This window comes from Actinomadura terrae (genome assembly GCF_022751215.1).
In the GTDB taxonomy this organism is placed as follows: domain Bacteria; phylum Actinomycetota; class Actinomycetes; order Streptosporangiales; family Streptosporangiaceae; genus Spirillospora; species Spirillospora terrae.
In genome coordinates this window covers 1,023,328-1,080,155 of the sequence record NZ_JAICDG010000003.1, presented here as the reverse complement: position 1 = coordinate 1,080,155, position 56,828 = coordinate 1,023,328, and the positions used below count along the sequence as shown (strand labels likewise).

Genomic DNA, 56,828 nt, shown 5'->3' with positions numbered 1-56,828 from the left:
CGCATCTTGTTCGTCGCGTCCAGGGCCGCCACCTTGTAGGACTCGGCCAGGGTCGGGTAGTTGAACACCGCGTTGACCAGGTAGTCGACGGTGCCGCCGCAGCCCATCACGGTCTGCCCGATATGGACGAGTTCGGTGGCGCCCGTCCCGAAGACGTGGACGCCGAGGAGCGTGCGGTCCTCGGGTGAGACCAGGAGCTTGAGCATCCCGTAGGAGTCGCCGATGATCTGGCCGCGGGCCAGCTCGCGGTAGCGGGACACGCCGACCTCGAAGGGGATCTTCGCCTCGGTGAGCGCGTCCTCGGTGCGTCCGACGAAGCTGATCTCGGGGATCGTGTAGATGCCGATCGGCTGGAGGTCGAGGATCTCCTCGACGGGCTCGCCGCAGGCGTGGTGGGCGGCGAGGCGGCCCTGCTCCATCGACGTGGCGGCCAGGGACGGGAAGCCGATCACGTCGCCGACCGCGTAGATGTGCGGGACCTCGGTGCGGTAGTTCTCGTCGACCTTGATCCGGCCGCGCCGGTCGGCGGTGAGCCCGGCGGCCTCCAGCCCCAGCTCGCCGGTCATGCCCTGGCGTCCGGCGGAGTACATGACGGTGTCGGCGGGGATGCGCTTGCCGCTCTCCAGGACGGTGATCGCGCCGCCCTGCATCCGCTCGACGGACGCGACGCTCTCGCCGAACCGGAAGGTGACCGCGAGGTCGCGCAGGTGGTACTTGAGGGCCTCGACGATCTCCAGGTCGCAGAACTCCAGCATGCGCTCGCGCCGCTCGACGACGGTGACCTTGGTGCCGAGCGCGGCGAACATCGAGGCGTACTCGATGCCGATCACCCCGGCGCCGACGACGACCATGGTCTCGGGCACGCGGTCGAGGTGCAGGATGCCGTCGGAGTCGATCACGGTGCGCTCGTCGAACTCGACGGTGCCGGGGCGGGCGGGGGTCGTCCCGGTCGCGATCACGATGCGGTCGGCGGTGACCTTGGTCTCGCGCTCCTGGCCGTTGGTGACGCCGACGGCGTTCGGCTCCAGGAAGCGGCCCGTGCCCTGGAGGAGCGTGACGTGGTTGCGGGCGAGCTGGCTGCGGATGACGTCGATCTCGCGTCCGATGACGTGCTGGGTGCGCATGCCGAGGTCGGCGACGGTGATCTCGTCCTTGACCCGGTAGCTCTGCCCGTACAGCTCGCGCTGGTTGAGGCCGGTCAGGTAGAGGACGGCCTCGCGGAGCGTCTTGGACGGGATCGTCCCGGTGTTGATGCAGACGCCGCCGATCATGTCGCGGCGGTCGACGATGGCGACGCGGCGGCCGAGCTTGGCGGCGGCGATGGCCGCGCGCTGCCCGCCGGGACCGGACCCGAGCACGAGGAGATCGAAATCGTTCACGCCCCCCAGTCTGGCGGGATCGCACGGCCCGGTTGAAGGTCTTACAGGGATTTATCAGCGTTTCCGGCGACGCCGAGGCCCGCGAGGAGGTCGTCCAGGCCCGCCTTGATCCGCTCCACCGGCATCCGGCGGGTGCGGCGCTGGTGGACGAACAGGTGCGCGGCGAGCGGGGCCAGGAGGGCGTCGGCGAGGTAGGCGGCGTCGGCATCCGGGCGGACGGCGCCCACCAGCATCGCCAGGTGACGGTGGTACAGCTTGTACGAGCCGTCCCGGAAACGGGCGTCGGGCGGCCCGGACTCGGCCATCAGCAGCAGGTCCGCCTGCGCCTCCGTGCGGTCGGTGAGGGCGTGCAGGAAGGCGCGGACGCGGTCGCGGGGGGCGGCGCCGGGGCCCAGCGGCGGCGGGCCCTGGATGAAGGCGGCCTGGAACTCGCGCTCGCGGTCGTCGATCACGGCGAAGACCAGGCGGGAGCGATCGCCGAAGCGGCGGTAGACGGTGCCGACGCCGACGCCCGCGGCGCGGGCCACCTCGTCCATGGAGACGGCCTCGGGGCCGCGGGTGGCGATCACCTCGGCGGCGGCGCGCAGGATGCGGCGGCGGTTGTGCGCCGCGTCCGCCCGCTCGGCCGGTGGACGGCCCACGACCGGCAGTTCCCGCATCCCGGCCCCCCTTTCGACACAGCAGCGTAGCGGAGTTGTATCCGGAGACTTCTCCGGTTAGTCTCGTTAAACGGAAACTTCTCCGTATAACCGGGAGGCCGAGATGGCAGCGGATCTTGCAGGACGGGCGGCGCTCGTGACCGGGGGTGGGCGCGGCATCGGCGCGGCGATCGCGCTGCGGCTGGCACGCGACGGCGCGGACGTCGCGGTCACCTATGTCCGGGCCCCGGAGCGGGCGGCGGAGGTGGTCCGAGAGATCGAGGCGGCCGGACGGCGCGGCCTCGCCATCGCGGCGGACGCGGCGGACGCGCAGGCCGTCGCGTCCGCCGTCGACACCACGGCGCGGGAGTTCGGCCGCCTGGACGTCCTGGTCAACAACGCGGGCATCGCCCCGTTCGGGCCACTGGAGGACGTGGAGCCCGAGGAAATCGACCGGACGCTCGCCATCCACGTCCGGGCGGCGTTCGTCGCCTCGCAGGCGGCGGCGCGGCACCTCGGGCAGGGCGGGCGGATCGTCAGCATCGGCAGCAGCCTCGCCGAGCGCGTCCCCTACCCCGGGTGGACGCTGTACGCGATGAGCAAGTCCGCGCTGTCCGGCCTGACCCGGGGCCTCGCCCGCGATCTCGGGCCGCGCGGGATCACCGCGAACGTGGTGCAGCCGGGCTCGACCGATACCGAGATGAACCCGGCCGACTCCCCCGACGCCGACTTCGAGCGCGGGTTCACCGCGCTCGGCCGGTACGCGCGGGCCGAGGAGATCGCCGCGATGGTCGCGCACCTGGCGGGGCCGGGCGGCGGCTACGTCACCGGCGCGTCGATCGCGGTCGACGGGGGGTACACGGCCTGATGCCCTGGGTGTTCCTCGTCGTCGCGGCCCTCCTGGAGCTGGTGTGGGCGACCGCGCTCAAGCAGTCGGAGGGGTTCACGCGGCTCTGGCCGAGCGTGATCGGGCTGTCGGTGGCACTGCTCAGCGTCGTGGTGCTGTCGGTGGCGCTGCGCGACCTGCCGGTCGGGACCGCCTACGCGGTGTGGGTGGGGCTCGGGTCGCTCGGCGTGGCGGTGACGGGGATGATCGCCCTCGGGGAGAGCGTCTCCCCGGCCCGGGTGGCCTGCCTCGGCCTGATCCTGATCGGGGTTATCGGTCTAAAGGCGGTCGAAGGGTAGTAATAGGGGCATGACGACGCAGATGCTGGGCATCGACATCGGCGGATCGGGCATCAAGGGCGCACCGGTCGATCTGTCCGACGGTACGTTCACGCGGGACCGGTTCCGGGTCGACACGCCGAAACCGTCCGCGCCGGAACCGGTCGCGGAGGTGGTCGGCGAGATCGTGCGGCACTTCGGCTGGGAGGGGCCGGTCGGGGTCACGTTCCCGGGCGTGGTGATCGACGGTGTGACGCTGTCGGCGGCGAACGTCTCCAAGCACTGGATCGGGCAGGACGCGCGGAGCCTGTTCGCGAAGGCGACCGGGTGCCCGGTGACGCTGCTGAACGACGCCGACGCCGCCGGGCTCGCGGAGATGCGGCTCGGGTCGGGCCGGGGCCACGCCGGGACGGTCGTGCTGCTCACGCTCGGGACCGGGATCGGCAGTGCGGTGTTCACCGACGGCGTGCTCGTCCCGAACACCGAGTTCGGGCATCTGCAACTGCACGGCAAGGACGCGGAGGCGCGCGCGTCCGCCAAGGCCCGCGAGGACCACGGCCTCGGCTGGGAGAAGTGGGCGAAGCGGCTCGGCGAGTACATGGCGCACCTGGAGGCGCTGATCTCGCCGTCGCTGATCATCGTGGGGGGCGGGGTGAGCCGCAAGTCCGAGCACTTCATTCCGCTGATCAAGGGGGTCAGGGCGCCGATCGTCCCGGCGACGCTGGTCAACAACGCCGGGATCGTCGGCGCCGCGATGGCCGCCGCCTCGGAGCCGACCGTCTAGGCGGTCCTGAGCCGGACGGTGGCGATCTCCCAGGGGCGCAGCGCGAGGGTGAGCGTGCCGTCGCGGGCCCCCAGCGGCTCGGCGGGGCGCCCGCGCGGGTCGGCGCGGGCCGCCTCGGTGAAGGGGCCCCGCAGGACGGCGGTGGCGGGCTCGGGCGTCTGGGCGACGATCCTGACCTCGATCCAGCCGCCGTCCCGGGGGCGCAGGGACGTCATGACGACGCCCCGCCCGGCGACCGAGAGGCCCTCGCGGGACGGGGGGACCGGCGCCCCTACCGGCCCGTATCCGGCGGTCGCCGCAAGATCGTGCCGGTACTCCTCGGCGGCCTCCAGCACCTCGGGTCCGGGGTGCTGGACGCCGTCCAGGGGCAGCAGGGCGAGGCCGACCGTGCGCTCGCCCCGGCACTGGGCCTGCGGCGTCGGGAGCTGCGGTCCGGCGGGCTGGTCGCGGTAGGCGTTGCGGTCGCGGGAGAGGTAGCCGACCGAGCGCAGGAGGGTGAGCGCCAGCTCGCTCCCGTCACCGGTGAGCTCGTACTCGGTGACGTGCTCCAGCAGGACGGCGAGGCCGCCCGCCGCGACGAACGCCGACGCCGGATAGGTCGGGACGGGCCGCTCCCCGAAGCCGCCCTCGGCGGCCGTCCCGCGCTCGACCACCGCGAACTGGCCCTCGGCGAACGACGATGCGGCCCGTCGCGGCAGCGGGACGTGCAACCGGACGCGATGATCGTCGCACCGGTTGTCGAAGGTGACCCGGAGCCGCAGGAACGGCTCGCCCGCGCGCAGTTCGGCGCGCATGGTGACCGTGATGTCCTCCTCGTCCGGGGAGGTGTCGGACGCGGGCCACCGGTACGTCCGGACGATGTCGAGCGCGGCCACCAGCGGCCCCGCCCACACCGGCCGGACACGGACGGCCAGCGGCGTCTCGATGAGGCGGTCCCGGGCGGGCGGGGCGTAGTTGTAGGTGTCGCCGAGGTCGCCGCCGTCCACGACCCGCCCGGCTCCCTCGATGACCACGCCGGACGGGGTGCGCAGCCGCAGCGTGCCGTCCTCGCGGACCTCGGCGCGCAGGAGCCCGTTGTCCAGCGTGGACGCGTCCGCGACCACCGGGCCGTCCACCTCGGCGGTAGCGGAGGCCGGGGCTACGGCGGTCAAACCCAGCGCGGGCGCGGAGACGAGCGCGGCGACCGTGCGGCGCGGGTCGGCGAGGATGCGGAGCCGCCAGTCGCCGTCCGCGCCGCGCAGGGCCTCGCGGACGGCGCCGACGTCGAACGGGGTGTCCGCGCGGGCCGTCACGTGGAAGGTGAGCGTGCGGTCGGCGCGCGACACCGACCAGTCCCGGACCTCCTGCCCGTACAGGAAGCGCCCGTAGACGCGCTCCAGCAGGAGGGGCAGGTCGGACGCCGGGTGCACGGCGTCGTCCAGGACGGTCGGCGCGGTCTCCAGCACCTGGACGGGCACGGGCCGCCCCTCCCCCGAGACCAGCCCGTCCCCCGGCGCCAGCCCATCCCCTCCGCCGTACGGAACCTCCACGACGACCACGCCCCGGCGGGCACGCGGGGACGGGTTGAACACCAGGTGCCCGCCGAGCGGGACACCACCGGCCCACCGCTCCAGCGCGAGGTCGCGGACGGCGCGGCCGAGCTGCCCGGCCTCGGCGGCCCGCGCCGCGACCTGCTCGGCGGTCTCGTCGGCGCCGCAGCCGGTGACCGAGTCGTGGCAGCTCACCTCGACGAGCCGCCGCCAGGCGAGGTCGAGGAACCGCCGCGCGTCGCCCGCGTACCAGAGCGCGGCGAGCGGTTCGGCGTACCGCTCGACGAGCCGCTCGCCCTGCCCCATGAGCTGCTTCAGCCGGACCCTGGCCGAGATCACGCCGGGCAGGATGTTCGCGCGGGCGTGCGAGCGCAGTTCGCCGCGCACGCGGGTCAGCCCCTCCACGGACGGCCCGACCATGGCCAGGTATCCGCCGAGCGTGTCCAGCCGCATGCCGAAACCGGAGGCGGCGACCCGGTCGGCGAGGTCGGCGGCGGGCGCGGTGTGGTCGGCCCCGTACATCGCCAGCAGCGGCCCGCCGCGCGGATGCCAGCGGGACATCGCCTCGGCGAACGCGGCGGCACGCCCCTCGGACGCGCCGTCCTCGAACGCGCCGTCCTCGAACATCGACGCCGCGTTCCCGTAGCCGCCCTCGGGGAGGTACTGGGTGCGGATGACGGTCCCGTCCGGCGCCTCCCAGGCGAACGCGTGCTCCCGCACCAAGGACGGGACGCCCCGCCACACGCACGCGTGCTCCAGCCCCGCCAGCCGCAGGATCTGCGGTGTCTGCGCGCAGTGCCCGAACTGGTCGGGCAGGTAGCCGACCATCATCGCCGCGCCCAGTTCCTCCGCGCGCCGCAGGCCGAGCTCCAGGTTCCGGACGATGGTCTCCCCCGAGCACAGGAACTCGTCGTGCAGGATCTGCCAGGGGCCGACGGCGAGCCGCCCCTCCCGGACGAGCGCCGCGACCTCCTCCCGGCGCTCCGGACGGATCTCCAGGTAGTCGTCGACGGCCGCCATCTGGCCGTCCAGCGTGAACCGCCAGCGCGGATCGTCCGCCATCCGGTCGACCACGCCGTCGAGCAGCGACACCAGCCGCAGCCGGAAACGCTGGAACGGCAGGTACCACTCGCGGTCCCAGTGGGTATGCGGAACGACGATGATCGGCCCTACCTCCGTCTTCATCCGCACAGGGCGATCACCTCGTTCGTGTGGGTCTCCAGGCGGTGCATGCCGGGATCCTTCGCCGGGACGCTGACGTGGTCGCCCCGGATCGCGACGCGCCGCCCACCCGGCCCCACCAGGACGGTCCCGTCTGCGTCGAGCGCGATCAGGTCGTCCTCCACGCGCAGCAGCACGGGCGCGCGCGGGTCCGCCGAGACGGACGTGCGGCCGGAGCGCAGCGCGGCGACGACCCCGTCCGCCGACGCGTCCTCGGCCAGCACCCAGGTCGTGGGCTCGCCGAGGATCTTGTGCTGCGCCGGGTCGTGGAAGTCGCTGCCGCCGACCGGGACGGCGCCGCCCGGCAGCCACAGGTCCGTCCAGGCGAGCGGCGCGCCCCAGGTGCGGTCCCACCAGGAGGAGTGCCAGATCTCGACCAGCGGCGGGCGGTCCGCCTCGGGCACCGGGCGGCGCCAGGCGCAGTCGCCGCTCAGCGGATGGTTGATCGACATCACGCCGCCCCGGTCGGCGGCGAACCTCGCCCAGTCGGCGCTCGGGCCCCGGAAGTCGACCCAGCCGGTGTCGCCGAAGACGTTCGCGTGCCCGAGGTCGGTCGTGACCTCCTGGCCCGGCACGAGGACGACCCCGGCGTGCGCTCCGGCGGCGAGCAGTTCCGGATGGTGGCTGACGGTGTTGTGGTCGGTCACCGCGAGGAAGTCCAGCCCCCGGGCGGCGGCGCGGCACGCCAGTTCGTCGACGGTGAGCGTCCCGTCGCTGTGGACGGTGTGGGAGTGCAGGTCGCCGGCGAGCCAGCGCGACCCGGCGGGCGCCGGGAGGTCGCGCGCGGGCGGACGCTCGGGACGCGGCGGCAGGTCCGCCACCTCCGGCTTCGGGAGCGGCACACCGGACGTGGTGATCGTGACCTCGTAGGGGACGCCGCCCGGCGGGACGCGGTGCAGCCCGAGCCACACGTTCCAGAGGCCCGGTTCCAGCTCGCCGGGCAGGTACCCGGGCGTGGCCCAGTCGGGCGTCACCGTGTAGCGGCGGCGGGCCCCGCCCGACCAGCCCCGGAACCCGGCCGGGCCGTGGCAGCCGAGGTCGATGACGCCGCCGTCGAACGACAGCTCGACGGTCAGCGCCGCCGTTCCCGGCGGGACCTCGAACGGCAGCTCGCGCAGGCCGCGCTCCAGCCGGTCCTCCAGGCTCCAGCGCCCGCTGTGCACGGTCATCGGCGTCCTCCAGTCGTGTCCATCCGCGTTTCCTCCTCCTTGCCGCCCGTCACCAGCTCGCCGTCCCGGTAGACCAGGACGCGCCCGGGGCGTGGGACGGCCCACCCCTCGGTTCCCGGCTCCGGCTCGCGGCCCTCCCCGACCACAACGTGCACGGCGCCGCCCGCGCCGTCCAGGGTCACCAGTGCCGAACCGCCCAGATGCTCGACGACGGACACGGTGCCGGGGAAGGCCCCCTCGGTCGCCTCCGACGCGTAGTCCAGGTACTCGGGTCGTACCCCGCAGACGATCTCCTCCCCCTCGCCGAGGCGGCCGCGCGCCTCGTCCGGGAGGGGCAGTTCCGTACCGGCGACGGCGACACGGCCGCCGCGCACCGTCCCGGCCAGGAGGTTCATGGGCGTCGAGCCGATGAACGACGCGGCGAACAGGTTGGCGGGACGGCGGAACACCTCCTCCGGCGTGCCGAGCTGCCGGATCCGGCCCGCCTCCATGACCGCGATCCGGTCGGCGAGCGCGAGCGCCTCCGCCTGGTCGTGGGTGACGAACACGGTCGTGATCGCGAGCCCGCGCTGGAGCCGCTTGAGCCGGGTGCGCGCCTCCAACCGCAGCCGCGCGTCGAGGTTGGACAGCGGCTCGTCCAGCAGGAACACGCGGGGCTCGGCCACCAGCGCGCGGGCCAGCGCCACCCGCTGCTGCTGCCCGCCCGACAGCTCGCCCGGGCGACGGTCCTCCAGCCCCGCGAGGCCGAGGAGGTGCGCGGCCTCCCGGGCCCGCGCGTGCCGCTCCGCGCGGGGCCGCCGCCGGACGCGCAGCGGATAGGCGATGTTGTCCAGGACGGTCATGTGCGGGAAGAGCGCGTAGTCCTGGAACACCATCCCGACGCCGCGCCGCCCGGGCGGCAGCCGGGTCACCTCGGCGCCGTCGAACGCGACGGTCCCGCCGGTCGCGGCCTCCAGCCCGGCGATCGTGCGCAGCAGCGTCGTCTTGCCGCAGCCGGACGGGCCGAGCAGCGCGAAGAACTCGCCGTCCGCCACGTCCAGGCCGAGCGCGTCCAGGGCCCGGACGCCGCCGGGGTACACCTTCGTCAGCCCGCGGATCGTGATCGCCGCCATCAGCGCTTGATCCCTCCGTGGAAGCGGAACCCGTACCGGCGGCTCACGAACAGGTACATCGCCACGACCGGCAGGGCGTACAGGAGCGAGAACGTCGAGATCAGCGCGAGGTCCGGTTGGCCGCCCTCGGTGTAGAAGGTGTACATGACCACCGAGGCGGGCGCCTTGTCCGGGTCGCGCAGCAGCAGGAACGGCATCAGGAAGTCGCCCCACACCTGCGCGACCGTCCACACCCCGACGGTGGCGAGGCCCGGCCTGATCACCGGGACGACGACGTGCCGCAGCACCTGGAGCGGCGACGCGCCGAACACCCGCGCCGCCTCCTCGTAGGACGCGGGCGTCGCGTCGGTGAAGTCCTTCAGCAGGAAGATCGCGGCGGGCAGCAGGCCGCCGGTCAGCACCAGCACCACCCCGAGCCGCGAGTCGATCAGGTGCAGGTCGAAGGCCAGCAGGAACACCGGCACCATCGCGGCCGTCCCGGTGACGATCGACGACAGCAGCAGCAGGACGTACAGCAGCGCGTCCCGGCCCGGCACGCGGACCCGGCTCAGCGCGTACGCGGCGAGCGCCGCGCACACGACGACCAGCGCGGCCGTCCCGCCCGCGAGCAGGGCGGAGTTGCGCAGCGACGCGAGCGCGTACGGGTTGTCCAGCAGCACGCGGAAGTTGTGCAGGGTGAACTCGGGCAGCGACGCGGAGATGCCCGGGTCGGCGTCGAACGGCGCGAACGCCAGCCACAGCAGCGGCAGCGCGAAGAACCCGAGGACGGCCGACACGAACGTCGCCAGCCCGATCCCGCGGAGCACCTCGCGCACGGTCGCGTTCACGACGCCCCCACCGGAGCCGCGCGGCGGGAGCGGAGGGCGCGCAGGTACACCAGCGCGATCACCAGGTTGATCAGGATCATGATCAGCGAGACCGCGGCCCCGGCGCCGAGCCGCCCGTCGCCGAGCGCCGTCCGGTAGACGTACACCGACATGATCTCCGAGCGCCGGTCCGGCCCGCCCGCCGTGATCAGGAACGGGGTGAAGTCGTTGAACGTCCACAGGCTGACCAGCAGCAGGCTCGTCAGGACGTGCCCGCGGACGCGCGGGTACACCACGTCCCGCAGCGTCTGGAGGGTCGAGGCGCCCGCGAGCGCGGCGGTCTCCAGATGGGAGGGTGGCACGTTCCCGATCGCCGCTCCGTACAGCATCATCGAGAACGCCGTCCCGTGCCAGACGTTGAACACGATGACGCAGCCCATCGGATGGTCGATCAGCCACGCCGTGCCCGGCGTGCCGAGCAGCGCGTTCAGCGTTCCGCCGTCGCGGTCGAGCAGCGCGATCCACAGGAACGCGATGACCGAGGACGGCAGGATCCAGGCCAGCAGCACGAGCCCCTCGACCAGCCGCCGCACCGGGCCCGTCCGGTCGCGCATCGCCCACGCGATCGCGAACCCGAGGAGCGTCTGCCCGAGCACCGCCGACCCGAGGACGAACTCCAGCGTCAGCCACAGCGACCGGTGGAAGTCGCCGTCGCCGAGGACATCACGGTAGTTGGCGGTACCGACAAACCGGGGATCGCTCGCCGCGACGCCGGTGAGCTGGTAGTCGGTGGTGCCGAGGTAGAGCGTCCACAGCGCCGGGAAGACCAGGAACACCGCGACCAGGACGAGCGCGGGCGCGACGAACGCGGCGGCGCGGGCCCGGCCGAGGCCCGCCGCGTCGTCCGCGCTCGATCGGGCGGTGGCGGCGCGGACGTCAGCGCGCGGCGACGTTGGCGGCGCCACCGACGATCCCCTCCAGCTTCCTGGCGTAGCGGGCGGCGGCCTCCTGCGGGCTCGTGCCCGCCACGACGGCGGCCGTGGCCTCCTGCAACGCCGCGGACACCCGCGGGTACACCGCGAGCCCCGGACGGTAGGACGTCACGGGCAGCGCCCTCTCCGACACGAACGTCAGGAACGGGTCGCCCGCGAGGATCTGCCTGTTGACGTCCGTCCGGGACGTGATCTCGGGCGTACCGGCCGTCCGCGCCCGCGTCATCTCGGCGGAGTTCATGTACGCGAGCAGCGCGAACGCCTGCTGCGGGTACTTCGTGTTCGGGTTGAGGACGGTCACCGCCCCGCCCGACATGCTCACGAACGACTGCCCGCGCACGCCCCTCCCCGGCGCGACGGACGGGATGAGCGCGTACCCCACGTCCTGGTCGCGGGTCCTCATCCGCGCGACGCCGCTCCTCGGGTTGAGGACGTCGCGCCAGAAGTAGTCGCCCTCGGCCAGAATCCCGATCTTCCCCGCCGCGAACTCCTCGAAGGACTTGTCGCGCCCCTTCGCCTCCTGCTGGAGCTTGGGGTCACCGAGCCCCTCGGGGCCGTAGATCTGCGCGTACAGGTTCAGGACCTGCTGGAGGGCCAGGCCGCCGCCCGTCCACTTGCCGCCGGAGTAGATCTCGGCCCCCGCACCGGCCAGGAGCGGCAGCACGCCCTGCATGCTGGTCGCCTCGCCCATCGCCGTGCCCGCGTCCAGCTGGACGGGCGTCACGCCAGGGAGCCTCTTCAGCGCGCGTGCCGCCGCGAGGATGTCCTCCCAGCTCCGTGGCTGCCAGGTCGCGGGGAGCCCGGCCCGCGCGAACAGCCTCCTGTTGAAGTACAGGACGCGGCCGTCGGTCGAGGGCGGGACGCCGTAGCGCCTGCCCTCGAACGACGCCTGCCGCTGGACCGACGCGGGGATCTTCGTCCAGCCGTCCCAGGCGTCCGCCGGAGGGCCCACCACGTCCCTGAGCGGTCGGATGTAGCCCGCCTGGGCGAACTCCCCCACCCAGATCCCGTCGACGTCCACGATGTCGGCGCCCGAACGGGACTTCAGGTCGAGCGCGAGCCTGGTCTTGTACGCCTCGTCGTCCACGCCCTGCCCGCGGAACACCACCTTCGCGGTGACGCCCTTCGCCTTCTGCGCCGCGACGAACCCCGGGATCACCGTCCTGGTGATCCACTCGGCCTCCTCGGCGTTCTTGCCGCCCTGGATCGCGTTGCGCGTGATCGTCAGGGTGAAGCTCTTGGCATCCCTGCCCCGATCGGGATCGTTCGACGATCCGCCGCCGCATCCGGCGGCGGCGACCAGCACGAGCGCCGCCGCGCCGATCCGCCCACCGGGTAAGCCCGTACCGAAGACCATGGATGACCTCCACAAGCGTCACCACTCAACGTGACCGATGTCAGCCATCACGTAAAGACCCCGGAAACCGGAAACGGGGCGACCGGCCGCTGAACGGCGGCGGACGGTCCCCGGCGGACGGCCGGTCAGGGGTCCATGAGGTCGGCCGCGTGCGCGGCGAACGCCTCCATCGCCTTGGCGGTGATCGGACCCGGCGCGGCCGGCAGGGCCCGGCCGTCCACGACCCGGATCGGCTGGATGTCGCGCGTCGTGGACGTCAGGAACGCCTCGTCGGCGGTGTGCAGGGCGTCCAGCGGGACGTCCTCCTCCTCGCCGCCGCACCACTCCAGCGCCAGCTCGCGCGTCACCCCGGCCAGGCAGCCCGCCGACAGCGGCGGCGTGAGCAGCCGCCCGCCCCGCACCACGAACACGTTGCTGCCCGTGCCCTCGCACAGGTTCCCGGCGAGGTTGCCGAAGATCGCCTCACCGCCGCCGCGCTCGGTCGCGAACGCGAGCGCCACCGCGTTCTCGGCGTAGGACGTGGTCTTGACCCCGGCCAGCGCGCCGCGCTCGTTGCGCGGCCACGGCACCACCGTCACCTCCGCCGTCGCGGGGAACGGCCGCTGCTCCGCCACGATGATCGTCACGGTCGGGCCCGCGTCGCCCCGGTTCGAGCCGAGCGGCCCCGGCCCGCTCGTGCAGGTGATGCGGACCCGCGCCAGCGGCCACCGCGGCGCCGCCGCCAGCACCTCCAGCACGCCCTGGGCCAGCGCGTCGTGGTCGGGCTCGGGCAGTCCGAGCGCCGCCGCGGAGCGGGCGAGCCGCCGCAGATGCCGGGTCAGGGCGAACGGCTCCCCGCCCGACGCCTTCACCGTCTCGAAGATCCCGTCCCCGACGAGGACGCCGTGGTCGAACACCGACACCACGGCCCGCTCAGCGTCGAGCAGCTCCCCGTTCATCCAGATCCTGGGCTCGCTCACCCGAGGCCACCTCCAGTAGCCGAGCCGCCTTCAGCTCGGTCTCACGCCATTCCCGTCGCGGATCGGACCCCCAGGTGATGCCGGCGCCCGTGCCGAACCGGAGCACTCCGTCCACCGCCCAGAAACTCCGGATGCCCACCGCGAGCGCGCCCCGCCGGGAGTCCGCGTCCACCCAGCCGACGGCCCCACAGTACGGGCCCCGGGGCACGGGTTCGAGTTCATCCAGCAGCGTCAACGCGCTGGACTTCGGCGCGCCGGTGACCGAACCGGGCGGAAACGTCGCCGCGAGCAGCTCGGGCCACCCGCCCCCCGCGAGCCGCGCCCGCACCGTCGACACCAGGTGGACGAGCCCCGGATGCTCCTCCAGCTCGCACAGCCCCGGCACCCGCACCGACCCGGTCTCGGCGACCCGGCCGAGGTCGTTCCGGACGAGATCGACGATCATGATGTTCTCGGCCTCGTCCTTGGGCAGCAGGTCGGCGGCCGTCCGTCCGGTCCCCTTGATCGGACGGGACTCCACCACGTCCCCGTCCCGCCGCAGGTAGAGCTCCGGCGAGGCGCACGCGACCTCCAGCCCCGGCACCCGCAGCGTCATCGCGTACGGCGCCGGATTCCCCCGCGCCAGCCGCGCGCCGAGCCCGGCGATGTCGGCGCCCTCCGCCAGCGGCGCGGACAGCACCCGGCACAGGTTCGCCTGGTAGACGATCCCGTCCGCGATCGCGTCCCTGATCCGCTCGACGCCCGCCACGTACCGCGCCTCGTCCAAGGACGAGACCCACTCCCCCGGCGCGCGCCACGCGCCCCCCGGATGCCGTGCGGGACGCACGTTGTCGAACCGCGCGCAGGTGACCTCGCCCTCGTAGGTGACGACGACCGCCCACCATCCCTTGGAGTCGAGCGCCGCCGGGTCGTCGGTCACGTCCGCGAGGCCCGTCGCCAGCATCCCGGCGGCATAGGCGAAGTTCACGGCAGGACGCACCCGAACGAGTCCGCGAGACCGGCCAGCCCCGCGTCGGTCACCCGCAGCGCCCGCCGCGTCGTGCCCCGCTCGAACCAGTCCAGCTCGATCATCCGGCTCGTCAGCGCCGCCCCGAGCGCCCCGTTCAGATGCGGGCGCCGCTCCGTCCAGTCGAGGCACTGCCAGGCGAACCTCCGCCGCGCCTTCCGCAATTCCGGCACATCGACCCCGAGCGTCCCGAACCGGTCCTCGCCCTTCCCGGTGACCTCGTAGGCCTCCTCACCGTCGGGCTCGATGAGGCCGCCGTCCAGCAGCGCCGCGAACAAGGAGACTCCGGCCTCCCCCGCCAGATGGTCGTAACAGGTCCGCGCCGCATGCAGCCGCACCGCGTCCCGCGACTGCCGCAGGCTCCGCGCCCGCACCCCCGGGCTGATCCGCGACAGCGCCTCGATCACCCGCGCGACCTCGGCCCCGTTCAGCCGGTAGTACCGCCACCGCCCCTGCTTGACCACCGTGACGAGCCCGCCGTCCAGCAACCGCGCCAGATGCGCGCTCGCCGTCTGCGCGCTGACCCCCGCCGTCCGGGCCAGCTCCCCGGCCGCCAGCGGCCGCCCGTCCAGCAACGCGGTCAGCATCGCCGCCCGCGCCCGGTCGGCCAGCAGCGCCGCCACGGGCGCGAAGTCCGAGGTGAGGACATGTTCGGAGTCCATGCCCCGAGCCTATGCGCCGCATCCTTCGACGCCCGTCGAAGCGACCCGCCGCGAAACCGGTTTGGGGAACGCGCCAGGACGCGCTAAGGTTTTGCCCGTCGCCGCAACACCGGGCGGCACACGCGGAAGTGGCTCAGGGGTAGAGCATCACCTTGCCAAGGTGAGGGTCGCGGGTTCAAATCCCGTCTTCCGCTCTGAGGGGCCTTTCAGGCTGTGAACCAGAAGGTCTCGATTCTGGTGGAGTGGCCGAGAGGCGAGGCAACGGCCTGCAAAGCCGTGTACACGGGTTCAAATCCCGTCTCCACCTCGACACCGCGCCTCCCCCCGGAGGCAGCGGCCTGGGGCGATTAGCTCAGTGGGAGAGCGCTACCTTGACACGGTAGAGGCCACTGGTTCAATCCCAGTATCGCCCACCACCCCAGCCCAGCTCAGCCCACAAACGGCGGCCTGGGCTTCTTCGTTTTGGCGCAGTTGGGGCCGAAATCGGGAGCATATCGGGAGCACACTGCTCCCCGGGCCGTCGCGGACTACCCGATCTCGGGTAGTGGTCAACCGGGAGCACCTGCTCCCGCCTCGAATCCCACGCGGTCGTCACGGTTGGTCCCTGTGGGTTCGGCGGTGCAGGTTGGTCCAGCGGCGTTGGAGCTGAGCGATCAGGCGTCGGCGCATGGCGTCGGTGACATGGCTGTAGACGCCCTGGATTCCTTTCATCCGGTGGCCCATCCGCTCCTGTTTGAGTACGTCGGGGACGTCCAGCTCGTCGAGGACGGTCTTGTGGTGGTGGCGGAGCCCGTGGAAGACCGCGCCGGGCAGGATCGGGGGGATCTCTTCTACGGGGTCTCCGTCACAGGCGGGTCGCCAGATGCGGCGGGCGAAGTTGGAGCGTCGTAGCCACTCCCCCGCGCCGCTGATAAACAGTTGGTCGTGGTCGTGGCTGGCGATGATCTCGTCCAACAGTTGGGCCAGGAAGGGCGGGAGATCAATGCAGCGGCCGGCGACTTCGCTCTTGGGCGGCCCCAACCACAGTTTCCCCGCCACCTCATGCAGGGAACCGACGTCGGGGTCGATGAGCAGGTAGCCCTCGCCGGTGTGGCAGTTGACCCGGTCGAGTCCTGCCAGTTCACCCCACCGCATTCCGGTCCAGGCAGCGGTAATCGCCATGACCTGGGCGTTGCGACCGCCTGTCCGGCGGATGCGTTCGCTGATCTGGTGGGCTTGCGTGCTGCTGGGGACCGGACGGGCACGGCGCCCGGGCGCGCTGCTGCCGGTGGTGGTGCGGGGCAGACGCAGACCCTGGACGGGGTTGTGCGCGAGCATGCGTTCCTCGACCGCGGCGGTCAGCACGACCGACAGCAGCGTCACGATCCCGCTGACAGTGGAGGGCGCGTACCGCTCGGCCAGCTCGTTGGCCCAGCGTTTGACCGCCATTCGGCGAATCTCCTCCAGGCCGGTCTCGCTGAAGGCTGGCAGGATGTGGCAGTCGAGGCAGTGGTCGCACTTGGCCTGCGTACTGGGGACCACGCGGTGGGAGCGCCGCCACTGGTCGGCCCATTCGGCCAACAGGGTGCGGGCGTCATTGAGGTCGAAGAACTGGCCGCGCCGCCCGGCTGAGTCCATGTCCTCAGCCGCCTGGGCGGCGTCGGTCTTGGTGCGGTGTTTGTCGAGACCGGCGCGGACAGTGCCCTCGGCGTCCCGGTAGCGGACCCGGTACCACGGGCCGCGCTGTTCCGCCCATGCCATCAGCCATCCCTCCTTCACTGTCCCCGACGCTGGGCCGGGGGCTGTTCGGCTAGGGGCATCGACGCTCGACTGGCGGGGCGGGCTCAAGGCGGGTCAGCGGCGCGGCCGCCACCGCGCGGGGCGTGCACCGGCGGCGACGATCGCCTCCAGTTCGGTGCGGGAGAACCGCAGATGCTTCCCGACGTGCAAGGAACGATGGGGGCTGCGGCTTTGCGCCGCAGCCAGGACGCCTTCACGCCGAGCAGCTCAGCGGCCTCCTCCGGGCGGTACAGCAGCGGATCATCGGCCATCACGCATCCCTCTCGCCCATGGACGGGGGCAAGTAAGGACGGCCAGCTTGGGCGGACTGGGCAGACCATCCAAGCCCGGCGCGCCCCGGCTCGTGCCCGGGAAGGAACCGGTGAGAGGCCCCGGTCCCTCTCACCGAAGCCTGCCATCCCGGGCGACCACGATTGGCGCTCGACCATCCGGTCACAGTCAAGTCGACGCCGTTGGGACGTAGGTGGGCGGTGGCCCTTTGTCGTCGAAAAATTCGGACGGTGAAGCCGTCGAAGAACTTCGACATCGGCCGCATCAGAGCTCGCCCTCGTCCCGCCCCTGCAGCAACGCAGGCCCACGGAGGGCGAGCGACTCGAATGCGTGGTCGCCTTGTTTCAGCTCTGCTGCACTGTGTGCCCCTTCTGTGGTTTCCGTAGAACCAGGACGTCCTCGTGAGCGGTGACCTGCAGGGGCAGCCCAGCGGCACGGGCGTTACGGGTTTCGTGGGCGGCGAAGAAAGACGCCTGGGTGACCAGCCGCTCGTGCTTGATGCCGCAGAGCAGTGCGAACAGGCGTTGCCCCGGTTCCAGTCCGGCGTCCTGGGCCGCGGCCCAGATTTGGCCGGGAAGTCGACCAGCTGGCCGCGGCGGCGGGACGGGCGTGTGGTGATGGCCTCGATCGCGCCCGGCCGCAGCAGGGGCAGGCAACTGACCATGATGTCGGTGAATCCGGCCAGAAGCCGCTTATGGCCACCACGGACGAGGTTGCCGCGAGTGTTGCCGTAGCTGAAGTCGGACTTGTGCACGCCGGGCTCGCCGGAGTCGCGGATGGTGCGGACTTGCCCGTGAGTGCTATCGCCGTACGGGGGTGAAGTGAGCAGCAACGCCACCCGCCCAGCCAAGTGCGGGTCGGTCACCAGGGTGTGGGCGTGGCGGGCGTCGCCGGTAGTGACCGCGCCGCTGCCAGGGGCGCCGTGCTTCTTGTGCGTGATCGAGATTGGCGCGGGCCAGGGTGGCCCAGCGTGACTCCAACTCGACCCCGACCACCGGGCGGCCCAGATACGTGGCCTCGACCAAAGTGGTGCCGATCCCACACATCGGATCCAACACTAGGTCGCCGGGCCGGGTGTAGGCGGTGCTCGCGGTGACGGCCACGGTAGGCAGCATCTTGGCCGGGTGCGCGGTGAACGCCGGGAGGCAGCGGCCGCGGCGCTGAGAGGCGGCCGGGCGCTGCGCGCAAACCGACACCGAGTGAACTTTATGCTCGCGATCTCTTACGAGCACCCGCTCGTGCTCGGCGGCGCCCACACCGGGGCCGATCCTGCGCTCGCCGGCCTGGACGAGACGGCGTGGCACCGGCACTCGTGCGCCGACGGGGTCAAGGGCCGCCGCTGGTACGAATAGGCGTGGATCGACCTGGGCGAACATGAAGGCATCGTGACAAGCCGGTCGACAGCGTCCCCGCCGACCTGGCGTTCTATCGGTGCCGAGCGAACCGGCTGGTCGGGTCGCCCGAGCTGGTGCGGGTGGCTGGTTCGCGCCGGAGTGTCGAGGAGGGCTTCAGGCCGTCAAGAACGATGTCGACCTGGGCCACTGCCACGTCCACAAGCACATCGCCTGGAACCGGCACGTCTCCCTGGCCATGGTCGCCCACGCGCACCTGGCCTTCCTGGCCGCCGGCCCACCTCCAGGCCCCGGTGGCACCGACGACGCAAGGCCGACGACCTCGCCGCACAGGGGGCCAGCAGAAACGATCACGCCCCCTAACAGGCTTCCTTCAAGAAGACGCACAGCGTTTGAACATGCGGACAGACTCAGATCTCTTCACACTCAGCGCGCTTTAAAATTTCTCCGTCAAGACCGCCGGTACAGCGCACTGGCGAGCTCATAAACTTCAGTAAACGCATCCATATCGACCCATCCCTGGGACCGCATATGGCGTGGCCAGTCCTCACTCGAATGAAGAATCCGCGATGTGGGGATGTTGTAGTTCCGCTGCAGACTGAAGAGCCCATCGCTGCTGATAAGCCATTGTTCGTTGGGGATCTCAATAACCGGACCGAAGTCATACGGATGCTCACCGGTCCTTCCTTCCAGACCTATCTGAATTACCGTCAGCAGCCGCTGCAAAACACCACTGGGATTAAAATTACTATCCCCGGGATAACGATCTTGCAGAATGCTTGCCAAACGAGTTGAAAAGTCGGTGCCCGTCTCGTCCGCCTCCCATCTGAAATCGCGTAATCTGGCTCCTTCGGCCTCCTCCAAGTAGATTCGCACCGCGTCGTTCTCCACCATACAAAAGCGCAACCTTAGGGTGGTGCCCGGTACCTGCACCCGAACACCTTCGGGCACCACTGCGCCAACTTCCTGTGCTTCTTGCAGGAGGATCCGCACCATGGCCTGGACGGGGTTCTGCCGCGCGGCGTCGAGCAGCTCATTCCGTCGCTGGCGGCCCTCGGCCAGCATGGTACGGGTCGCCGAGTTCAGCATGTCGAGCAGAGAGACCGTCGCCCGAATCTGTTCTTCGGCGCGGTGCAGCCGCTTCGCCAGCAGCAAATCGAGTAGGGCCAGAGGTACGACGAGCATCATTGACGCGCCGGCCTCGAGCAACAGGCTCGGCAAATATGCCGAACCCTGGATGATCCAGCCCACGATCACCAGTGCGAAGCCCAGCAACGTCACGGAGCCGAGCGTGAGCGCCGTCCGATCTTGAGTAAGCCCCGTCACTCCTCTGACTCGACCAGATCGAGTTGCCATTGAGCCCTCTCTGGCCTTGATACCGCTAGGAATCTGACTCGACGTACCTAGCTAGTGTCGATCTTTGAGCCCGCGTTTCCGCTGCTCAGTGCTGGTGCGTTAGCACCGAGCTCGCGATGGTGCTCGCGATCAGCGCAGATCATTTGCGGGCGGCTGCCCTCGACTCCGAGCTGCGGTTCCGAAACTAACAGACCACCGCTACTCTAATGGGCATGAGTGACGGGATCAACCCATGAGAACGGGCGCCAGGATTGTCGGGACACCTGTCAGCTACGGGCTTGAGACGTTTAAAGATCGTAGCGAAGAGCAGACGAGAGCCCTGGAGCTCCTCGCGGATCAGTCTCTGCGAATAGTGACGATCTCCGGTCGGCGCGGCATCGGCAAAAGCGCGCTGGCAGCCAAGATCGCCGAGCGGCTCTGTTCGGGGGGCTGCAGCATTGTCAATCTCAGCGCCAGGTCACAAGGGGCGATCTCAACGGAACGTGTCTTCTTCTCATGCTTGGATCTAGCCACGCCGGAGGCCGCTGATGAACTGCGGGCGCTTTGGGCCAGTCAGCGCGCGGTCGACGACAAGATACACCTGTTGTTCGCGGCGCTCGCATCTGAGCGGTACATCCTGCTGCTGGATAACCTTGAAGATCAGCTCACGGACGAGGGGTGGCCCAAGGAGGCCGATCTCGATCTTCTGCTCGACGCGGTGCTTCGTGTGAGACAGGGGCCCAAGCTGCTCATCACCACCCAGGTTCCGGTGCTGCTGGACCCCGCGACCCGCCGGTTCCAGGCTCGCGTGCACCTGACGGACGGCCTACCGGTGGCCGAAAGTGTCGAGCTCCTGCGGGAGCTGGACCGCGACGGTGAGGCCGGAGTGAGTGATGCACCGCTTGTTGAATTGGAAAAGACCGCGAAGCGATTGCACGGCGTGCCTCGCGCGTTGGAGCTCCTGGTCGGTGCGATGGCAAGCGATCATCTCACCCTTCCGACCCTGGCGGAGATGCTGACCGACTACGCCAGCCGCGGCGACATGGTCGACCAATTGGCCCAAGACCGCTACCGCCGCCTGGACGAACTGACTCGCCTTACTCTTAACGTACTCGCCGTATTCTCCGGACCGGTGTCCGCCGAAGCGGTGGCCTGGGCGATACATCCACTGGCGCCAAGGTTGGATGTTCAAAGCGCCCTCAGCCGGCTTGTTCAGATACATATGCTGTCAGTCGACCGTCGACGCCGTATCTACGCGCTGCACCCCATGGACGCGGATATCGCGTACCGAACTCTGGCGATCGAAGGCCCTCTTGGGCAGCAGGTCCTCGAGCGCCGGGCGGCCGGCTGGTACTCCAGGCAGCACAAGCAACCGCCCTGGCGATCCGTCGTTGACGTGGATTCGTATCGCAGGGAGTTCGAGCACCGGTTGCGAGCAGGCGACTACGGGGATGCGGCCTTCACGCTCGACCAGGTCAGCGAGTTCCTCGTGTGGCAGGGTTCGCATCGTGAGGTCATCGCAATGCATCTCGCGCTGCGCAACAAACCGATTGGTGATATCGCCAAGCTCGCTCACCTGGTCGGGTATGGACAGGCACGGCACATCGGCGGTCCGCTCGAGGACGCGATTCCCGCCTTGCGCGAGGCGATCGAGATAGCCGAGCGGATCGGAGACAACCGGCAGCTCTGGCGGGCGCTGTTATCCCTTGGAGACTGCTATCGCGGATTACGCCAGCTCGACGAAGCGTCCCTCATACTTGCCAGGGCGGTCGACGTCGGCCGGGAAGTGGATGAACCTCGCGCTGAGGCGCATGCATTGCTAGTTCTCAGCCTTACGTGGTCTTACCGCGGCGATCCGGTCGAGGCGCTACAGGTCTGCGACCGACTTCGGGAACTCGCGAGCCGTACCGCGGATCCGCGGATCCGGGGCTGGCTCAGCGACGCGACCAGCGCCGCGTGCATCGTGGCACGGCGATGGGAAGACGCGATCCAGGCAGCCTGCCAGGCGGTCGAAGGCTATAACGCCGACAACTATCCGGAGGCTGTCGGTTACGCGCGCAACACCGAAGGCATCGCCCTCATCGCGCTGGGCAGAAATGATGACGCGGTCGAAGTTCTCGACCGTGGCCGGAACGACGGAGCGGAATTTGGGTTCCCTCGTGCCGAGGGTCTGTGTCTGTTCAACCTCGCCTGGACATATTGGATCTCCGGACGGTACCGCGACGCTCAACAGGCGGCCGACCAGGCGGTCGCCGCCTTCCGCAGGTCAGGTGGGACCGATGTCGCAGCCAGCGAGATGCTGCGGTGCGCTATTGACGAAGTTCTCGCCGGTAACATGGCGGATGCCGCCATAGCGTTGCGCGACACAGTGTCATTGACTCAAGGCAATAGCGACTTCGTCCCTGGGGAATGGCTGCTGACCGAGGCCGACCGACTCGACCAGGCTTGACCGCTTTGGCGCCTCCGGCCCGCCTGTATAAGCTCGACCCTGGCCTTGCGCTGTCGGCTGATATATGCTGTGTTTCGATCATGGTCCAACACAGCTAGTCCAGGCTGGCCCACCGATCCCTTCGGCAGCCGCCATACGATCGAACCTGCGCACGGCAAGATCGCCATGCAGTGGCCAGGAGCGGAGGACATGACACCCGAATTCATTTTCTTCGCCGCCCTGTCAGCCTACCAACGCGGTGACCACCGAAAAGCGGGGCAGTACGCAAAACAGGCACTAAACGGCCATCTACCCGACGGGGCGCTCACGGTACGCGTCATTCATCTCTATCTCACTTCTACAGAACTATTATGGATGCTGGCCCCTTCCGATGAAATCGGTGCTCTCGTCACGCGCGCAGAGCAGGCGGCTGAGTGCGCTGGCGATCCGGCGGCATGCGCCATTGCCCATAATCTGCGCGGCCAATATTTGGTAGCAAATAACGACTTGCATTCCGGACTCCTGGCCTTCGCGGAGGCCGCCCGTCTGGCTGAAGGGTCGATGAATCTTCTAGCCGAGATTCAGGCGTTCTCCGATCTCGGGCACAATATGATCGGCTCCGACCTGTCTCGTGGTGTCGCCATATTGCACCAGGCTCATGCCTTCGTAGCAGGGCAGGACTTATCTGACATCCCGGTAACGGACAGAGCGATGGCGCGTGTGCTGCAAGCTCGGCTGGCCGGTTTCATCGGTGTCGCGGCCTTCGATAGCGGGCGGTTCGATGAGGCAGAGTCCTGGTTGCGGCGATCTGCGAGCCAGCTACATACAGCCAATGCTCTTGGGCATTTCGCACTGATTTCGAATTTTCTCGGCCAATTGTTAATGACGATCGGGCGCTTCGAGGACGCCGAAGCGGTACTCCACAAGGCACTTCGACTGCTGCTAGCCGACTTCGACCTGGGGACCTATCAAGGCTATAATCTCGGGTTGCTAGGCAAGCTCTACCTTGAGTGGGGAAAACTAGATTCCGCAGAGTCTGCAATAAAGGCAGGCTGGGATCGTTTGCAGCGGACCCAGAACAAAGCAATCATGCCGATCGTGCGGAATTATCTTGGCGAGCTTTATGCTGCTCCCTCCTATCCGCACCACGATCTGAGCAAGGCCACGGCCCTCTTTAATGAGACCATCACAGAATGCCGTAGAACAGGCTTTCAGCGCAGCGAGATCGCGGCACAAGCCCTGCTAGCGCTGGCCAATCTTCGAGCTGCCGACACGGCGGGAGCCCTCGCGGCAAGCGCAGCGGCCGTGGAGCGGCTCGCGCAGACGGGCACGATGCCATCACTGCGTACAGAGGAAATCTATTTTGCACGATATCAGGTCATGCATGCAATCGGCTCCTACGAAGAGGCTGCTATGTGGCTGGATCGCGCCAAGGACGTCCTTCTCGCTAAAGCGGTGACGATCGAGTCGCTCGAGGCACGTCAGAAATTCCTGTATAGGGTCCAAACTAGTCGTTCCATCCTTACGGCAGTATGAAGACTGTTTTCGACACCGGTGGCCGTCGATTGCGCTGATCCTCCACCGATCCTGGGGCGCTGCACTCACACGGCTACCGGACATATCAGACGTAGCGTGATACGCACTACTACTGTGCGGCACACGCCCCGAACTGCGCAGCCGAACAACTAGCGGTGTACCCTCCACCGAAGGTAAAGCCCGGTGACACAGTATCGGGAAATCCGCATGAACCGGGAAAGTTCGTGGGGCCCGCAATAAAGCCCCCGCGGCCACCCATCCATCCGCCGAAACCCGACCACATAGCGACAGGACCGCGCTTTGCCGCTCCCTATGCGCGCTCCAATGCTCCCGCCCGGAACCTGGAGCGGCGGGAGCACGCAGGGTGCCCGAACCGCCGCGAATGGATGTCAACGAGCCCTAAATACCGCCGCTGACCTGCCGCATCTCGAGAATACGCAGGTCATTTGTGACCGCGGACTACCTTGACACGGTAGAGGCCACTGGTTCAATCCCAGTATCGCCCACCACCAAGCCCAGCTCAGCCCACAGACGGCAGCCTGGGCTTTTCCGTTTTAGTGCAGTTGGGCCCGGAATCGGGAGCACACTCCTCCCCGGACCGTCACGGCCTACCCGATCTCCGGTAGTGGTCGGCCGAGAGCATCTGCTCCCGCCTGAGACCCACTCGGTCGTCACGGTTGCTCCCTGCGGGCTCGGCGGTTCAGGTCGGTCCAACGGCGTCGGAGCTGACGATCAGGCGTCGGCGCATCACCGCCGGCCGGGCGGTGACGTATGCGGCGCGCTCGGAAGTCCTCAGGGCCGCGAAGCGGTCGCGCGACACCTCACCTCACGAGCCGCCGACCGGCTGGAACAGATCGGGCTCATCAGTCCCGCGCAGGCGTCGGCATACGCGCGGACGCTGTGCACCCCCGCCTACAACGCGGCGATGGCGGGCCACTGCGACGACGCGCCGGCGATGCTCGTCCGAGCGCGCGATGTGGCGCGTGCTGGAGGCGTCGGAGTCGGGCTACTGCGCCTCGCGCGCGGTCCGGTAGTGATTGAGGAACATGGCCACGCCTTCGGTGATGAGCTGGTCCGTGGTGGCCTGGTCGATGGCGTCGTCGTAGGTGCTGTGCGCGAAGTGCGGATACAGCACCAGTGAGTACAGCTGAGTGATCGCCAGGTCGATGTTCCCGATGGCCAGGACGCCGCGGTCGACCTCGCGTCGCAGGAGCGCCGCCATGATCGAGCGGGATCTTCCCGGGCCGTTGACCTTCCACGCCTGGCCCAGTTCGGGGAAGCGGCGGAGCTCGGCGCCGACCAAGGTGCGCAGCGCCAGGAATTCGGGTGTGGCCATGCCGCGGATCCACGCCCGAGCCGTCTCGACCAGTACCGCTTCCAGGTCGTTGCCGCTGCGCAGACACTCCTCGGTGCGGGACTGCGCATCGGCGAGCGCCTCTTCCAGGGCGTCGCCGATCACTGCGGTGAACAGGTCTTCCTTGCGGCCGTAGTGGTTGTACACGGTGACCTTGGAGACGCCGGCCTCGGCCGCGATCTGCTCCATGCCCACGCCGAAGCCTTCGCGCAGGAAGACACGGCGGGCCGTCTGCACGATCGCGGCCCGTTTGCGTTCTGCCCGTTCGCCGCTGGGCGGTCTGCGTTCTGTGCTCACGAGGGACACTCTACCTGAACTGAACAGTTGAGTTCATATGAACTGACCTGTACCGTGCAGTTCATGTCGTCGAGCGGGGCGACATGCTCCGTTCGTTCGACTCGGTCCATGTCGCGGACCGACTCTCCCCAAGGACACACACCATGAGTGGAATTTCGGCTCCCCTATCCCAGGACGTCGTCCGGTTCGATGCCGTGCGCAAGGTCTACGGCAGATCGACGAACACCGTGACCGCCCTCGATGAGGTGAGCGTCGGCTTGCAGCGGGCCACCTTCACAGCGGTGATGGGCCCCTCCGGCTCGGGGAAGAGCACCTTCCTGCAGTGCGCGGCCGGGCTCGACAGGCCGACGTCGGGGACCGTCCGGCTGGACGGTGTGGATCTGTCGGCGCTGCGGGAGCGGGCGTTGACCCGGCTCCGCCGGCGGCGGGTCGGCTTCGTCTTCCAGGCGTTCAACCTGCTGCCCGCGTTGAGCGTGGTGGACAACGTCACGCTGCCGCTCCGGCTGGCAGGACGCAGACCCAAGAAGGCCGAGGTGGACGAGGTGATCGAGCGGGTCGGCCTGGCCGCCCGCCGCACCAGCAGGCCCGGTGAGCTGTCGGGTGGCCAGCAGCAGCGCGTCGCCATCGCGCGGGCCCTGGTCACCCGGCCGGCCGTGCTCTTCGGTGATGAGCCGACCGGCGCGTTGGACACCCGTACAGCGCGTGAGGTGCTGGTGCTGCTGCGGGAGGCCGTCCAGAGGGCGGAACAGACGGTGGTAATGGTCACCCACGACCCGGTGGCCGCCGCGCATGCCGACCGCGTGCTGTTCCTGTCCGACGGCCGGATCGCGGGCTCGCTGGACCGGCCCACGGTCGAGGAGGTCGCCGCGCGGATGACCCGTCTCGGTGAGCGGGCCGGCGAGTTGCTCGTGCAGGGGGGTGCCCGGTGATCCGGATCGCGCTGCGCACCCTGCGCTTCCACAAGGCCGGTTTCCTCGCGTCGTTCATCGCGATGTTCCTGGGTGCCGCGATCGTGATGGGCTGCGGCGGGTTGCTGGAGACCGGCGTGCACAGCGCGGCGCCGCCTCAGCGGCTGACCGCCGCGCCGATCGTGGTCACCGGCGATCAGCGGTACCACGGCACAGCGTCCGACGAGGTCTTCCCCGAGCGGGTGCACCTGGACGCGCGGCTGGCCGGCGAGCTCGCGGTGGTCCCGGGCGTCGCCGCCGTCGCGCCGGACGTGTCGTTCCGGACCTCGTTGTCGCGGGGCGCCCAGGCCGGCGTTCCGGTGACCGGCCACGGCTGGTCGTCGGCCAGACTCGGGCAGTACAAGATCGATGCGGGGGCGCCGCCCTCCGGACCCGGCCAGGTCGTGGTGGACACACGCCTGGCCGAGCGGGCCGGGCTGCGGCCCGGCGGCAAGGTCGAACTGGTCGTACGCGGCGCCGCCGAGCAGTACGAGGTCTCGGGGCTAATCAACGGCGACGGGAGCGGGTTCGTCTCCGACGCCGAGGCCGCCGCGGCGGCGGGCCGTCCGGGCATGGTCGGCGCCATCGGTGTGTTCGTCGCCGCGGGAGCCGATGTCGGCCAGGTCCGCGAAGCCGTGGCGAAGTCGGTGGCGGGTCGGCAGATCTCGGTGCTGACCGGAGACGAACGCGGCCGGGCCGAGGATCCGGGCGTCGTCTCCGACGGTGACGACCTGGTGGCACTGGCGGCCGCGTTCGGCGGTCTCTCGGCCATGGTCACCGTGTTCATCATCGCCGCCACCCTGGGCCTGTCGGTCCAGCAGCGGCAGCGGGAGATGGCCCTGCTCCGCGCGATCGGCGCCACCCCGGGCCAGCTGCGCCGGCTGATCCTCGGCGAGACGATGCTCCTGGCCGTGGTCGCCACCGCGCTGGCCTGGCCGGTCGGCCCCTACGTGGGCAGGTGGCTGCTCGGTGCCTTCGCCGGCGCCGGCGTGGTGCCGGAAGCGATCGTGTACCGCGCCGGCAGCGGCCCGCTGATCGTCGGAGTGGCGGCCGCGTTGCTCGTCGCGCTCGGTGCCGCGTTCATCGCGGCCAACGGCGCGGCGCGCACCCGACCGGCCGACGCGCTGGCCGAGGCCTCCCTGGGGCGGCGCCGGTTCAGCCGTGTCCGCCTCGTGCTCGCCGTCCTCTTCCTCGGCGGCGGCGCCGTACTCGCGGTGGGCACCACGGGCGCGGACGGACCGGATGCGGCCGGGGTCGCGACCCCGGCCGCGATGGTGTGGACGGCCGGGTTCGGGCTGCTCGGCCCCGTGCTCGCCAGGGCCGTCACGGCGATGCTGCACCGGCCGATGCGCGCGGTGTCCAGGAACGCCGGGCGTCTCGCCACCGCCAACGCCACTGCGCGCATCACCCGCCTCACCAGTGCGGTGCTACCGGTGATGCTCGCCACCGGGTTGGCCTTCAGCCTCACCTACATGCAGACCACTCAGTCCACTGGATCGGACAAGGCGTTCGAGGAGAATCGGCGGGCCGACCTCGCGGTCACCTCGGAATCCGGCCTGCCGCTGAACCTGGTCGACACGGTCAAGGCGCAGCCGGGAGTCTCGGCCGCCACCGCCCAGATCACCAGTCTCGGCTACATCGAGCCCGAAGAACTGGCAGGTCCGGTCGTCGCCGACGGCGATGGCGGCGAGAGCGCGCCGGACGTTCCCGCCATGTCGCTGCTGGGCGTCACCCCCGAAGGGATCACTCGCACGACCGCGTACCGCGCGGCCAGCGGCAGTCTGGACGCGCTGCGCGGCGACACCGTCGCCCTGCCGACCCGGTACACCGGCGGCCGCAAACTCGGCGACCCGGTCCCGATGCGGCTGGGCGACGGCACGCGGGTCGAACTGAAACTGGTCGCCACCGTGAACGGCAGGCGCGGCTACGAGACCGCGTTGCTGCCCGCGTCGGTCCTCATCGGGCACACCGACTCCGGCCTCGTACCGCAGATCATGGTGAGCACCCGGCCCGGCACGGACCGGGCCAAGCTGGCGGCGGCGCTGTCCACGTTGGCCGGACGGTACCCCGGACTCCGCGTCGCGGACCGTGAGACGCTCTCCTCCGCCCGGCAGGGCCAGGACGACACCCAGGCGTGGATGGCCTACCTGGTGCTCGCCGTCGTCGTCGGCTATGCGGCGATCGCACTGGTCAACTCCCAGGTCCTCGCGGCCGTCGAACGGCGGCGGGAGTTCTCGCTGCTACGGCTCGTCGGCGCCTCCCGTGGGCAGGTCATGCGGATGATGGCGATGGAGGCCGTGCTGGTCTGCGCCGCGGGCGTCATCCTCGGTGCGCTGATCGCGGCGGCGACGCTGATGCCGCTCAGCCTGAGCGTGCTGGGATCGCTGATCCCGACGGGCCCCTGGTGGAGCGTCGCGGCGGTCCTCGGCGGTGCTCTCGCGCTCGTCTTGGCCGCCACGCTCCTGCCGACCTCGGCCATGCTGCGCCACCGGCCCGGCAACGCGGTGGTCGGCACCCACGAGTAGCCGAGCCCGCCAAAGACGACGCGCCTCCAACCAGCGGCCCCACTCAAGGCCCAGGGAAGGTCGGCTCAGCCGCAGCGCCGGCCGCCTGACCTCCCTGGGCCTCTGTCGGGGCGACCAGCAGCGTGCGGGCATCCCGGCCAAGGCAGGGGGCCGCCCGTTCAGGACCGGAGGACCGGCGCCGACTGATCCGCCCCTTCCTCGGTCCCGGTCTCCGGGAGTACCGACGTCTCCTGCGCGCCGCGCAGCCTCGACGATGTGCAGCGGACAGGCGCGTGCGTCAGGGATGCGGCTGAGGACCCATGCCGGCGAACACCGTTTGGAGCACGTGGTCGCAGTAAGCGGGTGTCAGGGGCTGCTGGGTGACCAGCAACCGCACGTACAGCGGTCCCGAAAGAATCTCGAAGCCAAGGTCCACGTCGAAGTCGGGTGAGAGCTGCCCCTGCTCCTTGGCGGCCTTGAGCCGGGCCAGGGTGTCGGCCGCCTGCGGCTGGATGAAGCGCTGGTTGAGGGCGGCGGCGACCTCGGGATTGTGCTGCGCCTCGCCGATCAGGGCCTGGTAGAGCGGTCCCCAGGGCGGGCGGCCCAGCAGGTCGACGGCTCGAACCATCACCTCGCGCAAGTCGGCCACGACGTCGCCGGTGTCGCGGTGTGCCAGGCCGGGGGTGATCGAGCCGAGGACCGCGTCCAGGAACAACAGGGCCTTGGAAGGCCATCGGCGGTACCCCCCAGAGCCGGCCCGCCCCAGCGGTCGGGCCGGACCGCCCGGAGCTGCAAGAGGCCGTCCAGGCTGCGGTCGACGCCGGTTTCGCCGGGCTACAGATGCGCGTGCGCGACGAGCGCGGCGAGTGGGTCGGCGGCGCCGGGGTGCGCAAACTGGGCGAGTCGGCCACTCCGCCGACGGACGGGCGCTTCTGGGCCGGCAGCGTCACCAAGACCTTCACCGCGACCCTGGTGCTGCAACTCGCGGCCGACGGCGAGATCGGGCTGGACGCCCCGGTCGCCGACCACCTGCCCCAGTTCGAGCTGGACGAGCGGATCACCGTGCGGATGCTGCTCCAGCACACCAGCGGGTTGTACAACTACACCGGTGAGCCCGCCGCCGACGGGACGTTCGTGCAGGGCATTCCCTCGGTGGGCAAGGACTGGGTGGACAACCGGCTTCACACCTACCAGCCGCAGGAGCTGGTACGGCTGGCGCTGTCCAAGCCGGCGCGGTTCGAGCCGGGGAGCGGCTTCGGCTATTCCAACACCAACTACACGCTGGCCGCGCTGCTGACCGAGCAGGTCACCGGCCGCTCCTACGCCGAGGAGATGCAGCGGCGGATCCTGGGGCCGCTCGGCTTGTCGGACACCACGGTCGCAAGCACCTCGCCGCAGCTTCCCGCGCCGCACGCCCACGGTTACTGCCGCTACCAGGACGGCGACCAGTGGAAGGTGGCCGACGTCACCCGCCAGAACCCCTCCATGCTGCACGCCGCCGGGGACCTGATCTCCACCACCCGGGACCTGGCCGCCTTCATCTCCGCGCTGATGGGCGGCAGGCTCCTGCCGGCCCCGCTGCTGGCCCAGATGCGCACGCCGCAAGGGCCGCTGGGTTACGGCCTGGGACTGTTCGTGCAGGATCTGGGCCCCGACTGCGGCGGCACCGTCTTCCACCACAACGGAAGCGCCCCGGGAGGCTACGGGGCGCTGATGTACAGCACGCCCGAAGGCGACAAGACCCTGACGGCCTCGCTGACCATGGGAGACGCCGCAATCGATGTGGCGCAGGTGTTTCCGGGGGTGCTGGACATGCTCGTCAAGCGAGTCTTCTGCGGCGGGCCGATCGAGCCGGGACAGCCCACGGGCTGAGGGGCCGCCGATGGGGAACCGTCAAGACACCCCGAACTGGGCCTGCCCGACGGCGTTCCCGCCGAGGAGTCGAGGCTGCCGCGCGGCAGCCTCGGCCCCGACCAAGGGTTACGGTCGAGGGCGGAATCCAGCGAACTTCGCAACACGGGTCATTCGACCGTTGCGACGAGCGTACTGAAGAGCTCAGCGGGTGTTCTCCAGCCGAGGATCTGACGTTCCGGGCCCGAGTCGCTTGCGTCATGCCAGCCACATTGATTGAGCGCTTCATGACACAAGCAACCTTCAAAGCTGTGTAGCTTCAGCGCTCTCCCCGCGGGCCGAGGAACAGTCCGCCGTTCACCTCCACGGTCTGTCCGGTGATCCACCGCGCGTCGTCGGAGGCGAAGAAGACCACCACGTCCCCGACGTCGGCAGGTCGGCCGGGCCGGCCGAGCGCGGTGATTCCGGCGATGGCCTCCGCCGATGCGCTCTCGCGCAGCCACTCGTTCATGTCGGTCTCGGTGACGCCCGGAGACACGGTGTTCACCGTGATACCGCGCGGTCCCTGGGTGTGGGCCAGCGACCGGCTCAGGACGTTCAGTGCGCCCTTGGACATCGCGTACACCACCTCCGGGGTCGCGAACCAGGTCACTCCGGACGAGACATTGATGATCCGGCCGCCGTCGGGCATCAGCGGAAGGGCCCGCTGGGTGATGAACAGCGGCGCCCTCACGTTGACCGCGAACACACGCTCGAACTGGTCGCGGGTGGCCTGGTCGACGGTGGCGCCGTAGTCCATGATCGCAGCGTTGTTCACGAGAATGTCCAGGGGCCGCTCGCCGAGCCCCTCCTTCAAGCCGCCGAACAGCGTGTCAACGTCGCCGTCCACGCCGAGTTCGGCCCGTACGGCGAACGCCCGGCCACCGGAGTGCTGAATCGCCGCCACGGTCTCCTTGGCCGCAGCGTCGTTGGAGCCGTAGTGCACTGCGACCAGCGCGCCTTCGGCGCCCAGGCGTTCCGCGATGGCGCGCCCGATACCTCGGGAGGCCCCCGTTACCAGCGCTGCTTTTCCGGTCAGACCGCGCATGGAATTGCTCCTTCGGTTGAGGGGACGAGGTCGCACCACCCGGCGGGCCGCGGACCCGCCGATCACAGCGTCCTCGAATGTTAGGGATCGTTCCCTAGCAAGGTAAGCCCGCCTTGATCGACTACACAAGAGGGCAGGCTGTGCCACAGATCACAAACGTTAGGGAGACATCCCTAACGTTGATACGGTGCGCTCATGGCCCCGCCGCAAGCCGCCGCCCGCCGTAGCTCCGCGCAGACGCGAGAGCACGTTCTCCGGGTCGCCCACGAGCTCTTCTACTGGGAGGGCATCCACGCGGTCGGCGTCGACCGGGTCGCCGCCGCGGCCGACATCGCCCCGACGACGCTCTATCGCGTGTTCGGATCCAAGGACGGGCTCATCGCCGCATATGTCGAACACGCCCAGGACGCCTACCAGCACTGGTTCTCCGAGGCGACACGGGCCGACGGCAGGGACCCGCGGGAACGGATACTGGGCCTGTTCGACGAACTGGCCTGGCAGGTGAGGCCCGAGAACTGCCGCGGGTGCCCGTTCCTCATGGCCTTGGCCGAGCTACCTGACGCCGGAGTCGCCGGTCACCGGCATGCCGTCGACCTCAAGGCGTGGGTCCGAGCCCGCCTCACCGAACTCGCCGAGGAGCTCGCGCGAACCCGTCCGGTCGCCGACCCCTCCGCGCTCGGCGACAGCCTCATGCTGATCATGGAGGGTGTGTACGCGTCGGTCCAGGCCCTCGGCTCCGAGGGTCCCGCGCGGCAGGCCCGTCCCCTCGCTGAGGCGCTTCTTCCCTGACGGGCCATGCCGAGCGGGCCGGCCCTGAGTTCTCCGGACGCGCTTGCCGCGAACAGCCTTGGCGGGCTGGTCGCCGTGAACCGGCGGCAAAGATCGCGGCGTTCGGCGCCGTTGAGCGTCTGGCTGATGATCAGAGGCCGTTCGCCGATCCGGTTTGCCGGCCGCTCAGGAGCGTGAGGGGCATGGTCATGGCGGTGGCGGGGAGCGGGCCGAAGCTGTTCCTTCCACCAGTGCGGTCACGGGTGTTGACGCAGTTCGCCCACGATCTCGTCGGCAACCAGGGTGGCGTTTGGGAGGAGCTGCGCGATCGCGACGACCAGGGGGCTTCTTCGGCTGGACGCCATCGCGAGATGCGGGCTTCGACGCCGTCGACACTGCTCTCGCCTCGATCAGTGCCACTCCGGGAGTCGTTGTTCTCCGGGCTCTGCCGTCCCTTTCGGGTCTGTTGCAGGCTGGGTGAACTCGTCTTCCGGGGTGGCACTGATCGCTTGGTGGGGTGTGGTTTGCCTTAGCCGCGTGAGGTCGTGATGACGAGGGTGCGCAGGCCGGGGTTGCCCTGCTGCGCGCTGTTCCAGGTGCCGACCGCGGTGACGTTGCCGGGTGCGACCGCGGAGACCCCGCCCAGGGTGGTGGAGGGGGAGCCGTTGGGGTTGGGCGGGCTGGGCACGATGCTCCAGGCGCTGCCATCCCAGTGCTCGATCAGTGACTGGTTGACGCCGTCGGCGCCGCCGGTGGCCGCGCCCACCGCCCACACGTCATGGGAGGACAGGGCGGTGACACCGCTGAGGAAGTTGGGGTTGACGCTGTTGCCGACGTTGGGCACCGGCACCTTGCTCCACGCCTTGCCGTTCCAGTGCAGTGCGAGATTGCGCGACTCTCCGCCGTTGTCGCCCAGTGCCCTGCCCACGGCCCAGACGTCGTTGGAGGACACGGCGTGCACCGCTTCCAGATCGTTCTGCCCGATGGGCAGGGTCGGCAGGACCGTCCACTGGGTGCCGTTCCAGTGCAGGATCAGTTCGTCGGTGTTGCCGCTGTGCGTGTCGACGGTGGAGCCGACGGCCCATACGTCGTTGCTGGACGCCGCCGAGATCGCCCTGACGAAGTTGAATCGGTTCGGTACGTTCGGCACCGAGACGACGCTCCACACCGTGCCGTTCCAGTGCTCGAACAGCGGAAGGATGTCGGTGGAAGTGGAGAAATAGCCGGTCGCCCACACGTCGTTGGCCGACACCGCGGCGACGCCGGTCAGCCGGTCGCCCTCGGTGCCCGCGTTCGGGCTCGGCACGATCGACCACGCGGTGCCGTTCCAGTGCTCGATCAGCGTGGCGCTCTTCTCCAGGGCCAGGTTGGTGTTCTGGAGGCCGACCGCCCAGACGTCCTTGGACGACACGGCCGCGACGGCGCCGAACTGGCTTCCCGACGTGCCGTCCGGGGATGGCGTCGCCGTCCAGCGTGTTCCGTTCCAGTGCTCGGCCAGGGTGTGCTCGGTGGTGTCGGGGTGCGAGACGAAACCGACCGCCCACCCGTCCTGCGGCGTGATGCTCGCCGTCGAGAACAGGTAGTCGTTGGAGATCGGCGCGGTGGCGGTGTCGACGCTGGGCACCACCCGGAAGATCGAGGCGCTCGCGTCCGCTCCGGCGGAAATCGCCAGAAGCAAGCCCGCGGTGACCAGTGCCAGAATAGGAATCGTTCTTTTCCGCATGCTGTCCCCTCGGAGGATTGGCATAGGACGATCGTGTCCACCAAGGGATACGGCGGGGGGTTACAACGGTCTGACGCGCCGGCCACTCGGACTCCCCTTGCTGCTTCTTGCCCGGGTTACCCCGGGCGCCAGGGAATCCGATCAGGGCAGGGCCGGGCCGTCGCGCCTGTGCTCGCCGTCCCGGCGAGCTCGTACCTGATCATCTTGGCGGTGCCGTTGCCGAAATACCGGAGGACCTCCTTGGCGGAGAGGCCGACGAAGTCGGCCATCCGCGCCTCGGCGCCGCGGGGAAGTCGTCCTGCCGGGTGGCCGCCACCGTCACGTCGTCGTTGACCCGCACCGGGCGTCCGGTACCGAGGGCCTCGGTGCTGGTCGCCCGGGGTGCACCCTCGTCCGGGCGGGCTTCCGGTCCCGCGACCGTGGGTGGTCGCGGGACCGGGGGCGGGCCGGTTGCCGACCCTGGCGATCAGACCTGCTTCACGACCGGCTTGGCCTTGCTGCCGGCGGTCTCGAACTTGAGCTGGCTCTTGTTGCCCGCCACCGACTTCTCCGCCGAGCCGCCGCCCTTGACGACCACGCGGACGCTGACCGCGGTGCCCTTCGGCGGGGCCACCGTGAACGTTCTGGTCTGGCCCTTGCCGACGTCGTCCGCGCAGCGGGCCTCAAGAATGTCGCCGACGCAGATCGCGGCGGTGTAGTTGCCCTTCTGGGTGACCTTGACGGTGACCTTGGCGGGGGCGGCGGCGTCGGCCGAGGCGGCCATGCCGAGGCCGATGACTCCGGCCGCGCCGACGAGGGCGGCGGCGGTGGCGATCCGGCGGGCGGGGAAACTGCGTGCGGACATTTCTTCTCCCTGGACTCTGGGAAAGGTTAAGATCGCGATTTCCGTGCGACCTTCTTACGCCCCGGGGTACGGGCGGCCGGATCAATCGGGTTCACTGTTAATTGCCTTATTTTTCGATAGGTGACGCCTATCGATCGGGCGCCCCTGGAGTGGCGCGTTCCAGATCGCGCGCAGGCCACACCCGGTACAGAGGTCGGGGTCGTCGGCGGCGGGCGGAAGGTCGAGGATCTCTCGTGCGGGGATTGGGCGGTGATCCCTTCGTCCGGAACCGGCCGTGGAATGGTCATCGGGCCAATTCGCTTCCCGGAGCGAGAGTTTCCTGGAACGATATCTTCTGACCGCCACGACAACTTGTCGCCGGTCTCTTCGGCGCAGGGGCACGCCGATCCCCGAGGAGGGACGGCAGATGTCCAGCAGATCCAGGCGGTCGTACGCTCCACCGGCGTTGGAGCGTTGGGCTCGGCACCATGGTTGGACCACGGCCCAGGACGTGCGCAAAGTCGCATGGGGCGAAGTGCTGCCGGGCGGGAATCCCCATGGATGGGCGTGGCCGGGGTTCGGGGAGTCGATTCTCCCGCTGGTCATGGACGGCTCCTGGCGCGGGCGAAAAGTGATCGCCGCCGTTTACGTCCACAAATACACCTCGGGTGACACCGAGCACGCCGACCCCTACACCGTCGTCCTGGCGTGCCTGTCCGCCGAGCAGCCCCGCATCCGGGTCGAGCCCGCCAAGCGCCTGCGGTTCCGCAGGCGCCGCCGGGGTCAGGTCCTGAGCGGGGACCCCGCCTTCGACTCCCGTGTCTCCGTGTTCAGCGCCCAGCCCGACCAGGTCCACGCGCTGCTGACGCCGGACGCCAGGAACGCGCTGCTCACCATCCCCGTCGACCACTGGGACCTGTGCGGGACGTACCTGGCCGCCCGCTGGCCCGGCTTCCCCGTGGCCCTGGCGCTGCAAGGGCAACTCGACCTCCTCCTCGACATCGCCGACTCCCTCGGCCTGCCGGCACTGCCCGACAGCCAGGACACGGCCGGCTGACCGACCAGAGCGGCGCCCGCCGAGGGCCCTCCCGCACGCGCCAGCTAGTCGGTGTTGCTAAGTACCGGTAGTCGGTGTTACTTTGTAGCGGTAGTCAGCGCCACCGAGTAGCTGGAGGGAGGGTCATGGACAAGCAGGTGACGGAGATGCTCAAGGGCACGCTCGAGGGCTGCGTGCTCGAAATCATCGGCGGCGAGGAGACCTACGGGTACGCCATCACCCGCCGGCTGAACGAACTCGGCTTCACCGAGGTCGTCGAGGGCACGGTTTACACCATTCTCCAGCGGCTGGAGAAGAACGGGCTCGTCCAGGTGACGAAACGGCCGTCCGAACTCGGCCCGCCGCGCAAGTTCTACGCGCTCAACGACGCGGGCCGCGAGGAACTCGCGACATTCTGGGCGAAGTGGGAGTACATCACATCACGGATCGACAAGCTCAAGGAGGGCGGAAGATGAAGTTCTGGGAGACCATGACGGGCAGCGACCTCACCAGGGAATGGAAGGCGTTCGAGGCCCGGGCCGAGGTGCTGCCGGCCGACTACCGGGCGGCATGGGAAGAGATCAAGAGTCACATACTCCCCTACTCGGGTTTCACCGGCCGGAACCTGATGCCGATTCTCGACGGCGCCCTGGGGCTGCTCGAAGAATCGGCGGCCGAAGGGCAGAACCTTCAGGAGGTGCTCGGGGACGACATCGAGGGCTTCTGCGCGGCGCTGGCCGGCGGGGAAGGGGCTCGGAACTACCGCGACCGGTGGCGAGAGCAGTTGAACAGGAATGTCGCAAGGAAACTGGGCCGGTTGGGAGGCTGAGATGGGAATCCGGGACATCATCGAGGGCAAGAAGCAGTGGCGGTCGCACATGGCGCGGGTCAAGGCGCTTCCGCCGGACTACCAGATCGTCTACAAAGAGATCCAGAAGTACCTCTTCAAGGTCGGGCCGATCGACCTGGTCGACGGTCCCGTGCTTTCGGAGATCGTCGACTTCTTCGAGGAGGGCGCCGCGACGGGACGGAGCGCCCGGGAGCTCCTCGGCGACGACATCGCCGCCTTCTGCGACGAACTGATCAAGGACTCGCGCACCTACGCGGACCTCTACCAGGAGTCCCTCGGCAAGAAGCGCGGCACGGCCGAGAAGTAGCGCCCGCCGACCAGCGGCCCCGACCCGGGTGCCGACGCCACCCGCGGCCCCTGACCCGCGGTTTCGAAGGAGCATCATCATGACCGGCGCGAACCCCCCGGCGATCGCGGTCACCGGACTGCGCAAGTCCTACGGCGACAACCTCGTGCTCGACGGCATCGACCTGACCGTCGCCGAGGGGACGATCTTCTCCCTGCTCGGCCCCAACGGGGCCGGCAAGACCACCACCGTGCAGATCCTGTCCACGCTGATCGGCGCGGACGGCGGCGACGTCCGGGTGGCGGGCCACGACCTGGCCGCCGACCCCCAGGCGGTCCGCGCGGCCATCGGCGTCACCGGCCAGTACTCGGCCGTGGACAAGCTCCTCACCGGCGAGGAGAACCTCGTCCTGATGGCCGACCTGCACCATCTGCGGCGGCGCGAGGGACGCCGGCTCGCCGCGCGGCTGCTGGAGCAGTTCGACCTCGTCGAGGCCGCGAAGAAGCCCGCGTCCACCTACTCGGGCGGCATGACCCGCCGGTTGGACCTGGCGATGACGCTGGTCGGCGACCCGCGCGTCATCTTCCTGGACGAGCCCACCACCGGCCTGGACCCGCGCAGCCGCCGGACCATGTGGCGGATCGTCCGCGACCTGGTCCGCACCGGGGTCACGATCTTCCTCACCACGCAGTACCTGGAGGAGGCCGACCAGCTCGCCGACCGGGTCGCCGTGCTCGACCGCGGCACGCTGATCGCCGGGGGGACGCCCGAGGAGCTCAAGCGGCTCGTCCCCGGCGGCCACGTGTCCCTCCGGTTCACCGACGACGCCGCGCTCACCGGCGCGCTCGACGCGCTCGGCACCGGCTTCCTGGACGCCTCCGACGACGACCGGCTCACGTTGCAGGTGCCCTCCGACGGCGGCGTCGGCTCGCTGCGCACCCTGCTCGCCCGGCTGGACGCCGCCGGCATCGAACCGGCCGACCTGGCCGTGCACACCCCCGACCTCGACGACGTCTTCCTCACCCTCACCGGCGACCCCAAGGACGAGGAGGCGGTCCGATGAGCACCGCGAGCGCCGTCCGCACCCACACCCTGGCCGACTCGGTGACGATGATCCGCCGGCGCCTGAAGCACATGCTCCGCTACCCCGCCATGACGGCGCAGCTCATCGGCATGCCGGTCGTCCTGCTGCTGCTGTTCGTGTACGTCTTCGGCGGCACGCTCGGAAACGGGCTCGGCGGCGGGGGCCGCGGCCAGTACCTCGACTACGTCACCCCCGGCATCATCCTCATGACCACGGTCGGCGCCGCCACCAGCACCGCCATCTCCGTGGCCATGGACACGGCCGAGGGGATCGTCGCCCGGTTCCGGACCATGGCCGTCTCGCGCTCGTCGATCCTCGTCGGGCATGTCATCGGCAGCATGATCTCCATCGCGATCAGCATCGTGGTCGTCATCGGCGTCGCGCTGGCGATCGGCTTCCGCCCCAACGCCAATCCCGCCGAGTGGCTGGCCGCCGCGGGCTTCCTGGCGCTGTTCGTGTTCTCGCTCACCTGGTTGGCGGTCGCGCTCGGCCTGACGGCCAAGAGCCCCGAGGGCGCCAGCAACGCGCCACTGCTGCTGATGCTCCTGCCGTTCTTCGGCAGCGGCTTCGTGCCCACCGACTCGATGCCGACCGCCCTGCGCTGGTTCGCCGAGTACCAGCCGTTCACCCCGGCGATCGAGACCCTGCGCGGCCTGCTCATGGGCGAGGCCATCGGCAACAGCGCCTACCAGGCCGTCGCCTGGTGCGCGGGCATCGCCCTGGTGGGCTTCCTCTGGTCGGTGAAGCTGTTCGGCCGCGACCCCGGTCGCTGACCGCGCGCACCGCTGACCGGCCCCGGATGCCGGACCGCCCCGCGAGTTACGGGACGGTCCGGCATCGCTCGTCGTGCGTCCGGTCAGCGGCGGACGGGGTAGCGCCGGTCGAGCGCGATGTTCAGCTTGAGGACGTTGACCGCCCGCTGCCCCATGAAGCCGAGCGCCCGGTCGGTGGTGTTGTCCTCGACGAGCCGGGCGACCTGGCCGGCGGTGATGCCCCGCGTCCGGGCGACGCGTGCGGTCTGGATCGCCGCGTACTCGGGCGAGATGTGCGGGTCCAGCCCGCTCCCGCTGGCCGTGACCGCGTCGGGAGGGACGGCGGGGGTGGCGGGCGCGCCGCCCCGGACGGGCACGATCAGCCCCTTGCCGTAGTCCGCGCCGTACCTCGCCAGCTCGACCGCCACACCGTTGTAGGACGGCACGAACGGCGCCTTGACCACGCCTTCCTGCTCGTTCACGCTGACGACGCGCGTGGGGTGCGGAACCCGGCCGCCGGTGGTGCGGTCGCCGAACACGGCCAGCACCGCGCCCACGCCACCGCGCGTGCAGAAGGGGCGGGAGCCGTCCACGCCCTCCAGTTCACCGACCGACCTGCTGCGCTCGCAGACCTGGGTGAGCAGGCTCTGCTTCGCGTTCTCGTCCTCCTTGCCCGCCGCGGTGAGCCTCGGGTCGGGGAGGGTGTCGACGACGTCCTCGGGGCCGAGGTTGCTCGCGGCCGTCGCGGTCGGGTCGTAGCCGTCGCCCGCGTTGGACGGACGGCTCTGGAAGTACCGCGCGAGCGGTTTCCCGTCCTCGCCGGTGAACGACTGGCCGATGAGCGCCGACCCGACGGTCCTGCCGTCGACTTCGAGCATCGAGCCGTCGGCCTTGTCGTTCAGGCCGGGCAGCCGTCCGGCCGCGAAGACGGCGAGCGGGTAGAGGACGCCGGTCAGCACCGTGAGGACCAGGAGCGCGCGAAGCGCGGCCAGGTGCTGCCGGACCCAGCTGGGAAGACGCATGTCAGGACATCCCCGGAAGGAACTGGACGATCAGGTCGATGAGCTTGATGCCGATGAACGGGGCGATGATCCCGCCCAGGCCGTAGACGGACAGGTTGCGGCTCAGCAGCGCCGAGGCGCCGGACGCCCGGTACCGCACCCCGCGCAGCGCGAGCGGGATCAGCGCGACGATCACCAGCGCGTTGAACACGACCGCGGACAGGATCGCCGACTGCGGGCTGTGCAGCCGCATGACGTTGAGCGCGTCCAGGCCGGGGAACAGCGAGACGAACAGCGCCGGGATGATCGCGAAGTACTTGGCGATGTCGTTGGCGATGGAGAACGTGGTCAGCGCGCCGCGCGTGATCAGGAGCTGCTTGCCGATCTCGACGATCTCGATGAGCTTGGTCGGGTCGGAGTCCAGGTCGACCATGTTCCCGGCCTCCTTGGCGGCCGAGGTGCCGGTGTTCATCGCGACTCCGACGTCGGCCCGCGCGAGCGCGGGCGCGTCGTTGGTGCCGTCCCCGGTCATCGCGACGAGCCGGCCGCCCTCCTGCTCCCGTCTGATCAGCGCCAGCTTGTCCTCCGGCGTGGCCTCGGCGAGGAAGTCGTCCACCCCGGCCTCGTCCGCGATGGCCTGGGCGGTCAGCGGGTTGTCACCGGTGATCATGACGGTGCGGATGCCCATCCGGCGCATCTCGTCGAACCGCTCCCGCATCCCGGCCTTCACCACGTCCTTGAGGTGGACGACGCCCAGGACGCGCGCCGCGTCCCCGGACTGCTCGCCGACCACCAGCGGCGTGCCGCCCGACGCGGACACCCCGTCCACGATCCGCCCCAGCTCGGGTGGAACGCTCCCGCCGCGCTCCCTGACCCAGTCGGCCACGGCGGTCGCCGCGCCCTTGCGGAGGCGCCGGTCGTCCAGGTCGACGCCGGGTTCGCCCAGGTCGACGCCGCTCATCCGGGTCTGCGCGGTGAACGGGACCCAGATGGCGTGCGCCAGCTCGCCGGGCGTGCGCTCGCGCAGGCCGTACCGCTCCTTGGCGAACACCACGATCGAGCGTCCCTCGGGCGTCTCGTCGGCCAGGCTGGAGAGCTGGGCCGCGTCGGCCAGTTCCGTCTCCGCCACGCCGCTCACCGGGAGGAACTCGGCCGCCTGCCGGTTGCCCAGGGTGATGGTCCCGGTCTTGTCGAGCAGCAGCGTGTCGACGTCGCCGGCGGCCTCGACCGCGCGCCCGCTCATGGCGAGCACGTTGCGCTGGACGAGCCGGTCCATGCCCGCGATGCCGATCGCGCTCAGCAGCGCCCCGATCGTCGTCGGGATCAGGCACACCAGCAGCGACACCAGGACGACGCCGGTGACGCCCGCGCCGTCCAGGGCGGGCGAGTCGGCCACGCCCGGGTCGCCGTCCTTGGAGTAGACCGCCATCGGCTGCACCGTCGCGACCGCGAGCAGGAAGATGATCGTCAGCGCGGCGAGCAGGATGTTCAGCGCGATCTCGTTGGGCGTCCGCTGCCGGCTCGCTCCCTCCACCAGCGCGATCATCCGGTCGATGAACGACTCGCCGGGCCGCTGGGTGATCCGCACGACGATCCGGTCGGACAGCACCCTCGTGCCGCCGGTGACCGCGGACCGGTCGCCGCCCGACTCCCGGATGACCGGGGCGGACTCGCCGGTGATCGCGGACTCGTCCACGCTGGCGATCCCCTCGACCACGTCCCCGTCACCGGGAACGATCTGCCCGGCCTCGACCACGACGTGGTCGCCCTGCCGCAGCTCGGTCGCGCCGACCCGCTCCTCGCGCGGCGCGTCCTGGCCCGGCCTCCAGTCGAGGACGCGGCGCGCGACCGCGTCGGTCCTGGCCCTGCGCAGCGAATCGGCCTGGGCCTTGCCCCTGCCCTCGGCCACCGCCTCCGCCAGGTTGGCGAACAGGACCGTCAGCCACAGCCAGACCGTGATCAGCCAGGCGAACACGCTGGGGTGCGCGGCGGCGAGCACCGTCGTCCAGGCCGCGCCGACCTCGACGATGAGCATGACGGGGTTGCGCCACAGGGTGCGCGGGTCGAGCTTGCGGGCCGCGTCCGGCAGCGAGCGGGCCAGCATCGCGGGGTCGAGCAGGCCGCCCTGGCCGCGCCCGCCCCTCTTCGCGGGCGGCCGGGGCGCCGAACTGGACGCCTGAAGCGTCTGGGTGGGCATCAGTGGATTCCTTCGGCGAGCGGCCCGAGCGCGAGCGCCGGGAGGAAGGTGAGCGCGACCAGGATGAACGTGACCCCGACGACGAGCCCGACGAACTGCGGCTTGTGGGTGGGCAGCGTGCCGTCCGACTCGGGGGCCGCGCCCTGCCGCGCCAGCGAGCCCGCCAGCGCGAGCACGAGGACGATCGGGACGAACCGTCCGAGCGCCATGCACAGGCCGAGCGCCGTGTTGTACTCCGCCGAGCTGACCGTGAGCCCGGCGAACGCCGACCCGTTGTTGTTGGACGCCGACGTGAACGCGTACAGCACCTCGCTCAGCCCGTGGGCGCCGGTGTTCGCCATCCCTTCACGGCCCCAGCCGGAGGCGACCGCCACCGCCGAACCGGCCAGCACCAGGGCGGGCGTGACGAGGAAGTACAGCGACGCGAGCTTGATCTCCCGGGAGCCGATCTTCTTGCCCAGGTACTCCGGGGTCCGGCCGACCATCAGCCCGGCCACGAACACCGTGATCACCGCGAGCACCAGCATCCCGTACAGGCCCGCGCCGACGCCGCCGGGCGCGACCTCGCCCAGCATCATGTTGAACAGCAGCATCCCGCCGCCGACGCTGGTGTAGGAGTCGTGGAAGGAGTCCACCGCCCCGGTCGAGGTCAGCGTCGTCGCCGAGGCGAACATCCCCGAGTTCGACACCCCGAGGCGCGTCTCGACGCCCTCCATCGCCGCGCCGGCCGCGGTCGGAACGGTCCCGTGGTGGAGGAGCTGGAAGACCTGCGTCACCAGCACACTGGCCACGGCGATCACCGCCATCACCGAGACGATCGCGTGCCCCTGCCGGTTCTGCCCCACCATCCGGCCGAACGCGCGGGGCAGCGAGAACGGGATCAGCAGGATCAGGAGGATCTCGATCCAGTTCGTCCACGCGGTGCCGTTCTCGAACGGGTGCGCGGAGTTGGCGTTGTAGAACCCGCCGCCGTTCGTCCCCAGCTCCTTGATGGCCTCCTGGCTCGCCACCGGCCCGCCGGTGATCGTCTGATGCCCGCCGGCGAGCGTGCCGGCCACGTGGTCGCCGGGGTTCCAGAAGTTCTGCACCAGCCCGCCCGCGATCAGCAGCAGCGCCCCGACGAACGCGATCGGCAGCAGGATCCGGACCGTGCCGCGGGTCAGGTCGACCCAGAAATTGCCCAGCTGGTCGGTCTTCCTGCGCGCGAACCCGCGCACCAGCGCGACGGCCACCGCCATCCCGACGGCGGCGGACACGAAGTTCTGCACCGCCAGCCCGGCCATCTGCGTCAGATGGCCCATCGTGGACTCGCCCGAGTACCACTGCCAGTTGGTGTTGGTGACGAAGCTGACCGCGGTGTTCCAGGCGCCGTCCGGCTTCACCGGCTCCATGCCGATCGACAGCGGCAGCCGGTTCTGGAGGCGCTCCATCAGGTAGAGGAACAGGATGCCGACCACCGAGAAAGCGAGCACGCTCCGGGCGTAGCCGCTCCAGCTCTGCTCGGCGTCCGCCTTGACGCCCACCAGCCGGTAGATTCCGCGCTCCACCCGCCAATGCGAACGGCCGCTGTAAACGCGGTACATATAGTCGCCGAACGGGCGGTAGACCACCGCCAGCACGGCGACGAGGGACCCGATGAACAGGATCCCCGCGACAGTCGAGTTCACTAGAAGCGCTCCGGGTAGAGAAGGGCGACGACCAGGAAGGCGATCAGCCCGAATGCCAGAACCAGACCCACCGCGTTCTCGGCGGTCACAGCTTTTCCACGCCCTTCACCAGTAGGCCGAGCAGGACGAACACCGCCGGCGTCAGCAGCACGAAAACCAGGTCGGACATCGCTTCTTCCTTCATTCCATGGACGGCGGCCCCGGCCGGCCGCGAGGCCAAGATGGAGTAAAACGCCTGCTAGATGGCGAAATAAGGCCCTTTGACGGGTTCTTAACGCGCCGGCCCCGCGTCTTAACGCGTCCCTGACACCTGCCGGACGCGACACCCCGGCGGGCGGGCGGGGGTGGGTCAAACTGGGTGGGCGTTCCCATGGGCAGGAGGACAGGTGGGCAGGGTTCTGAAGGGGCGGGGCTCCGAGACCGTGCGGGTCTCGTTCGCGGCGCTGCTGAAGGTCAAGCAGGACGAGCGGCATGTGCTCTTCCGGGCGCTCAACCGGCCCGAGTCGTACGGGCCGCCGGGCGGGGTGTTCAAGTACTTCGGGCCCGCTGGCCGCTTTCTGGAGGAGATGGGATTCCGGGAGGACCGCATCGACACGCTGGCGGGAGTCATGAAGGCCGACCTCCGGGGTTTTCTCCCTGCCTCGTCGATGCGGGACTTCCTGAGCTGGTTCGCGAGCGGCGCCTATCGGGAGGACTCCGTCGAATGCCTGCGGCGGGAGCTCGCCGAGGAACTGTGCGAGGTGGGCCTCGACCACCTGGAGCCCAGCGCCCAGCGGCTCGCCTTCTCGCATCTGCGGACCGTCGTCGCCGGGCCGGACGAGGTGCCCGGTCAGCCCTATTCGCAGCTCAGGAGGTTCGAGGTCTACGAGCTCACCGGCGCCGACCTGGCCACCGAGGCGTTCCGCCGCGAGCTCTCCGCGGCGGGCGCCGACCCGGACGTGCCGACGGTGATCAGCGCCACCGCCGGAGAGATCCGGTACGGCCGCTGCGGCGGTGCGCAGATCTCCGGGCAGTCCGCGTACCTTCTCGGTTCGCAGCGGTACCTGGCGGACGTCCCGCCGGTCCGGTAAGGGTTCCCCAAAGCGACGCGGATGGGACAGACTGCGAGTGACGCTGAAAGGAACCGCGCGTTGGTCGACCTCTACACGGTTCGGCGGAGGTGGTTCCGGGAACGGGCGGTGCGAGTCGCCGTGGCCGACCTGGCCGAGCCCGTGCCGTTTCCCGCCGCCGCCGAGCGACCCTTCCCGCCGGACGCGTCGAGGCGGATCGGGCTGCGTATCGGCGTGGAACTGGAATCGCAGCCCGCGAGCTCCCGGCTGGTCGCCGCTCATCTGCGGATGTGCCTGGACGACCGCCGCGCGAAGGCCGTCTCCTTGTACACCGACTCCCCCGGAACGGTCTCCGTCGAGGGGCTGGACGACCACGCTTTCGGTTGGACCTTCGGCGCCCACGGGAATCCGGCTTCCGGCGCGTTCCAGAACAGGTACGTCGTGAACGTCGTCATCCAGATTCCGGACGATATGAAGGCCCTCACGGGTGCGCTCCGCGCGGACGTCTCGGTCGCCACGGGCCGTGTCCGCACGAAGGTGTGTCACGCGTGCGCCCGAACGGCCACGGAGTTCGCGGTCCACGCGTTACCCGCGTCGAACGCCGGGTTGCGCGCGCCCTCGGTGCGGCTCTGCTTCGCCGCCGACATCGAACGGTTCAGCCGTTTCAGCACCCCCGAGGCCGCCGCCGTGCAAGAACGGTTCACGGATCTGCTCGCGCAGGCGTGGGAGCACGCGGGGATCGCTCCCCACGAACTGGATCTGGAGCGCGGCGGCGACGGCCAGGCCGTCGTCTTCCCGTCGGGCATCGACGAGTCCTACGTGATACCGCGGCTCGTCGAGGGACTGGCGAGGGGACTGGCGCGGATCAACGCGGGCCGCGACGAGCACGGGGTGCTGCGGATCAGGACGGCGCTCTACCGCGGCCACGTCGCCTGGGCCGACAACGGCTGGGTGGGCCACCCGCCGACGGCCGTGCGGCGGCTCGTCGATTCCCCGGTCCTGCGACGCTCGCTCGCGGACCATCCCGAGGCCGGTCTCGCCCTCATCATCTCCGACACGATCTACCAGGACATCGTCGCGCAAGGGTTCGGCGACCTCCCTCCGGGCGCCTTCCTCCCCGTGCAGGTGGATCTGCCGCAGAAGAACTTCGCCGAGCCCGCGTGGCTGCACGTCCCATCAGTGCCGAACCTGCCGTCCTCCACGTGAATCCGGGCCTGTCGGGTGGCCGGATCCGGTTTGTCTGCGGCTTGGACACGCGCGCCGCCGCCCCGCCGTAGCATCGGGTCATGGGCCATCCCGACGGGCCGCCGGAACCGGACCGCGGCACCGGCGGCCTCCCCCCGGACGCCACCGACCTCGAGGGGTTGCGCGCCGCCTGGCGCGAGCTGAACGACGTCGTCGAGGAGATCCGCCGCGTCCCCGGATACGAGGACTTCATGGCCGCGCCGACCTTCGAGGACGTCGCCGCCGCCGCGACCCGGCCGCTGTGCTACGTCAGCGCGGCCGAGTCCGAGGGGCTCGCGCTGATCGTCCGCAACGAGGGCGGCACCGCGTCGGTGGAGCACCTGCGGCTCCCGGCGCTGACGGCGGACGAGGTCAGGCGGCGGGTGTCCGCGCTGCTGACCTCCTACGCCGAGGTCCGGACGGTCTCCGGCACCGGCCGCGAGGTCTGGTCGGCGGAGCTGGACGCGGCGACGCGGTGGGCGTGGGACGCCGTCATGGGCCCGCTCCTCGACCGGCTGCGCGACGACCCGGCGATGACGCTCGTGCCCGGCGGGCTGCTCGGCCTGCTGCCGCTGCACGCGGCCTGGACGCCCGACGCCGCCCGGCCGACCGGCCGGTTCCACGCGCTCGACGAGACGACGATCAGCTACGCGCCGAACGCGCGGTCGCTCACGGCGGCGACGCGGATCGCCGAGCGGAGCACCGCCGGGTCGCTGCTGGCGGTCGTGGAGCCCCGGCCGCTGCCGCCGCGCTTCCCCGCGATGCCGTTCACCGGTCTGGAGGCGTCCACCGCCGCCGGAGCCGTCGCCGGCACGCCGCGGACGCTGGCCGGGACGGCGGCCACGCTGGCGGCGGTCCTGCGCGAGCTGCCCTCGTCCGATCTCGTGCACTTCGCCTGCCACGGGTTCGCCGACCTGGAGAACCCGCTGGACAGCGGGTTGGTGCTGGCGGGCGGGGAGCCCCTGCGCGTCCGCGACCTGCTGACGATGGACCTGCGGATCGGGCTGGTCGTGCTCTCCTCGTGCGAGACGTCGATGCCCGGCGTGGAGCTGCCGGACGAGGTCATCTCGCTCCCGACCGGCCTGCTCCAGGCCGGGGCGGCGGCGGTCGTCGCGCCGCTGTGGGAGATCCCCGACCTGCGGACGAGCATGCTGATGACCGAGTTCTACCGGGGCTTCGGCGAGCCGGGGTGGACGCCCGCCGAGGCGCTGCGGCGCGCGCAGCTCTGGCTGCGCGACGGGACGAACGCGGAGAAGGCCGAGCTCTGGGGGCGGGCCCTGGAGGGTGAGGCGGGGTGGCCGCCGCCCGACGTCGCCGACGCCCTCATCGACAACATCCTGGAGAAGGAGCCGGATGAGCGCGACGACGCCTCGATCGCCATCTGGGGCGCGTTCGGCCATGTCGGGGTCTGAGGCCATGTCGGCGTCCGAGGCGCCGGGGAGGGCGGGGCCGTGAGCATCGTCAGGGACGAGGTCGAGTGGCGGGCGCTCGCGACCCAGATCATGCTGGTGCTGAACACGATCCTCGGTGACCGCGCCCCGAAGGTCGCCGCCGACATCGACCGTGCGCTGGCCCAGCCGCCCGGACCCACCGCCAAGCGGGAGCTGCGCCGCGTGCTCACCGGCCTCCCCGAGCTCCGCGCGTGGCTGCGCGAGTGGGCGGCGCGCGAGGAGGAGGGCTACCGCGCCGCTCCCCCGCCGGAGCGCCACCTGGAGGTCTCGGTCGCCGAGACGGTGGCCGTGGGGCAGCGGGTGCCGTTGTTCGTCCGGGTCGCGCTTCAGGGGGCGGGCGGGGCGACCGCGCTGAAGCCCATCGACGTCCCGCCCGAGGGGGCCCAGGTCACGGTCTCGATCTGGGCGCCCACGATGATCGTCGCCGGGGACATGGAGTACGAGCTGACCGTCCCCGCCGCCCGCGACTCCGAGCCGGTCCGGTTCAGCCTGACGGCCCCGGCCGCCGGCGTGCACCGCGTGAGGGTCCTCCTGTACCGGGGCGGCACGTTCCTCGGCGAGGCCGAGGTGCGGCTGACGGCCGACGTCGAGGTCCGCTGGCCCGAGGAGGCCGTGCGCGGCGCCGTCATCGGCTCCATGGCGGTCGAGCCGGGGGAGGTGACGCTCCAGGTCGTGCGCGACCTGGAGGGCTACCGTTTCCAGTTCCTCGGGGACGCGCTGCACCCGCCCGTCCGGCTGGAGCGGCTGGCGGGCGACCCGCGCGCGATCGTCGAGGAGATGACGGCGGAGCTCGGCCGGATGGCGGCGGGCGAGGCGACCGCGGACTCCCCGGCCCTGGTGCGGCGGCGCCTCCAGGGCATGGGCGCCAAGCTGTGGGACGTGGTGCCGGAGAAGATCCGCGAGCAGTACTGGGCCCAGGCCGACCGCATCGCCTCCTTCACCATCGCCAGCGAGTTGGACAGCGTCCCCTGGGAGCTGCTGTACCCGGTCGACGGCCTCCAGGAGGACGGCTTCCTCGTCGGACGCGTGCCCGTCGCGCGGAGGGTCTACGGGCAGCGGCGCGTCCGGCGCCTCGCCGTGCCCGGCGTGGTCTACGTGCGCCCGCCGGCGGCGGGGCCCGACGGCGGGGACGCCGGCGAGATCGCGGCGCTCCGGGCCCGGTTCACCGGCATCGAGGACGGCGGCGTCCTGGAGGACCTCGACGACCTGCACGCGCTGACGGAACGGGACGTGGCCGGGATCGTGCACTTCGCGGGCCATCACGCGTTCACCCCCGGCGGCGGCGGCGCGATCCGGCTGAACGGCGGCGAGCTGCGGCCGGACGACCTGGAACTCGCCGCCCGCCGCACCCCGTGGAAGAAGAACCCGCTCGTGTTCCTCAACGGCTGCCGGACGGCCGGGGAGGTCCCGGCGATCGCCACGAACACGGGCTGGGCCGACACGTTCCTGCGCATCGGCGCGGGCGCGTTCATCGGCTCGCTGTGGGGCGTGCGCTCGGAGTCGGCGGCCCGGTTCGCCGAGTCGTTCTACGCGCACTTCCTCCAGCACGGCCTGCCGCTGGGCCAGGCGACGCTGCGCGCCCGGCGGGAGATCATGGACGAGGCGGGTGATCCGACGTGGTTGGCCTACTCCGTCTACGGCAGTCCCGCCACCGCCGCCGCCGGACGCTGACAGTGCCGGCGCCGGCCCCGGTCAGCCCCCGTGCGCGGACCCGGTCATGGGCGCGCCCGACAGGTGGCAGACCGGCACCTCGCCCGGCCGGTCCGGGACCGTCCGGCGCTCGCAGCGCCGTGCGCTCGGGCACCGGTAGACGGGATCTTCGTCCTCCGCGTCGTCCCGGATGGCGTAGGTGCCGTACCACGATCCGTGCTCGGCGATCCGCGCGCACAGCTCCCGCCAGGCCTCCAGCGTGTCCGCGCCCGACTCGGCGGCGGCGGCCAGCGTCCGCCATTCGGAGAGGTACCCGGCCTCCTTCGCCTGCTGCCGCAGTCGCGGCTTCAGCACGCACACCTCGGCCCATGACGAGGGCAGTCCCACCCGCGCTTCCGTCACCGCCCACCGTCCCCTCGTCCAGCCGCCGTGGTCCCGACGGTAGTCGGCGCCGGGGCCCGGGGGCGCGGACATGACCAGCATCAGCCGGGGCGAGGGCGTGCCGGAGGTCGCCGAGGACATCCTGCGCAGGCTCGCGAACGCGGCCGGGAGCGGGGAGGAGAACTGGCGGGACCGGCCGACCGCGCTCCGCGCCGAGCGCGTGCTGGGCGGGGGACGGCAGGGGGCGCGGGTCTTCGAGCTGATCGCGCACTGGGGCGACTCCCGCTGGCGGTACGTGGCCAAGGTCGCGCCTGCGGCGAAGCTGGCCGCGGAGTGGAAGGCCCGGAAGGCGTTCAAGGACCGGCTCAACGTGCTGTGCGTCCCCGTCCAGCTGGCGACGGTGGGGGTACTGGAAGCGGTCGAAGGCGGCGCGGGCGACGAGAGCGGCGCGCACGCGGGCGACGAGCAGTTGGAGGCCGTCGTCTACGGTCACGCCGGTCAGTTCAAGGCCGACCCCGACGAGCCGCTCCTCATGCTGGAGGAGCTGGCCGCCGCCGCCCGCGACGGCGCCCCGGAGGACGTGGAGCGCGTCGTCGAGCTCATCGGCGTGCTCGGCAAGCGCATGGAGGCGGTCTTCCACGCCGGGGCGACGAGGCTGGAGCACGAGGACTCGCTGCGCGAGGTGATGGGCACGCTGGGCACGTGCCTCGTCCTCGAAGTGGACCGCGTGGCCGGCGACGGGAACCTGGTCGCGGGGCAGGACCCGAGCCGGGCCGTCCCCCACGAGGAGAGCGATCTGCTGAGGCTGTGCCTGCGGACGGACGCGGACGGCGGCGCGATCCCCGATCTGGTTTCGCTGGGCAGGGTCGCTCTGCGGCCCCGCGAGGGAGCGTTCGAGGTGGACTCCCCCCGGTTCCCCAACCTGCGCGTCGAGGTCCGGTCCGCGGAGGGCGGCCCGGACCTGGGCGGCGTCGCGGGGCCGGTGCGGCTCACCGGCCGGGTCGTCGGCCGCTATGTCGAAGCGCGCTGGGCGACGATCGTGGGGATGTGCCCGGACCTCCGCAGGGAGGGCGTCCACCTCGTCCTGGGCGGCGAGCGCACCTTCCTGCCGTTCGCCTTCCTCCACGCCATGCTCACGGCGCAGGAGGAGGGCCGCCCCGTCTCACAGCGCCACGGCGACCTCAACCCGCGCAACGTGCTGGCGTCCGGCCCGGACCCCCTGCTGATCGACTTCGAGAAGATGGACGAGGAGATCGGCCCGCTCGCGGCGGACTTCGCCTGGCTGGAACTCGGGCTGTTCAGGGAGGCGTTCGCCGAGCGGCTCGGGTTCGGCGAGGCGCTGCTGCTCCAGCGGATGTTGGGGCTGGCGAGCCGCCTGGTGGAGGGCGTCGGACAGGACACCCGCGAGCTGCGCTCCCGCCTGGTCGACTCGGCGTGCACCGGAATCCTGCGGGACGCGGCTCCCGGCCTCGTCCCGGCCTTCCGCGTCCTGTGGGCGGTGCGCGCCCAGGCCCTGCGGTGCTGGCCCCGCTCGCCCGGGCCGCCCTGGTGGCGGGACTACCTGGCACACCTGGCGATCTCGGCGAACCGGATGCTGAAGTGGGGCGAGGACGCCCACACCGCCGAGCGGATGCGGGCGACCGCGGTGGCGGCGGGGGCCGCCACGGAGTGCTGGCTCGGCGAGCGCCCGTTCCGGCGCTGGGACCCGGGCCTCCTGCACGAGACGGCGAAGGTGCTGATCACCCTCTTCGCGGCGGACGGCCCCGCCGGAGCCGAGGTCGTGGCGGACGTCATGCGGGAGCTCGGGGCGGGCCACGCGGTCCTGGAGGAACGGCTCGAACGGCGCCGGGCCGAGGTCGTCCGCGCCGTGGCCACCGCCGCCGCGAAGGACCTGGTCGTGGCGAGCCGGGACCGGCACGACGAGTACCTCGCCCTCACCGCCTACGACGTGGCCGAGGGGCCGCCGGGGCACGACGTCCAGGACCTACTTTCGGAGGGGCGTCTGGTCGCGCTGACCGGCGCGGCCTACAGCGGCGTGACGACGGCCCTGCGCGAGATGCGCTTCCGGCTGGCGAGCGCCACGGCCGGAACCCAGTTCCGGGGCCGCCCGCCGCTCCCGCGCATTCCGCTGGACCTCGCCCCTCGTACCCTCGCCGATCTGCCCGAGGGCTCGCCGCTCCTGGACGCCGACCTGCTCCGGGACGCGTGGGCGCGCGCCGGGCTGCCAGAAGCCTGGCGCGACCGCGTCGCCGACCTGGTGGCGCTCGGCGCGGTCTGTCTCGTCGTCGACGACCTGCACCGCCTCGACGCGCCGGGGCGCGCCCGCGTCCTCGCTCACCTGGACGGGCTGGCGCGCGACCAGCCGAGGCTGGCGGTGGTGGTCGGTGACCGGCGCGCCGAACCTTCCTCCTCGTTCCGGACGCTCGTCCTGGCCGAACCCGAACCGGAGCAGATCAGAGGCCACCTGGAGAAGGCCCTCCGCGACCGGGGCGTCGCCGACCCGGACCTGCGGGCGAACACGGTGGTGGACGCGCTCGTCCTGCTCGACCGGGAGGAGTCCGACGCCGACCCGGCACCGTCCCGCGGGTTCCGGTCGCCGGGGCTGCTGCCCCTCGTCATCGATCTGGCCCGCGGACCCGGTATCGCGCGGTTGCACGCGCTGACCGCGAGCGACCTGCTGGACGCCTACGTCCGGCGGGTCGTCCGCGATCGGGGCCACGTGCCCGGGGCGGGTTTCGCCTTCCGGGACAAGGAGGCGGCACTCGCGATCCTCGCCCGGCGGCTCACCGAGGGCCGCGCGGACCGGCTGCCCGTGGACGACTACCGCGCGCTGCTCGATGCGGAGGAGGTCGCGCGGCCGGAGTCGCTCGTGTACGCCGTCCAGGACGACGGGTACGTGCGGCTCGACGTCGTCCCCGGAAAGGGGACCTGGGTCGCGTTCACGCCGCCGATGCTGCGCGAGTACTTCGCCGCACGGTGGCTCGCCGGGCACTGGCGGGACGACGGACGCGGCCCGGTCGGCTTCGTGGCGGATTCCGTCTGGCACGAACCGATCAGGCTGCTCATCTCCCAGCTCGGCGGGGACGCCGAGCCGTCGGCGAGCCTCATCGCGAACGCGCTGGAACGCGACCTCGTGCTGGCCGCGACGTTCCTGCGGGCGGCCCACCCCCCACCGGCCGCGGCGGTCGGCGAGCTGTTCCGGCGCGCCTCGGACCTGCTCGGCGATCACGGTTCACGGGGCGACGCGTCGCGGCTCCGCGCCGCCGCCACGGCCCTGGCCGTCTTCGGGGGCGTGCGGGCACGGTCGGTGCTCGGCGGGGTCGTGCTCGCCACCGGCCACCCCGCCGAGTCGCGCGTCGCCGCCCTGACCGCGCTGGAAGGCTTGGCGCGCGGTGGAGGGCGCCCGGCCCGGACACGCGCACTGGGCAGGCTGCGCGAGGTCGCGAACGCCGCCCTCGCCGACGAAGCGCCGCCCGCGCTCCGGATCGCCGCGCTCGACTCGCTGGGCCGCACGGGCCAGCACCACCGGGCGCCGCGCGCCGCCGAACTCGTCGGCGGCGCCCAGCCGTGGCCGGTGAGCGAGGCCGCGATGCGCGCGCTGCGGTCGCTCGACGTGGACCCGACCGCGATCATCACCGAACGCTGGGTCGAGGCCTGCGAGCGGCGGCTGGAGGACATCGAACGCGAGGTGGCGGCGCCCGGCGCCACGGCGTCCGACCTGGCGGCGCTGACCGGCGAGCGCCGCGCACTGCTCACCGAACTCGCCGACGGTGGGCGGTATGACGCGGTACTGAGCCACCGGTTCCGATTCGACCTCGACGACCACGTCGCCGCGCTGCTCGACGGCGTGACCGGGCTGAGCGCGGGGTCCGGCGATGCCGAGCTGCTGGAGTTGCACGGGATGTTCCCTGGTCGCGCGCGGGACGTCGTGGCGTCGCTCACCGACGCGAGCTCGCCGACCAGGTTGCTCGCCGGGGCCGCCGGCGTGACGTCGCTCTGGCCCGCGAAGGACGCCGCGCTGCTCGACGAGGTCGAGCACCTCGCCGGGCGGCTCGCCCGGTCCCGCGCCGCGGAACTGATGGAACCCCTCTCGGCGCTGACCGCCGCCCTCTTCGCCGTCGACCGCCCCCGGGGGATCAGGACGGCCCTGCGCATCGGCCTGATCCTGGAGGAGGACGACGTGGCCGCACGCCGCGCCTGGCCGTGGGCGCTCGCGTTCGGCCGTGCGCGAGGCCAGCCGTCCGACCTGGGCGCACTCCTCGGCGAAGGCGACGACGAGGTCGCCGACCTGGCCGTCTTCGGGCTGGCGAGCGACGGCTTCCTGCTCGACGCCTCGCCCGGCCCCGAGTACCGGCTCGAAGGCCGCGCCCGTGAGCGGTTCCTGTCACGGTGGCCCGCGCCGTCCGGGAGGCCGACCTGGCGATTCGTCATCGCCGCCGCGAACGCCGGCGCGACCGAGGCGCTCCCGGCCGCGTGCGACGTGCTGGACGGCGGCGCCGCCGCGCTCGACGCCGATCCGTATCCGATCGCCAGCGGCGTCTACGGTCAGATCGAGAACACCGACCTCGCCGGGGTGCTGGCCGCCGTCGGCTACCTGGGACACATCTCGGCGCGACAGGGGGCACCCATGGATCGGGCACTCACGACGCTGCACGGGTTCCCCGTCGAGGGCAGGCATCGCAGCGTCGCCCTCGGGCGCCTGGCCGGACTCGCCTATCTGGGGCAGTGGCGGGACGTCCTGCGCGGCTGCACGGGCGACGAGCCGCGGCTGCGCGCGATCGCCGAGAACGCCGTGTTCCGCTGGGCGGACACCGGCATGCGGCATCCTCACGAGGTCGCCGACTGGATCGAGACCCATGTGAGAGGCGTTCCGCCCGGGCGGGAGTCGTCATGAACGAGCTCATCCAGCAGGCCGACGAGGCCCGCGACGAGTACGCCGCGACGGGCTCGGTCGAGGCGGCGGACCGGGCGGTGCTCCTCTGGGAGCGGGTCGTCACCGCGCAGGAGGCCTCCGACCCCGACCTTCTCGGCGAGCTGGGCGGTGCGCTGCTCGACCGGTTCGAGGCGCGCGGCGATCCCCGCGACCTCGACCGCGCCCGCGACGTCTACCGGAAGGCCGTCGAGCGGACCGAGCCGGAGGGCGACCCGTACGCCCTGAACAATTTGGGCAACTGCCTGCGCGAGTCCTATGCCTACCACGGCTGGGACGAGTATCTGAAGCAGGCCACCGAGGTGCTGCGGCGGGGCGCCAGGCTGGCCGAGTCCGATGACGATGTGCTGCCGACCGTCCTGGACAACCTGGGTCTCGTCCACTACGAGCGCTACCTCCAGGGCGGCGGCGCCGAGCAGCTCGGCCTGGCGCTGGAGGCGCACCGGCTCGCGGTGGGGACGGGCCGGGACGACGATCCGAACCGGCTGCTGCATCTGACCAATCTGGGCAACGCGCTGCTGGCCCACCACGACCTGACCGGCGACCCCGCGAGCCTGGACGAAGGGATCGCCGCCTACAGCGAGGCGATCGCGCGGACGCCGGACGGCTCTCCCGAGCTGTCGCTGCGCCAGGCCAACCTGTCCGGCGCGCTGCTCGTCCGGCATCGGCGCGGCGGCGATCCCGACGACCTCGCCCGCGCGATCTCGCAGGCCGAGCGGGCGCTCGCGCGCAGCGCGCCCTCGGCGGCCGACCGGGCGCGGCAGCTGCACAGCCTCGCCGAGGCCCTGATGTTCCGGTACGAAACGGCGGGCGGTGCCGCGGATCTGGACCGCGCGCTCGCCCTGTACGGGGAGGCGGTGTCCGGACAGTCCGGCGGCGCGTCGCTCACGGAGGCGCTGGCGACGGGGATCGCCTGGGCGCGCCTGGCGCGGTACGAGCGCTCGGGAGATGCCGAAGACCTGTTCGCGGCCGTCGCGGCCGGTGAGGAGGCCCGCACCGGGCTCGCCGGAACCACCGAGGAGTCCCGGCGCGGCGCGGGAACGGTCGCCGCCTGCCTCGTCGAGCTCTACCGGTATTCGGGCGAGGCGAAACACCTGGACAGGGCCATCGCCCTGCTCGAAGCGGCCACGGCGGAGCGCGGCACGAACTCCCCGGCGGACGTGGAGCGGATCGGGAACCTGGCCACCGCCCTGATCGAGCGGTGGCACCGGGCCGGAGCGCCGAGCGATCTCGAACGCGCGCTGGCCCTGTTCGCGGAGGACGACCGGGCCCGGGTGAACAGCCGCAACAACCTCGCGCTGGGACGGCTGCGGCGCGTCCGCACGGGCGACGTTCCGCCGGAGCACCTCTCGGCGGTCGTCGCGGAGTTGGAAGAACTCGTCCAGATGACGCGCGGACGCCACGGCCCCGGCCGGGCGCGCATGTTCGACAACCTCGCGGGCGCCCTCCGGGAACGGTACGCGGTGCACGGAGAAGCGGACGACCTCGACAAGGCCGTCAACGCGCACCGCGAGGCGCTCGCGGTCCTGGAGGACGCGGGCGGGTCGTCCCCGCTGCGTCCCGGCATGCTGCAAGGGCTGGCCGCCGCCCTGCTCGACCGCTTCGACCGCGAGGGACGCGTCGTCGACCTCGACGAGACGGTGGACCTCCTGACCGAAGCAGCCCTCGCGATCCCCCGGCATGCGCCGGACCAGGCGGGCATCGCCAACGATCTAGGCAACGCGCTGCGCGTCCGCTACGGGCATCTGGGGCACGGCGACGACCTCCGGTCGGCGCTCGCCAGCTTCGAGGAGGCCGCCGCATCCGTCCCGGCGACCAGTCCCGACCGTCCCGTCTACCTCGACAACCTGGCGAACGCGCTGGTGGACCGCTTCCTGCGGGACGGCGCGGGCGCCGATCTGGACCGCGCGCTGGAGGCGTACCGGGAGGCGCTCGGCGCCCTGCCCGCCGACGCGCTCGAACGGCCGCGCGTCACCGCCAACCTCGGCGGCGCGCTGTGGCACCGGTGGCGGCGACAGCGGAGCGTCCCCGACCTCGAAGAGGCCATCGTCCTCACCCGGCGGGTCCTCGACTCGTTGGCGCCCACGTCACCGGCGCGCGCCGTCCACCTCAACAGCCTGGGCACCTTCCTGCGCGACCGCCACACGGTGTCGGGGTCGGCGGACGACGAACGGGACGCCGCAGCCGCGTACCGCGCCGCATGCAGGGAGGGCACGGACGCCGACGCGCTGTGGGCGTTGGAGGCGGCCCGCAACTGGGGCCGGTGGGCCGCCGGGCGCGGGGCGGCGGCCGAGGCCGTCGAGGCCTACGACCACGCCGTCGCCGCCCTCCGGAGGGTCTTCAGCCGCCAGCTGGTCCGGTCCCACAAGGAGAACTGGCTGCGGATCGCCGAACGGCTGACCACCGAGGCCGCGCTCGCGAAGGTGACCGTGCACGAC

The 56,828-nt window shown here is 71.1% G+C and carries 47 protein-coding genes and 3 tRNA genes (2 of these 50 only partly in view); 25 read left to right on the top strand and 25 right to left on the bottom strand.

Going from position 1 to position 56,828, the window contains the following annotated elements:
- Positions 1 to 1,379: the 5' portion of a Si-specific NAD(P)(+) transhydrogenase gene (sthA, locus tag K2F47_RS24615; protein WP_242907465.1), read on the bottom strand. The gene continues 25 nt to the left of window position 1, outside the view; 1,379 of the gene's 1,404 nt are visible here — the first part of the coding sequence; its start codon is at positions 1,377 to 1,379; its stop codon lies beyond the left edge, outside the window.
- 41 nt (positions 1,380 to 1,420) lie between these two features.
- A complete protein-coding gene (locus K2F47_RS24610) occupies positions 1,421 to 2,038 on the bottom strand; it encodes a TetR/AcrR family transcriptional regulator (protein WP_242907463.1) in 618 nt (205 codons plus the stop codon).
- 103 nt (positions 2,039 to 2,141) lie between these two features.
- Here K2F47_RS24610 and K2F47_RS24605 point away from each other — a divergent pair, with 103 nt between their 5' ends.
- From K2F47_RS24605 to ppgK, 3 genes are read left to right on the top strand one after another with little or no spacing between them, the layout of a single operon-like run.
- The gene (locus K2F47_RS24605; RefSeq protein WP_242907461.1) at positions 2,142 to 2,885 is read left to right on the top strand and encodes an SDR family oxidoreductase; all 744 of its coding nucleotides are present in this window, start codon (positions 2,142 to 2,144) and stop codon (positions 2,883 to 2,885) included.
- Positions 2,885 to 3,202, top strand: coding sequence for a DMT family transporter (locus tag K2F47_RS24600; protein ID WP_242907459.1), 318 nt, complete (start codon positions 2,885 to 2,887; stop codon positions 3,200 to 3,202). The genes K2F47_RS24605 and K2F47_RS24600 overlap by 1 nt, the downstream gene beginning before the upstream one ends.
- A gap of 10 nt (positions 3,203 to 3,212) precedes the next feature.
- Positions 3,213 to 3,965: a polyphosphate--glucose phosphotransferase gene (gene ppgK / locus K2F47_RS24595; RefSeq protein WP_242907457.1), complete on the top strand. Its 753-nt coding sequence runs from the start codon at positions 3,213 to 3,215 to the stop codon at positions 3,963 to 3,965.
- Here ppgK and K2F47_RS24590 read toward each other — a convergent pair.
- From K2F47_RS24590 to K2F47_RS24550, 9 genes are all read right to left on the bottom strand, one after another.
- Positions 3,962 to 6,679 carry a glycoside hydrolase family 38 N-terminal domain-containing protein gene (locus K2F47_RS24590; protein WP_242907456.1) on the bottom strand — a complete coding sequence of 906 codons (2,718 nt, stop codon included), beginning with the start codon at positions 6,677 to 6,679 and terminating at the stop codon, positions 3,962 to 3,964. The two genes, ppgK and K2F47_RS24590, sit on opposite strands and share 4 nt — an antisense overlap.
- The gene (locus K2F47_RS24585) at positions 6,676 to 7,884 is read right to left on the bottom strand and encodes a CehA/McbA family metallohydrolase (protein ID WP_242907455.1); all 1,209 of its coding nucleotides are present in this window, start codon (positions 7,882 to 7,884) and stop codon (positions 6,676 to 6,678) included. The genes K2F47_RS24590 and K2F47_RS24585 overlap by 4 nt, the downstream gene beginning before the upstream one ends.
- Entirely contained in the window at positions 7,881 to 8,996 is a 1,116-nt protein-coding gene (locus tag K2F47_RS24580; RefSeq protein WP_242907454.1) for an ABC transporter ATP-binding protein, read from the bottom strand. The genes K2F47_RS24585 and K2F47_RS24580 overlap by 4 nt, the downstream gene beginning before the upstream one ends.
- Positions 8,996 to 9,823 carry a carbohydrate ABC transporter permease gene (locus K2F47_RS24575; RefSeq protein ID WP_242907453.1) on the bottom strand — a complete coding sequence of 276 codons (828 nt, stop codon included), beginning with the start codon at positions 9,821 to 9,823 and terminating at the stop codon, positions 8,996 to 8,998. Before K2F47_RS24575 ends, K2F47_RS24580 begins: the two co-directional genes overlap by 1 nt.
- A complete protein-coding gene (locus tag K2F47_RS24570; protein WP_242907452.1) occupies positions 9,820 to 10,767 on the bottom strand; it encodes a carbohydrate ABC transporter permease in 948 nt (315 codons plus the stop codon). The genes K2F47_RS24575 and K2F47_RS24570 overlap by 4 nt, the downstream gene beginning before the upstream one ends.
- Complete coding sequence (locus K2F47_RS24565; protein WP_242907451.1) at positions 10,739 to 12,151, bottom strand: extracellular solute-binding protein; 1,413 nt, start codon at positions 12,149 to 12,151, stop codon at positions 10,739 to 10,741. Before K2F47_RS24565 ends, K2F47_RS24570 begins: the two co-directional genes overlap by 29 nt.
- Before the next feature lie 125 nt (positions 12,152 to 12,276).
- Positions 12,277 to 13,089, bottom strand: coding sequence for an aminotransferase class IV (locus tag K2F47_RS24560; RefSeq protein ID WP_242907561.1), 813 nt, complete (start codon positions 13,087 to 13,089; stop codon positions 12,277 to 12,279).
- Positions 13,064 to 14,053: a chorismate-binding protein gene (locus tag K2F47_RS24555; RefSeq protein WP_242907559.1), complete on the bottom strand. Its 990-nt coding sequence runs from the start codon at positions 14,051 to 14,053 to the stop codon at positions 13,064 to 13,066. Before K2F47_RS24555 ends, K2F47_RS24560 begins: the two co-directional genes overlap by 26 nt.
- Positions 14,054 to 14,073: 20 nt before the next feature.
- Positions 14,074 to 14,778, bottom strand: a complete 705-nt coding sequence (locus tag K2F47_RS24550; protein WP_242907450.1) for an ArsR/SmtB family transcription factor — start codon at positions 14,776 to 14,778, stop codon at positions 14,074 to 14,076.
- A gap of 122 nt (positions 14,779 to 14,900) precedes the next feature.
- Here K2F47_RS24550 and K2F47_RS24545 point away from each other — a divergent pair.
- The 3 genes from K2F47_RS24545 (at position 14,901) to K2F47_RS24535 (ending at position 15,194) form a co-directional block, all read left to right on the top strand.
- A tRNA-Gly gene (locus tag K2F47_RS24545) sits at positions 14,901 to 14,972 on the top strand.
- 42 nt (positions 14,973 to 15,014) lie between these two features.
- Positions 15,015 to 15,085: transfer RNA gene (locus tag K2F47_RS24540), tRNA-Cys, on the top strand.
- Between the two features lie 34 nt (positions 15,086 to 15,119).
- A tRNA-Val gene (locus tag K2F47_RS24535) sits at positions 15,120 to 15,194 on the top strand.
- Positions 15,195 to 15,369: 175 nt separating this feature from the next.
- Here K2F47_RS24535 and K2F47_RS24530 read toward each other — a convergent pair.
- Entirely contained in the window at positions 15,370 to 16,518 is a 1,149-nt protein-coding gene (locus K2F47_RS24530) for a tyrosine-type recombinase/integrase (protein WP_242907449.1), read from the bottom strand.
- A 1,109-nt stretch (positions 16,519 to 17,627) separates the two neighbouring features.
- Positions 17,628 to 18,023, bottom strand: coding sequence for a TRM11 family SAM-dependent methyltransferase (locus K2F47_RS41770; protein WP_372490894.1), 396 nt, complete (start codon positions 18,021 to 18,023; stop codon positions 17,628 to 17,630).
- Between the two features lie 12 nt (positions 18,024 to 18,035).
- On the opposite strand from K2F47_RS41770, the gene K2F47_RS24525 reads away from it, so the two are divergent.
- Entirely contained in the window at positions 18,036 to 18,179 is a 144-nt protein-coding gene (locus K2F47_RS24525; protein ID WP_242907448.1) for a hypothetical protein, read from the top strand.
- Between the two features lie 450 nt (positions 18,180 to 18,629).
- Here K2F47_RS24525 and K2F47_RS24520 read toward each other — a convergent pair whose 3' ends face one another.
- Positions 18,630 to 19,460, bottom strand: coding sequence for a hypothetical protein (locus tag K2F47_RS24520; RefSeq protein ID WP_242907447.1), 831 nt, complete (start codon positions 19,458 to 19,460; stop codon positions 18,630 to 18,632).
- Positions 19,461 to 19,767: 307 nt separating this feature from the next.
- Between K2F47_RS24520 and K2F47_RS24515 the strand changes: the two genes are divergently transcribed.
- On the top strand, positions 19,768 to 21,963 hold the full coding sequence (locus K2F47_RS24515; RefSeq protein ID WP_242907446.1) for a tetratricopeptide repeat protein: 2,196 nt from the start codon (positions 19,768 to 19,770) through the stop codon (positions 21,961 to 21,963).
- 189 nt (positions 21,964 to 22,152) lie between these two features.
- The gene (locus K2F47_RS24510; protein WP_242907444.1) at positions 22,153 to 23,478 is read left to right on the top strand and encodes a tetratricopeptide repeat protein; all 1,326 of its coding nucleotides are present in this window, start codon (positions 22,153 to 22,155) and stop codon (positions 23,476 to 23,478) included.
- A 1,006-nt stretch (positions 23,479 to 24,484) separates the two neighbouring features.
- Here K2F47_RS24510 and K2F47_RS24505 read toward each other — a convergent pair.
- Complete coding sequence (locus K2F47_RS24505) at positions 24,485 to 25,129, bottom strand: TetR/AcrR family transcriptional regulator (protein WP_242907443.1); 645 nt, start codon at positions 25,127 to 25,129, stop codon at positions 24,485 to 24,487.
- A gap of 143 nt (positions 25,130 to 25,272) precedes the next feature.
- Between K2F47_RS24505 and K2F47_RS24500 the strand changes: the two genes are divergently transcribed.
- Together K2F47_RS24500 and K2F47_RS24495 are read left to right on the top strand one after the other, a co-directional pair.
- A complete protein-coding gene (locus K2F47_RS24500) occupies positions 25,273 to 26,058 on the top strand; it encodes an ABC transporter ATP-binding protein (protein ID WP_242907442.1) in 786 nt (261 codons plus the stop codon).
- On the top strand, positions 26,055 to 28,601 hold the full coding sequence (locus tag K2F47_RS24495; RefSeq protein ID WP_242907441.1) for an FtsX-like permease family protein: 2,547 nt from the start codon (positions 26,055 to 26,057) through the stop codon (positions 28,599 to 28,601). Before K2F47_RS24500 ends, K2F47_RS24495 begins: the two co-directional genes overlap by 4 nt.
- 277 nt (positions 28,602 to 28,878) lie before the next feature.
- Here the strand turns inward: K2F47_RS24495 and K2F47_RS24490 are convergent, their stop codons facing one another.
- Complete coding sequence (locus K2F47_RS24490; RefSeq protein WP_242907440.1) at positions 28,879 to 29,295, bottom strand: TetR-like C-terminal domain-containing protein; 417 nt, start codon at positions 29,293 to 29,295, stop codon at positions 28,879 to 28,881.
- A 17-nt stretch (positions 29,296 to 29,312) separates the two neighbouring features.
- Here K2F47_RS24490 and K2F47_RS24485 point away from each other — a divergent pair, with 17 nt between their 5' ends.
- Positions 29,313 to 30,452: a serine hydrolase domain-containing protein gene (locus tag K2F47_RS24485; RefSeq protein WP_308198447.1), complete on the top strand. Its 1,140-nt coding sequence runs from the start codon at positions 29,313 to 29,315 to the stop codon at positions 30,450 to 30,452.
- Between the two features lie 298 nt (positions 30,453 to 30,750).
- Here the strand turns inward: K2F47_RS24485 and K2F47_RS24480 are convergent, their stop codons facing one another.
- Positions 30,751 to 31,518, bottom strand: coding sequence for an SDR family NAD(P)-dependent oxidoreductase (locus K2F47_RS24480; protein ID WP_242907438.1), 768 nt, complete (start codon positions 31,516 to 31,518; stop codon positions 30,751 to 30,753).
- A 195-nt stretch (positions 31,519 to 31,713) separates the two neighbouring features.
- Between K2F47_RS24480 and K2F47_RS24475 the strand changes: the two genes are divergently transcribed.
- Positions 31,714 to 32,307 carry a TetR/AcrR family transcriptional regulator gene (locus K2F47_RS24475; protein ID WP_242907437.1) on the top strand — a complete coding sequence of 198 codons (594 nt, stop codon included), beginning with the start codon at positions 31,714 to 31,716 and terminating at the stop codon, positions 32,305 to 32,307.
- 508 nt (positions 32,308 to 32,815) lie between these two features.
- Here the strand turns inward: K2F47_RS24475 and K2F47_RS24470 are convergent.
- The 3 genes from K2F47_RS24470 to K2F47_RS24460 all read right to left on the bottom strand — a co-directional run bounded on the left by K2F47_RS24470 (position 32,816) and on the right by K2F47_RS24460 (position 34,853).
- The gene (locus K2F47_RS24470; RefSeq protein ID WP_242907436.1) at positions 32,816 to 34,009 is read right to left on the bottom strand and encodes a hypothetical protein; all 1,194 of its coding nucleotides are present in this window, start codon (positions 34,007 to 34,009) and stop codon (positions 32,816 to 32,818) included.
- Between the two features lie 116 nt (positions 34,010 to 34,125).
- Positions 34,126 to 34,278, bottom strand: coding sequence for a hypothetical protein (locus tag K2F47_RS24465; RefSeq protein ID WP_242907435.1), 153 nt, complete (start codon positions 34,276 to 34,278; stop codon positions 34,126 to 34,128).
- Positions 34,279 to 34,475: 197 nt separating this feature from the next.
- Entirely contained in the window at positions 34,476 to 34,853 is a 378-nt protein-coding gene (locus K2F47_RS24460) for a hypothetical protein (protein WP_242907434.1), read from the bottom strand.
- Positions 34,854 to 35,343: 490 nt separating this feature from the next.
- On the opposite strand from K2F47_RS24460, the gene K2F47_RS24455 reads away from it, so the two are divergent.
- The 6 genes from K2F47_RS24455 to K2F47_RS24430 all read left to right on the top strand — a co-directional run bounded on the left by K2F47_RS24455 (position 35,344) and on the right by K2F47_RS24430 (position 38,861).
- Positions 35,344 to 35,889 carry a hypothetical protein gene (locus tag K2F47_RS24455; protein ID WP_242907433.1) on the top strand — a complete coding sequence of 182 codons (546 nt, stop codon included), beginning with the start codon at positions 35,344 to 35,346 and terminating at the stop codon, positions 35,887 to 35,889.
- 125 nt (positions 35,890 to 36,014) lie between these two features.
- Positions 36,015 to 36,344, top strand: coding sequence for a PadR family transcriptional regulator (locus tag K2F47_RS24450; protein WP_242907432.1), 330 nt, complete (start codon positions 36,015 to 36,017; stop codon positions 36,342 to 36,344).
- The gene (locus tag K2F47_RS24445; RefSeq protein WP_242907431.1) at positions 36,341 to 36,697 is read left to right on the top strand and encodes a DUF1048 domain-containing protein; all 357 of its coding nucleotides are present in this window, start codon (positions 36,341 to 36,343) and stop codon (positions 36,695 to 36,697) included. The genes K2F47_RS24450 and K2F47_RS24445 overlap by 4 nt, the downstream gene beginning before the upstream one ends.
- Before the next feature lies 1 nt (position 36,698).
- Positions 36,699 to 37,025 carry a DUF1048 domain-containing protein gene (locus tag K2F47_RS24440; RefSeq protein ID WP_242907429.1) on the top strand — a complete coding sequence of 109 codons (327 nt, stop codon included), beginning with the start codon at positions 36,699 to 36,701 and terminating at the stop codon, positions 37,023 to 37,025.
- A 79-nt stretch (positions 37,026 to 37,104) separates the two neighbouring features.
- Positions 37,105 to 38,067, top strand: a complete 963-nt coding sequence (locus K2F47_RS24435) for an ATP-binding cassette domain-containing protein (protein WP_242907427.1) — start codon at positions 37,105 to 37,107, stop codon at positions 38,065 to 38,067.
- Complete coding sequence (locus K2F47_RS24430; RefSeq protein WP_242907425.1) at positions 38,064 to 38,861, top strand: ABC transporter permease; 798 nt, start codon at positions 38,064 to 38,066, stop codon at positions 38,859 to 38,861. Before K2F47_RS24435 ends, K2F47_RS24430 begins: the two co-directional genes overlap by 4 nt.
- Positions 38,862 to 38,944: 83 nt before the next feature.
- Here K2F47_RS24430 and K2F47_RS24425 read toward each other — a convergent pair whose 3' ends face one another.
- The 4 genes from K2F47_RS24425 to kdpF are packed head-to-tail and all read right to left on the bottom strand — an operon-like array spanning position 38,945 to position 43,794.
- Positions 38,945 to 39,862: a potassium-transporting ATPase subunit C gene (locus K2F47_RS24425; protein ID WP_242907423.1), complete on the bottom strand. Its 918-nt coding sequence runs from the start codon at positions 39,860 to 39,862 to the stop codon at positions 38,945 to 38,947.
- Position 39,863: 1 nt separating this feature from the next.
- The gene (gene kdpB / locus K2F47_RS24420; RefSeq protein ID WP_272497309.1) at positions 39,864 to 42,038 is read right to left on the bottom strand and encodes a potassium-transporting ATPase subunit KdpB; all 2,175 of its coding nucleotides are present in this window, start codon (positions 42,036 to 42,038) and stop codon (positions 39,864 to 39,866) included.
- Positions 42,038 to 43,705: a potassium-transporting ATPase subunit KdpA gene (kdpA, locus tag K2F47_RS24415; protein WP_242907421.1), complete on the bottom strand. Its 1,668-nt coding sequence runs from the start codon at positions 43,703 to 43,705 to the stop codon at positions 42,038 to 42,040. Before kdpA ends, kdpB begins: the two co-directional genes overlap by 1 nt.
- Positions 43,705 to 43,794 carry a K(+)-transporting ATPase subunit F gene (kdpF, locus tag K2F47_RS24410; RefSeq protein WP_242907419.1) on the bottom strand — a complete coding sequence of 30 codons (90 nt, stop codon included), beginning with the start codon at positions 43,792 to 43,794 and terminating at the stop codon, positions 43,705 to 43,707. Before kdpF ends, kdpA begins: the two co-directional genes overlap by 1 nt.
- 297 nt (positions 43,795 to 44,091) lie before the next feature.
- Between kdpF and K2F47_RS24405 the strand changes: the two genes are divergently transcribed.
- The 4 genes from K2F47_RS24405 to K2F47_RS41490 all read left to right on the top strand — a co-directional run bounded on the left by K2F47_RS24405 (position 44,092) and on the right by K2F47_RS41490 (position 49,100).
- Entirely contained in the window at positions 44,092 to 44,775 is a 684-nt protein-coding gene (locus K2F47_RS24405; protein WP_242907417.1) for an SMODS-associated NUDIX domain-containing protein, read from the top strand.
- 108 nt (positions 44,776 to 44,883) lie between these two features.
- A complete protein-coding gene (locus K2F47_RS24400) occupies positions 44,884 to 45,960 on the top strand; it encodes a hypothetical protein (RefSeq protein WP_242907415.1) in 1,077 nt (358 codons plus the stop codon).
- A gap of 80 nt (positions 45,961 to 46,040) precedes the next feature.
- Entirely contained in the window at positions 46,041 to 47,390 is a 1,350-nt protein-coding gene (locus K2F47_RS24395; RefSeq protein WP_242907413.1) for a CHAT domain-containing protein, read from the top strand.
- A gap of 39 nt (positions 47,391 to 47,429) precedes the next feature.
- Positions 47,430 to 49,100: a CHAT domain-containing protein gene (locus tag K2F47_RS41490; RefSeq protein WP_242907411.1), complete on the top strand. Its 1,671-nt coding sequence runs from the start codon at positions 47,430 to 47,432 to the stop codon at positions 49,098 to 49,100.
- 21 nt (positions 49,101 to 49,121) lie between these two features.
- On the opposite strand, the gene K2F47_RS24385 is transcribed toward K2F47_RS41490, so the two are convergent.
- The gene (locus K2F47_RS24385; protein WP_242907409.1) at positions 49,122 to 49,553 is read right to left on the bottom strand and encodes a hypothetical protein; all 432 of its coding nucleotides are present in this window, start codon (positions 49,551 to 49,553) and stop codon (positions 49,122 to 49,124) included.
- Here K2F47_RS24385 and K2F47_RS24380 point away from each other — a divergent pair.
- The gene (locus K2F47_RS24380) at positions 49,552 to 54,354 is read left to right on the top strand and encodes a hypothetical protein (protein WP_242907407.1); all 4,803 of its coding nucleotides are present in this window, start codon (positions 49,552 to 49,554) and stop codon (positions 54,352 to 54,354) included. The two genes, K2F47_RS24385 and K2F47_RS24380, sit on opposite strands and share 2 nt — an antisense overlap.
- Positions 54,351 to 56,828: the 5' portion of a tetratricopeptide repeat protein gene (locus K2F47_RS24375; protein ID WP_242907405.1), read on the top strand. It continues 171 nt past the right edge of the window; only the first 2,478 of its 2,649 coding nucleotides appear in the window; the start codon lies at positions 54,351 to 54,353; the stop codon falls past the right edge of the window. The genes K2F47_RS24380 and K2F47_RS24375 overlap by 4 nt, the downstream gene beginning before the upstream one ends.

What these genes read in the sequence shown, in the direction of transcription:
- K2F47_RS24610 (WP_242907463.1), bottom strand. Translation starts at nt 2,038, where the DNA reads ATGCGGGAACTGCCGGTCGTGGGCCGTCCACCGGCCGAGCGGGCGGAC.
- K2F47_RS24605 (WP_242907461.1), top strand. Translation starts at nt 2,142, where the DNA reads ATGGCAGCGGATCTTGCAGGACGGGCGGCGCTCGTGACCGGGGGTGGG.
- K2F47_RS24600 (WP_242907459.1), top strand. Translation starts at nt 2,885, where the DNA reads ATGCCCTGGGTGTTCCTCGTCGTCGCGGCCCTCCTGGAGCTGGTGTGG.
- ppgK (WP_242907457.1), top strand. Translation starts at nt 3,213, where the DNA reads ATGACGACGCAGATGCTGGGCATCGACATCGGCGGATCGGGCATCAAG.
- K2F47_RS24590 (WP_242907456.1), bottom strand. Translation starts at nt 6,679, where the DNA reads ATGAAGACGGAGGTAGGGCCGATCATCGTCGTTCCGCATACCCACTGG.
- K2F47_RS24585 (WP_242907455.1), bottom strand. Translation starts at nt 7,884, where the DNA reads ATGACCGTGCACAGCGGGCGCTGGAGCCTGGAGGACCGGCTGGAGCGC.
- K2F47_RS24580 (WP_242907454.1), bottom strand. Translation starts at nt 8,996, where the DNA reads ATGGCGGCGATCACGATCCGCGGGCTGACGAAGGTGTACCCCGGCGGC.
- K2F47_RS24565 (WP_242907451.1), bottom strand. Translation starts at nt 12,151, where the DNA reads ATGGTCTTCGGTACGGGCTTACCCGGTGGGCGGATCGGCGCGGCGGCG.
- K2F47_RS24560 (WP_242907561.1), bottom strand. Translation starts at nt 13,089, where the DNA reads ATGAACGGGGAGCTGCTCGACGCTGAGCGGGCCGTGGTGTCGGTGTTC.
- K2F47_RS24555 (WP_242907559.1), bottom strand. Translation starts at nt 14,053, where the DNA reads ATGCTGGCGACGGGCCTCGCGGACGTGACCGACGACCCGGCGGCGCTC.
- K2F47_RS24550 (WP_242907450.1), bottom strand. Translation starts at nt 14,778, where the DNA reads ATGGACTCCGAACATGTCCTCACCTCGGACTTCGCGCCCGTGGCGGCG.
- K2F47_RS24530 (WP_242907449.1), bottom strand. Translation starts at nt 16,518, where the DNA reads ATGGCATGGGCGGAACAGCGCGGCCCGTGGTACCGGGTCCGCTACCGG.
- K2F47_RS24525 (WP_242907448.1), top strand. Translation starts at nt 18,036, where the DNA reads ATGCTCGCGATCTCTTACGAGCACCCGCTCGTGCTCGGCGGCGCCCAC.
- K2F47_RS24515 (WP_242907446.1), top strand. Translation starts at nt 19,768, where the DNA reads ATGAGAACGGGCGCCAGGATTGTCGGGACACCTGTCAGCTACGGGCTT.
- K2F47_RS24510 (WP_242907444.1), top strand. Translation starts at nt 22,153, where the DNA reads ATGACACCCGAATTCATTTTCTTCGCCGCCCTGTCAGCCTACCAACGC.
- K2F47_RS24500 (WP_242907442.1), top strand. Translation starts at nt 25,273, where the DNA reads ATGAGTGGAATTTCGGCTCCCCTATCCCAGGACGTCGTCCGGTTCGAT.
- K2F47_RS24480 (WP_242907438.1), bottom strand. Translation starts at nt 31,518, where the DNA reads ATGCGCGGTCTGACCGGAAAAGCAGCGCTGGTAACGGGGGCCTCCCGA.
- K2F47_RS24475 (WP_242907437.1), top strand. Translation starts at nt 31,714, where the DNA reads ATGGCCCCGCCGCAAGCCGCCGCCCGCCGTAGCTCCGCGCAGACGCGA.
- K2F47_RS24470 (WP_242907436.1), bottom strand. Translation starts at nt 34,009, where the DNA reads ATGCGGAAAAGAACGATTCCTATTCTGGCACTGGTCACCGCGGGCTTG.
- K2F47_RS24465 (WP_242907435.1), bottom strand. Translation starts at nt 34,278, where the DNA reads ATGGCCGACTTCGTCGGCCTCTCCGCCAAGGAGGTCCTCCGGTATTTC.
- K2F47_RS24460 (WP_242907434.1), bottom strand. Translation starts at nt 34,853, where the DNA reads ATGTCCGCACGCAGTTTCCCCGCCCGCCGGATCGCCACCGCCGCCGCC.
- K2F47_RS24450 (WP_242907432.1), top strand. Translation starts at nt 36,015, where the DNA reads ATGGACAAGCAGGTGACGGAGATGCTCAAGGGCACGCTCGAGGGCTGC.
- K2F47_RS24445 (WP_242907431.1), top strand. Translation starts at nt 36,341, where the DNA reads ATGAAGTTCTGGGAGACCATGACGGGCAGCGACCTCACCAGGGAATGG.
- K2F47_RS24440 (WP_242907429.1), top strand. Translation starts at nt 36,699, where the DNA reads ATGGGAATCCGGGACATCATCGAGGGCAAGAAGCAGTGGCGGTCGCAC.
- K2F47_RS24435 (WP_242907427.1), top strand. Translation starts at nt 37,105, where the DNA reads ATGACCGGCGCGAACCCCCCGGCGATCGCGGTCACCGGACTGCGCAAG.
- K2F47_RS24430 (WP_242907425.1), top strand. Translation starts at nt 38,064, where the DNA reads ATGAGCACCGCGAGCGCCGTCCGCACCCACACCCTGGCCGACTCGGTG.
- K2F47_RS24425 (WP_242907423.1), bottom strand. Translation starts at nt 39,862, where the DNA reads ATGCGTCTTCCCAGCTGGGTCCGGCAGCACCTGGCCGCGCTTCGCGCG.
- kdpB (WP_272497309.1), bottom strand. Translation starts at nt 42,038, where the DNA reads ATGCCCACCCAGACGCTTCAGGCGTCCAGTTCGGCGCCCCGGCCGCCC.
- K2F47_RS24395 (WP_242907413.1), top strand. Translation starts at nt 46,041, where the DNA reads ATGGGCCATCCCGACGGGCCGCCGGAACCGGACCGCGGCACCGGCGGC.
- K2F47_RS24380 (WP_242907407.1), top strand. Translation starts at nt 49,552, where the DNA reads ATGACCAGCATCAGCCGGGGCGAGGGCGTGCCGGAGGTCGCCGAGGAC.
- K2F47_RS24385 (WP_242907409.1), bottom strand. Translation starts at nt 49,553, where the DNA reads ATGTCCGCGCCCCCGGGCCCCGGCGCCGACTACCGTCGGGACCACGGC.